This window comes from Nitrospira sp. (assembly GCA_024998565.1).
Taxonomy (GTDB): domain Bacteria; phylum Nitrospirota; class Nitrospiria; order Nitrospirales; family Nitrospiraceae; genus Nitrospira_A.
In genome coordinates, this window is record JACOEM010000015.1 from 1 (window position 1) to 55866 (window position 55866).

General features: G+C 58.5%; 60 protein-coding genes and 2 rRNA genes (1 of these 62 only partly in view). 36 read left to right on the top strand and 26 right to left on the bottom strand.

The genetic code is table 11. From position 1 onward, the window contains the following. From H8K11_18380 to H8K11_18395, 4 genes are all read left to right on the top strand, one after another. Window positions 1-310, top strand: a 23S ribosomal RNA gene (locus H8K11_18380); the annotation flags it as partial. Between the two features lie 126 nt (window positions 311-436). Continuing rightward, window positions 437-553: ribosomal RNA gene (rrf, locus tag H8K11_18385) — 5S ribosomal RNA — on the top strand. Between the two features lie 138 nt (window positions 554-691). Beyond that, complete coding sequence (locus H8K11_18390) at window positions 692-1372, top strand: uracil-DNA glycosylase (protein ID MCS6265716.1); 681 nt, start codon at window positions 692-694, stop codon at window positions 1370-1372. A gap of 137 nt (window positions 1373-1509) precedes the next feature. After that, window positions 1510-2298: a carbonic anhydrase family protein gene (locus tag H8K11_18395; GenBank protein ID MCS6265717.1), complete on the top strand. Its 789-nt coding sequence runs from the start codon at window positions 1510-1512 to the stop codon at window positions 2296-2298. A gap of 365 nt (window positions 2299-2663) precedes the next feature. Here the strand turns inward: H8K11_18395 and H8K11_18400 are convergent, their stop codons facing one another. After that, entirely contained in the window at window positions 2664-3050 is a 387-nt protein-coding gene (locus H8K11_18400) for a hypothetical protein (protein MCS6265718.1), read from the bottom strand. An 868-nt stretch (window positions 3051-3918) separates the two neighbouring features. On the opposite strand from H8K11_18400, the gene H8K11_18405 reads away from it, so the two are divergent. From H8K11_18405 to H8K11_18470, 14 genes are all read left to right on the top strand, one after another. Beyond that, entirely contained in the window at window positions 3919-4056 is a 138-nt protein-coding gene (locus H8K11_18405) for a hypothetical protein (GenBank protein ID MCS6265719.1), read from the top strand. 53 nt (window positions 4057-4109) lie between these two features. Then, on the top strand, window positions 4110-4391 hold the full coding sequence (locus H8K11_18410; protein MCS6265720.1) for a hypothetical protein: 282 nt from the start codon (window positions 4110-4112) through the stop codon (window positions 4389-4391). Window positions 4392-4638: 247 nt separating this feature from the next. Further along, a complete protein-coding gene (locus tag H8K11_18415) occupies window positions 4639-4827 on the top strand; it encodes a helix-hairpin-helix domain-containing protein (GenBank protein ID MCS6265721.1) in 189 nt (62 codons plus the stop codon). Window positions 4828-5025: 198 nt separating this feature from the next. Next, window positions 5026-5634 (top strand): ABC transporter substrate-binding protein, encoded by a 609-nt coding sequence (locus H8K11_18420; protein MCS6265722.1) that lies wholly within the window; start codon window positions 5026-5028, stop codon window positions 5632-5634. Between the two features lie 54 nt (window positions 5635-5688). Then, the gene (locus H8K11_18425) at window positions 5689-5877 is read left to right on the top strand and encodes a hypothetical protein (GenBank protein ID MCS6265723.1); all 189 of its coding nucleotides are present in this window, start codon (window positions 5689-5691) and stop codon (window positions 5875-5877) included. A gap of 104 nt (window positions 5878-5981) precedes the next feature. Then, window positions 5982-6149 (top strand): hypothetical protein, encoded by a 168-nt coding sequence (locus tag H8K11_18430; GenBank protein MCS6265724.1) that lies wholly within the window; start codon window positions 5982-5984, stop codon window positions 6147-6149. A 34-nt stretch (window positions 6150-6183) separates the two neighbouring features. Further along, window positions 6184-6549, top strand: coding sequence for a hypothetical protein (locus H8K11_18435; GenBank protein ID MCS6265725.1), 366 nt, complete (start codon window positions 6184-6186; stop codon window positions 6547-6549). 13 nt (window positions 6550-6562) lie between these two features. After that, entirely contained in the window at window positions 6563-6754 is a 192-nt protein-coding gene (locus H8K11_18440) for a hypothetical protein (GenBank protein MCS6265726.1), read from the top strand. Between the two features lie 92 nt (window positions 6755-6846). Further along, on the top strand, window positions 6847-7035 hold the full coding sequence (locus tag H8K11_18445) for a hypothetical protein (GenBank protein ID MCS6265727.1): 189 nt from the start codon (window positions 6847-6849) through the stop codon (window positions 7033-7035). Window positions 7036-7463: 428 nt separating this feature from the next. Continuing rightward, window positions 7464-7784, top strand: a complete 321-nt coding sequence (gene erpA / locus H8K11_18450; protein MCS6265728.1) for an iron-sulfur cluster insertion protein ErpA — start codon at window positions 7464-7466, stop codon at window positions 7782-7784. A gap of 268 nt (window positions 7785-8052) precedes the next feature. Beyond that, window positions 8053-8949, top strand: coding sequence for a ferredoxin oxidoreductase (locus H8K11_18455; protein ID MCS6265729.1), 897 nt, complete (start codon window positions 8053-8055; stop codon window positions 8947-8949). Window positions 8950-9001: 52 nt separating this feature from the next. Continuing rightward, window positions 9002-9895, top strand: coding sequence for a ferredoxin oxidoreductase (locus tag H8K11_18460; protein ID MCS6265730.1), 894 nt, complete (start codon window positions 9002-9004; stop codon window positions 9893-9895). 444 nt (window positions 9896-10339) lie between these two features. Continuing rightward, complete coding sequence (locus H8K11_18465; GenBank protein MCS6265731.1) at window positions 10340-10582, top strand: general stress protein CsbD; 243 nt, start codon at window positions 10340-10342, stop codon at window positions 10580-10582. Between the two features lie 85 nt (window positions 10583-10667). Next, window positions 10668-11012, top strand: coding sequence for a hypothetical protein (locus H8K11_18470; GenBank protein MCS6265732.1), 345 nt, complete (start codon window positions 10668-10670; stop codon window positions 11010-11012). Window positions 11013-11513: 501 nt separating this feature from the next. On the opposite strand, the gene H8K11_18475 is transcribed toward H8K11_18470, so the two are convergent. Then, complete coding sequence (locus H8K11_18475; protein MCS6265733.1) at window positions 11514-13088, bottom strand: tetratricopeptide repeat protein; 1575 nt, start codon at window positions 13086-13088, stop codon at window positions 11514-11516. Between the two features lie 374 nt (window positions 13089-13462). Between H8K11_18475 and H8K11_18480 the strand changes: the two genes are divergently transcribed. After that, entirely contained in the window at window positions 13463-14482 is a 1020-nt protein-coding gene (locus H8K11_18480; protein ID MCS6265734.1) for a hypothetical protein, read from the top strand. 20 nt (window positions 14483-14502) lie between these two features. On the opposite strand, the gene H8K11_18485 is transcribed toward H8K11_18480, so the two are convergent. Both H8K11_18485 and H8K11_18490 read right to left on the bottom strand, forming a co-directional pair. Next, a complete protein-coding gene (locus tag H8K11_18485; protein ID MCS6265735.1) occupies window positions 14503-14922 on the bottom strand; it encodes a DUF3574 domain-containing protein in 420 nt (139 codons plus the stop codon). Between the two features lie 19 nt (window positions 14923-14941). Then, window positions 14942-15235, bottom strand: coding sequence for a hypothetical protein (locus tag H8K11_18490; protein ID MCS6265736.1), 294 nt, complete (start codon window positions 15233-15235; stop codon window positions 14942-14944). Between the two features lie 306 nt (window positions 15236-15541). Between H8K11_18490 and H8K11_18495 the strand changes: the two genes are divergently transcribed. Together H8K11_18495 and H8K11_18500 are read left to right on the top strand one after the other, a co-directional pair. Next, window positions 15542-16837, top strand: coding sequence for a DEAD/DEAH box helicase (locus H8K11_18495; GenBank protein MCS6265737.1), 1296 nt, complete (start codon window positions 15542-15544; stop codon window positions 16835-16837). A 29-nt stretch (window positions 16838-16866) separates the two neighbouring features. Next, complete coding sequence (locus tag H8K11_18500) at window positions 16867-17214, top strand: hypothetical protein (GenBank protein ID MCS6265738.1); 348 nt, start codon at window positions 16867-16869, stop codon at window positions 17212-17214. A gap of 281 nt (window positions 17215-17495) precedes the next feature. Here H8K11_18500 and H8K11_18505 read toward each other — a convergent pair whose 3' ends face one another. The 4 genes from H8K11_18505 to H8K11_18520 all read right to left on the bottom strand — a co-directional run bounded on the left by H8K11_18505 (window position 17496) and on the right by H8K11_18520 (window position 22000). Beyond that, window positions 17496-17777 (bottom strand): hypothetical protein, encoded by a 282-nt coding sequence (locus H8K11_18505; GenBank protein MCS6265739.1) that lies wholly within the window; start codon window positions 17775-17777, stop codon window positions 17496-17498. Between the two features lie 352 nt (window positions 17778-18129). Beyond that, on the bottom strand, window positions 18130-19683 hold the full coding sequence (locus H8K11_18510; GenBank protein ID MCS6265740.1) for a sigma 54-interacting transcriptional regulator: 1554 nt from the start codon (window positions 19681-19683) through the stop codon (window positions 18130-18132). Between the two features lie 6 nt (window positions 19684-19689). After that, window positions 19690-21393: an alginate export family protein gene (locus H8K11_18515; protein MCS6265741.1), complete on the bottom strand. Its 1704-nt coding sequence runs from the start codon at window positions 21391-21393 to the stop codon at window positions 19690-19692. Between the two features lie 115 nt (window positions 21394-21508). Further along, the gene (locus H8K11_18520; protein ID MCS6265742.1) at window positions 21509-22000 is read right to left on the bottom strand and encodes a hypothetical protein; all 492 of its coding nucleotides are present in this window, start codon (window positions 21998-22000) and stop codon (window positions 21509-21511) included. A 388-nt stretch (window positions 22001-22388) separates the two neighbouring features. Here H8K11_18520 and H8K11_18525 point away from each other — a divergent pair, with 388 nt between their 5' ends. After that, window positions 22389-23114, top strand: coding sequence for a sterol desaturase family protein (locus H8K11_18525; GenBank protein ID MCS6265743.1), 726 nt, complete (start codon window positions 22389-22391; stop codon window positions 23112-23114). 136 nt (window positions 23115-23250) lie between these two features. Continuing rightward, window positions 23251-24345, top strand: coding sequence for a glycosyltransferase family 2 protein (locus tag H8K11_18530; GenBank protein ID MCS6265744.1), 1095 nt, complete (start codon window positions 23251-23253; stop codon window positions 24343-24345). Here the strand turns inward: H8K11_18530 and H8K11_18535 are convergent. After that, the gene (locus tag H8K11_18535; GenBank protein ID MCS6265745.1) at window positions 24332-25849 is read right to left on the bottom strand and encodes a hypothetical protein; all 1518 of its coding nucleotides are present in this window, start codon (window positions 25847-25849) and stop codon (window positions 24332-24334) included. The genes H8K11_18530 and H8K11_18535 overlap by 14 nt on opposite strands. A gap of 195 nt (window positions 25850-26044) precedes the next feature. Further along, complete coding sequence (locus tag H8K11_18540; protein MCS6265746.1) at window positions 26045-27295, bottom strand: DUF3393 domain-containing protein; 1251 nt, start codon at window positions 27293-27295, stop codon at window positions 26045-26047. A 202-nt stretch (window positions 27296-27497) separates the two neighbouring features. On the opposite strand from H8K11_18540, the gene H8K11_18545 reads away from it, so the two are divergent. Then, a complete protein-coding gene (locus H8K11_18545) occupies window positions 27498-28145 on the top strand; it encodes an ABC transporter substrate-binding protein (protein ID MCS6265747.1) in 648 nt (215 codons plus the stop codon). Between the two features lie 111 nt (window positions 28146-28256). Here H8K11_18545 and H8K11_18550 read toward each other — a convergent pair whose 3' ends face one another. The 8 genes from H8K11_18550 to H8K11_18585 all read right to left on the bottom strand — a co-directional run bounded on the left by H8K11_18550 (window position 28257) and on the right by H8K11_18585 (window position 36301). Further along, window positions 28257-28838 carry a response regulator transcription factor gene (locus H8K11_18550; GenBank protein MCS6265748.1) on the bottom strand — a complete coding sequence of 194 codons (582 nt, stop codon included), beginning with the start codon at window positions 28836-28838 and terminating at the stop codon, window positions 28257-28259. A gap of 226 nt (window positions 28839-29064) precedes the next feature. Beyond that, complete coding sequence (locus H8K11_18555) at window positions 29065-29355, bottom strand: hypothetical protein (GenBank protein MCS6265749.1); 291 nt, start codon at window positions 29353-29355, stop codon at window positions 29065-29067. Between the two features lie 169 nt (window positions 29356-29524). After that, the gene (locus tag H8K11_18560; GenBank protein MCS6265750.1) at window positions 29525-29839 is read right to left on the bottom strand and encodes a DUF2934 domain-containing protein; all 315 of its coding nucleotides are present in this window, start codon (window positions 29837-29839) and stop codon (window positions 29525-29527) included. 50 nt (window positions 29840-29889) lie between these two features. After that, on the bottom strand, window positions 29890-30321 hold the full coding sequence (locus tag H8K11_18565) for a hypothetical protein (GenBank protein ID MCS6265751.1): 432 nt from the start codon (window positions 30319-30321) through the stop codon (window positions 29890-29892). A 575-nt stretch (window positions 30322-30896) separates the two neighbouring features. Next, window positions 30897-31541: a response regulator transcription factor gene (locus H8K11_18570; protein ID MCS6265752.1), complete on the bottom strand. Its 645-nt coding sequence runs from the start codon at window positions 31539-31541 to the stop codon at window positions 30897-30899. 76 nt (window positions 31542-31617) lie between these two features. After that, a complete protein-coding gene (locus H8K11_18575; GenBank protein ID MCS6265753.1) occupies window positions 31618-34230 on the bottom strand; it encodes a PAS domain S-box protein in 2613 nt (870 codons plus the stop codon). Continuing rightward, window positions 34227-34688, bottom strand: coding sequence for a response regulator (locus tag H8K11_18580; GenBank protein MCS6265754.1), 462 nt, complete (start codon window positions 34686-34688; stop codon window positions 34227-34229). Before H8K11_18580 ends, H8K11_18575 begins: the two co-directional genes overlap by 4 nt. A 23-nt stretch (window positions 34689-34711) precedes the next feature. Continuing rightward, window positions 34712-36301 carry a GHKL domain-containing protein gene (locus H8K11_18585; GenBank protein MCS6265755.1) on the bottom strand — a complete coding sequence of 530 codons (1590 nt, stop codon included), beginning with the start codon at window positions 36299-36301 and terminating at the stop codon, window positions 34712-34714. A 382-nt stretch (window positions 36302-36683) separates the two neighbouring features. Here H8K11_18585 and arfB point away from each other — a divergent pair, with 382 nt between their 5' ends. Next, window positions 36684-37100, top strand: a complete 417-nt coding sequence (gene arfB, locus H8K11_18590) for an aminoacyl-tRNA hydrolase (GenBank protein ID MCS6265756.1) — start codon at window positions 36684-36686, stop codon at window positions 37098-37100. 80 nt (window positions 37101-37180) lie between these two features. On the opposite strand, the gene H8K11_18595 is transcribed toward arfB, so the two are convergent. Then, a complete protein-coding gene (locus H8K11_18595) occupies window positions 37181-37504 on the bottom strand; it encodes an RNA-binding protein (protein ID MCS6265757.1) in 324 nt (107 codons plus the stop codon). A 363-nt stretch (window positions 37505-37867) separates the two neighbouring features. Further along, entirely contained in the window at window positions 37868-38737 is an 870-nt protein-coding gene (locus H8K11_18600) for a fatty acid desaturase (GenBank protein ID MCS6265758.1), read from the bottom strand. 275 nt (window positions 38738-39012) lie between these two features. Between H8K11_18600 and H8K11_18605 the strand changes: the two genes are divergently transcribed. The 9 genes from H8K11_18605 to H8K11_18645 all read left to right on the top strand — a co-directional run bounded on the left by H8K11_18605 (window position 39013) and on the right by H8K11_18645 (window position 45641). After that, window positions 39013-39351, top strand: a complete 339-nt coding sequence (locus H8K11_18605; protein MCS6265759.1) for a hypothetical protein — start codon at window positions 39013-39015, stop codon at window positions 39349-39351. Between the two features lie 157 nt (window positions 39352-39508). Beyond that, window positions 39509-39883, top strand: a complete 375-nt coding sequence (locus H8K11_18610) for a PilZ domain-containing protein (protein ID MCS6265760.1) — start codon at window positions 39509-39511, stop codon at window positions 39881-39883. 201 nt (window positions 39884-40084) lie between these two features. Beyond that, a complete protein-coding gene (lpxL, locus tag H8K11_18615) occupies window positions 40085-41023 on the top strand; it encodes an LpxL/LpxP family Kdo(2)-lipid IV(A) lauroyl/palmitoleoyl acyltransferase (GenBank protein MCS6265761.1) in 939 nt (312 codons plus the stop codon). A gap of 208 nt (window positions 41024-41231) precedes the next feature. After that, complete coding sequence (locus H8K11_18620) at window positions 41232-41543, top strand: PilZ domain-containing protein (GenBank protein MCS6265762.1); 312 nt, start codon at window positions 41232-41234, stop codon at window positions 41541-41543. 51 nt (window positions 41544-41594) lie between these two features. After that, window positions 41595-41927 carry a PilZ domain-containing protein gene (locus H8K11_18625; GenBank protein ID MCS6265763.1) on the top strand — a complete coding sequence of 111 codons (333 nt, stop codon included), beginning with the start codon at window positions 41595-41597 and terminating at the stop codon, window positions 41925-41927. A 171-nt stretch (window positions 41928-42098) separates the two neighbouring features. After that, window positions 42099-42926, top strand: coding sequence for an ABC transporter permease (locus H8K11_18630; protein MCS6265764.1), 828 nt, complete (start codon window positions 42099-42101; stop codon window positions 42924-42926). Continuing rightward, window positions 42923-43654, top strand: a complete 732-nt coding sequence (locus H8K11_18635; protein ID MCS6265765.1) for an ATP-binding cassette domain-containing protein — start codon at window positions 42923-42925, stop codon at window positions 43652-43654. The genes H8K11_18630 and H8K11_18635 overlap by 4 nt, the downstream gene beginning before the upstream one ends. Before the next feature lie 44 nt (window positions 43655-43698). After that, the gene (locus H8K11_18640; protein ID MCS6265766.1) at window positions 43699-44688 is read left to right on the top strand and encodes an MCE family protein; all 990 of its coding nucleotides are present in this window, start codon (window positions 43699-43701) and stop codon (window positions 44686-44688) included. Window positions 44689-44840: 152 nt separating this feature from the next. Next, window positions 44841-45641, top strand: coding sequence for a tetratricopeptide repeat protein (locus H8K11_18645; GenBank protein ID MCS6265767.1), 801 nt, complete (start codon window positions 44841-44843; stop codon window positions 45639-45641). 27 nt (window positions 45642-45668) lie between these two features. On the opposite strand, the gene H8K11_18650 is transcribed toward H8K11_18645, so the two are convergent. From H8K11_18650 to H8K11_18675, 6 genes are all read right to left on the bottom strand, one after another. After that, complete coding sequence (locus tag H8K11_18650) at window positions 45669-47981, bottom strand: GspE/PulE family protein (GenBank protein MCS6265768.1); 2313 nt, start codon at window positions 47979-47981, stop codon at window positions 45669-45671. Between the two features lie 213 nt (window positions 47982-48194). Beyond that, on the bottom strand, window positions 48195-49901 hold the full coding sequence (locus H8K11_18655; protein MCS6265769.1) for a proline--tRNA ligase: 1707 nt from the start codon (window positions 49899-49901) through the stop codon (window positions 48195-48197). Between the two features lie 6 nt (window positions 49902-49907). Then, window positions 49908-51299 carry an RIP metalloprotease RseP gene (rseP, locus tag H8K11_18660; protein MCS6265770.1) on the bottom strand — a complete coding sequence of 464 codons (1392 nt, stop codon included), beginning with the start codon at window positions 51297-51299 and terminating at the stop codon, window positions 49908-49910. Between the two features lie 25 nt (window positions 51300-51324). Next, complete coding sequence (locus tag H8K11_18665; GenBank protein MCS6265771.1) at window positions 51325-52485, bottom strand: 1-deoxy-D-xylulose-5-phosphate reductoisomerase; 1161 nt, start codon at window positions 52483-52485, stop codon at window positions 51325-51327. 32 nt (window positions 52486-52517) lie between these two features. Continuing rightward, window positions 52518-53294: a phosphatidate cytidylyltransferase gene (locus H8K11_18670; protein ID MCS6265772.1), complete on the bottom strand. Its 777-nt coding sequence runs from the start codon at window positions 53292-53294 to the stop codon at window positions 52518-52520. A 115-nt stretch (window positions 53295-53409) separates the two neighbouring features. Continuing rightward, the gene (locus H8K11_18675; protein MCS6265773.1) at window positions 53410-54195 is read right to left on the bottom strand and encodes an isoprenyl transferase; all 786 of its coding nucleotides are present in this window, start codon (window positions 54193-54195) and stop codon (window positions 53410-53412) included. Window positions 54196-54389: 194 nt separating this feature from the next. On the opposite strand from H8K11_18675, the gene tldD reads away from it, so the two are divergent. Further along, window positions 54390-55826 (top strand): metalloprotease TldD, encoded by a 1437-nt coding sequence (gene tldD, locus H8K11_18680; protein MCS6265774.1) that lies wholly within the window; start codon window positions 54390-54392, stop codon window positions 55824-55826. 2 nt (window positions 55827-55828) lie between these two features. Continuing rightward, window positions 55829-55866 carry the start of a TldD/PmbA family protein gene (locus H8K11_18685; GenBank protein ID MCS6265775.1) on the top strand. 1321 nt of this gene lie beyond the right edge of the window, so 38 of the gene's 1359 nt are visible here — the first part of the coding sequence; its start codon is at window positions 55829-55831; its stop codon lies off the right edge, out of view.

The window sequence follows — 55866 nt, forward strand, 5'->3', positions numbered from 1 at the left end:
TCGTGAGACAGTTCGGTCCCTATCTGTTGTGGGCGGAGGAGAGTTGAGAGGGGCGTTCACTAGTACGAGAGGACTGTGAAGGATGAACCTCTGGTGTGCCGGTTGTCGTGCCAACGGCAGTGCCGGGTAGCTATGTTCAGTTGGGATAACCGCTGAAAGCATCTAAGCGGGAAGCCTGCCTCAAGATAAGCTCTCCCGGGGCGCAAGCCCCCTAAAGGACACTTGTAGACTACGAGTTTGATAGGCTGGGTGTGGAAGGCTCGTAAGGGCTGTAGCTAACCAGTACTAATCGTCCGTGCGGCTTAACATCCTTTGCTCCTGATAGACGTGGTCTTAAAAAGAACAAACGAGTGACTATCTATGTCTTCGCCGATCAGGGACGAGTCCTATATGACCGCCTAGAATAGTAAATCGCGAGTTTGATTCTTCAGAAGTTCCCGGTGGCCTTGCCGGAGGGGTCACACCCGTTCCCATACCGAACACGGAAGTTAAGCCCTCCAAGGCCGATGATACTGCTGCCGTGAGGCAGTGGGACAGTAGGACGCTGCCGGGTTACAAAAAGAGCCTGCTCGAGAAATCGGGCAGGCTTTTTTATTTTACGCTTAATCTCAGCCGGCATGCTTATCTCCGCCGATACCGTTTCCGATTTTTGTTTGAACCCGAAAGCTGATAGCTGCCGTACCATTGTATTATGTTGCCAACTTTTCCGTCAGGCTGGAAGCAGTTGCTCGCGGAGCAAGTGAACAGCCATCGCTATCGATCGCTCGAACTGTTTCTCGAACAGGAAGCGGCGGCAGGTCAAACAACGTTGCCCCCGTCGCAGGAGATTTTTGCTGCCCTGGAGACGACGCCCTACGAAGAGGTCAAGGTTCTATTGCTTGGCCAGGATCCATATTATACCCCGGGAATGGCCCACGGACTCTGTTTTTCGGTACGGCCTGAAGTCACGCTGCTACCCCGGTCGCTTAGAAATATCTATCGTGAACTTCGAGACGATGTTGGCTGCTCTGTGCCAAACAACGGCTACCTGGAGCCTTGGGCCAGACAGGGAGTGCTGATGTTGAACGCCGTGTTGACGGTTCGCGCGCATGCGGCCAATTCACACCGGGGACGTGGTTGGGAGGCTGTCACTGATCGTATCATTGCTGTCCTAAATGCGAAACCGAGTCGTGTGGTATTCGTGCTCTGGGGCGTGGAGGCGAAGAAGAAACAGGCACTGATCACGGCTGCGCAGCATGTGGTGATTTCCTGCGCCCACCCCTCACCGTTATCCGCGAGAAAGTTTTTCGGTTCACGGTGTTTTTCGCAGGTCAATCGAGCCCTCACTGAGGCGAATCTTAAACCGATCGATTGGCAAATTCCTGATCTCTGAGTCGGAGTCGGGTGGCGCGGTAGCTGTGATCGGTGCTCACACCTAAATGATTTGACTTGCGGCACGTCGTTTTTTATACTACATTGAATTTTTTTCGTTCTTACTCAGTCATGTGCGCAGGAGAGTGACCGCCGGGAATGAGGATTCGTCTAGGTCTGGGGCTCGGTTTCAGTACTCTAGTTCTAGCGGGTGCGTTGTGGGCGGCCGAGGGTGACCTTGCCGGACTGCGGGCGTCAACGTCTATTGGATCTGCGCCCATTGCGTGGCAGTATGATGGTGACCAGGGGCCCTCGCATTGGGGGGAAATCGCCCCGACCACCGCGTTCTGTGAAAAAGGTACCCACCAGTCGCCCATTAATATTCGCACCACTCCGCATCACCGGAGTCATGACGGGCTCCTAGTCCATTACACTGCCGCTCCCGGTCACGTTGCCACTTCTCACCACACCATTGAAGTGGATTTTCAATCAGGCGAGTCGCTTGAAGTCCTTGGACGAACGTATACGCTCAAAGAGTTTCATTTTCACGAGCCCAGCGAACATCAGCTGAACGGCCGTACCTATCCGATGGAAGCGCATCTCGTTCATCGAGATGAAACGGGTCATCTGGAGGTCCTTGCGGTGCTGATGGATTTGGGCAATGAATCCGCCTCTCTGTCCGCCGTGTGGGATCGGATTCCGAGCGCGAAGCAGGATGAAGTGAGGGATTTGCTGATTAACCCGCAGGATCTGCTGCCAAAAGACTTGCACCATTACGCCTATGATGGCTCACTGACCACGCCGCCCTGTACCGAAGGCGTGCACTGGATCGTGCTGAAGGAACCCATCTCCATTACCTCCGCTCATATTGAACGGTTCGTGTCGCTGATCGGCCACAACGCTCGACCGGTTCAATCGTTGAATGAGCGTGAGATCGACGAAGAATAACCTTTTCGTTCAGACAACGCTCAGGTTTCCGAGCCACCCACCGTTGATTCGGGCGTTTCCCACGACCACCAGTCCCAGCTCTACTTCGAATGTCTTTCGAGCGATTGTGGACGGTTACGTGAATCTGTGCCGACCAGCCGTAACTACTTCCTGGATGTCATACTCCTGTAAAAGCTGAGGTCCTGCGACCATACCTGCCAGCTCGGGGTCATCTTGCCCTTTCGATTTTGGCCCTTCCGCTGTTCGTTTTAGGCGGTGAGCCTCTTTCTGTGTAAGGCGATCACGTTGAGTATGTTCCCGTTGGCGATTTGTAGAAGTCGTGTGGCTCATGGTCACCTCCGTGGGTCGCATGGGAGCGACGGATATCAGGCGGAGGGCACTTGAGGGGGCGTCGTTGCTGGCACGGCGCCCGATCTGCCGGCTTTGATGAATCGATCTTCGGCGAGCACGTCGTGTAGTTGTGCCGTGATCGAGCGCCGGTACGGTTCCTTCTGCCGGATCATGATGACGAGATTGTCCCCATCCACAAGGATGCTGAGCTCGTCCTCAGTAACCAGTTCCCGGGACGAGCCCCCGATGTTCAATCGGTACTGTGTTTTTCCATCGGGATTCCGATTCGGTCCGACCACGATCTCAGTCAACCCATCGATGTGGCCGTCATACCCCTTATGCCGGTGCCTGACCTTGGTGCCGTTTGGAATGCGTACCCATCTTGCCACCGGCGATGTCTGGCTGTCTTTCCCGTTGCTCATAGCGCGTGTGTCTCCTTGTTGTCGTACCCGTACGTAGCCGCCAGAGTTCTCGGGATTCCGAGAGCGCACAATTGCATCGCGGTATACGGCTGGGCTGACGACTGCGAATTTCAGAATGAAACGAGCGGAGTATCTCGGACGGAAGGGCGGTTGAATCAATCTTGCTAATCTACGGACACAGAGTCGATAGGAAGCAAGCGTTAAGCGGCTGAGTAGTCAGCGGGTCATCGAGAGTGTATCACATTTGTTCATGCCGCATCGGCCATACCTTACGATGGAGGTGCGCGGTCATTGTCGCCGTTCTTCGATCCCCATGTGCAGGTGTGGTCATGCGCGATGCTGTTGATTTGGAGGACTCGGCGCACGAATATGGTGCAAAATGACCGATCGCTGATAATAATTATTGCCGCATAGAATCATGCTCTTGCATTGAGATCGACGCTCCGGCACGTTGACACCGCTCTCGTAGCCCTATAGGGTGAACCGATGACGTACTGAGCCACGCCGGCTTTCTCCTTTCGCGCGCACGTTCATTCCCTCCCTCACTCCCTGCGCGTGCGAGTCCCAAGTCTTCGCCGCTTCGACGCCACAGAACAAGAGTCCAGCGATGGTAGGCCCGCTGTGATCGGTCATTGACCGATCAGGCGATCTACTCAGGGCGGAGTCTTTTACTTAAGGCAAGATTGCGCAGCATGGGAGGTTGTCATGTATCAAATTTGGACACTCATCGGAATCATGGTCTTCACGTGGGCTGTTGCGATGTGGGCGAGTTACTCGGACGGCACTGCGTAGACAGACGATTCGAGTTACGAGTGCTCTTGAGGTCTTCTGCCGACCGGCAGGGATCTGATGCCAAATGGAGGATATCATGATGGCGCAGACGGTAGTGTTCTGGGCCTCACACAATCTGTTTACGGTCGCGACGGTCTGCTTCGGTGCTGCCATGCTGAGCGTCATGCTGTACACCTACCTGCATGATTATGTGCTGGTGGTGAAGGGGCGCTAGCCTGCTATTGTAAGTTACACGGTTTCCTAATGGGGAGGTTTCATCCCATGCGTATGCATCTAATAATCACCACGAGAGTATTGAGTCTGTTTCTGGCAACCGCTTGGTTGCTTGCCGTCTCACTGACCGTCCAGGCCTCGGAACAGAAACCCGTTGTGACCGTCGCGCCGGTCAAGTCCGTTGCGGTGGCTTCCGGCGCCGTCGAGGATACTCTGCCTATGTGCCTGACGAGAATTCCTCAGGGAGCGACACCAGGGCAACGGTTGGTTGCTGAACAGAGTTGCCAGCGAGACGAATCCGATCGAGCATCCATGCGGAATGTTCCTGGACGGTAGCCTGATCGTCTTCCATACTGCCTGCGTATGGATGTGGCCGGGTGCGGTGTGCCGGCTGTGCACGGGGCAGGTGGTAGCGGCCGTTTTTCCATGGTGCCGGGCTATGTTGAAGGCTAAGCAATGCAGGAAGGATGACGGTATGCGTATGGAACATCGAGTTCGTTCAAGATCCGCAGGTCGGCCTGGTGCCGTCGAGGAGCGAATACTGGCAAGGGCGAGTGAGACGCCTGCGGGAGTCGGTCGAAATATGCTTCTCGATATCAATAGGGCTGAGATTTCTCGACTCAAGTCGCTGACCGGAATCGGCGAACATTATGCGAAGAAGATCGTGGAAGGGCGGCCTTACCATCATCGAGAAGAGTTGCTGACCAAAGAGATTTTGCCGGAATACATCTACGGCAGAATCATGGATCGACTGGTGGCAAGCCAGTCTTAGGATTTAAGGGATGGGGTGATGTGCCTGGCATCGGATGCCTCGCGCGAGATGGCCATCCGGTATGGAATAACCAGGTTGTCCTCTCTCATGAATTGGACGGGTGGCTCGAATGACCGAAGGAACGACTGCATGACGGACGACAGCAGGATAGCAGGGGCGGCGAGAAGGTTCTGGCTATGTCAGGTATCTTGGCGGGGCATGGCCCTCGTAGCAGCCATCAGTCTGCTGATGGGCATCGTGCAGGCCACGGCCGCTTGGTCCGAGCAGGGTCCGACCGAGGCCGTGAAGGGGACCGTCTCCGAGCTGCTCTCAATCCTCAAGGAGCTCAAAGACCCGACTCGATCCGAGGCGCGGCGTTGGGAAATCGAACAGGTCATTCGGCAGCATGTGCATTACGAAGACATGGCCAAGCGGTCTCTGGGAACATCCTGGGGGCAACTGAGTGATGTGGCCCGCCGGGAGTATGTCGGGCTCTTTGTCCAGCTGCTTCGCGATGCGCTTGCGAACCGGATGGTGGAGTATTCCGGTGAACGGATCAGCTATCTCTCGGAACAACGGGAGCGCACGTTCGCGCAGGTCAAAACGCGGCTGGTCGGGAACAAGGTCGACACCTTCATCGACTTTCGTTTGGTCAGTCAGGACGGACGCTGGCTGGTCTACGACGCAGTTTTGGACGGGGGAAGCTTGGTCGCGAGTTACCATGCGCAGTTTGCGAGCATCATTCGCGATGCCTCCTGTGCGCAGTTGATGGAGCGAATTAAAGAGAAGACGCTGGTCGTGAAATTATTTGAGAAGAGCGGGTCGTGAGGCGAGGGCGCAATGGCACGATCACGAGCGGTCATGTCCCCGGGAGAGAGCGCAATGAGATGTCCGCGTTGTTATGGTCCGATGATGATGATCAAGATGAAGGACATCGTCAGCGGTACGCTGGCGTACGGCTGGGGCTGCCGGCAATGTGGTGCCGTCATTGATTCACTGATCGATATTCACCGCCAGTGGCATCTGGAGCCCCGTGCGACCTGGGCGCATCTGGCTGTCGCCGCCTGCTAGGTCATGCAGTTACTTCTCCCTGTTTTCATAGGTTCGCCTAATCGGTTGGGGCGCCCGATGAGCGGAATTCATTTCTGGTCTCAGGAAGAGTGAAGGAGTGTGTCATGTTGCACGCCGCGTTGACTTCTCTCGCGCTTGGCCTCCTGGTTTGGGGGCTCAACTGGACCGGGCTCGCCGAGTTGCCGACTCAGGTCTATTGGGTCTTTACCGTGGGGGGAATGCTGTTGATGCTGATCCACGTTGCGACAAGGCGACCGGCCCGCGTGTGGTAGGGGGGCCATCATTATGCGACTCCGCGATGCATGCATGATAAGCGCTGTGCTGGGAATTGGTGCGCCCTGCTTCAGTGAGGCCGAAGCTGCGAGGGAGTGGGCGCCGCAGGAGGTTGCGGCAATTCTCGCGCAGTCGTATGGGCAGCTGCTCATGCGACCGATGGGGATGGAGCCAAGTTCGCTTCAGAAGAACGAGGCGGACCAACAACGGTATATGGTGCAGTCCGGCTATGCGTTGCAGTTGGCAAAAGGGGAGAAAAGTGTGAAGCAGATTGTCGAGGCGATCGCCCTATCATCGGAATTTAACGCCAAGTGGATAACTCCCCACATGGGAACTGCGCAGACCGGATCGGCCCCTGGAGTACCGCCCGTGGCGGGCCCCGGAAAAGGCCATCGATAGCCTGTACTGTGCGTTGTTAGGCCGGCGTGTGGATAGTGCGTCGTTGGCCAGCGCTCGCAAGGATTTGGTGAGTTCCGGCTTTGAACGGGTGATCCGGGACGTGATCGACGGGAAGGAATACCGAAACCGGTTCGGTGACACCAAAGTGCCTCAGGTGAGCAGTGAGAAGCAGGCGGCAGTCGGTTGCCCGCAAGTGGCTCCGTAACAGTGGTGTCGCGCAGCAGGCTCAGGATTCACTAGCGCAGGTGGCTTGGACGGGACGGCAATAACCTCAGTGAAGGTGGGGGAGAAGCACGGATGAGTATGACGCCGGAAGAACGTATCGCAATTATGACAAAGGCGATCAATCAAGCCATCAAGGTGATGGGGGATCGTTTCGGGTCGACAGAGGAAGATGTGGCGCGAGCTATCCAAGGCCTGAAGGCCTCAATGCAGACGGCACCGCAGGAGAAGCCAGTGCCAGTCGGGGCCGCCACTCAGGCCTAAGAGCTGCGGTGAAGCCTCGCCGGGCCCATTCTCTGATCGGTGAGGGAGCCATGTGGTTCGGCGATGTTCCGATGTCTCTCGTCGTTGGGAGCATAGGTTTCATGTGTACTCCCTTGCTGTCTCCCGGCACGAGTCAACCTACGGACTAGGCCTCAATATCGCTTGACTCCGATCGCCATAGCGCTTAGCGTGAAGGTATGACGTCTTTAGCTCCGCCGACTGTTCTCTCCCTCGCGCTTCGAGCCTCCATCCCGCGCGACTGATCGTCCGGTCTCCGCCGCTTTTTACGCCAGAGTGCCCTGCACTGACCGATGATGCCGTCTTCGTGAACGGAGCGATTGTCGCTTCCGGCGAGGAGCGGTGTCGTGACCAGCAGTTCCATCCGACACCATTATCCGTTTCATATAGCAGTACAAGGGAGCACCAGTATGATTACCATCACGGCAACGGCTGAAGAGAAAATTCGCGAGTTGATGCTGGAAGAAAAAGATACGCTCGGGCTGCGTGTATATGTAAAAGGCGGGGGCTGCCACGGCTATCAATATGGAATGGCGTTCGAGTCGAAGATGAGCGACGACGATACGGTGATTGAAAAGGGTGATGTGAAAGTGATCATGGATTCGCAAAGCGCTCCGCTGTTGAGCGGCTGCGAAGTCGATTATGTTGACAGCGTGCAGGGCTCGGGCTTTGCGATCAAGAATCCACAAGCCAAGACGACCTGCGGATGCGGTAGCTCATTCAGCGCCTAATCCCCGCGCGCGTCGCTGTCTTTGCATGATCGTCACTGTGACTGAAGGCGCACCATTTCAAGAAGTGAGCCTGTCATCGCCGGTCCGCGAGTGTGTGGCGGGATGACCATGCCTCCGGAGATTATCGTGGAAGAGATTAAGCGTGCCCTCGGGGTGCGTTCCGGCACGCTCGCCGGTCGCGGGTGAAGTGTAGCGGATCAGAGAATGGGAACGGGCTTGGTACTGTAAGCAGCACATTGACGCTCAGCAGGGCTGAGAGGAGATAGATATGAGCAAGGAACGCATCAAGATTTCGCCGGAGTTGTACGACATCATGCCGTCGGACTACCAGGACCTTGTCAGCAGCGCCACATACGGCAAGGAAGACCGGGGATGGAAGGACATCGGTACCTCCAAGGAACTCATCGAGCAGCATTCCCTGTGTGCCGGGTGTCCTGAATCCATGGCGTTTCGATATATTCTGGCGTCGCTTCCCAACCCCGAAGACACGGTCATGGTCGGCTCGACCGGTTGCACGAGTCTCGTGTTTCCTATGGTGGCCGTCCACAACATCCACTCCCTGTTCGGCAACCAGAATGCGATCGCATCGGGGCTCAAACGGGCTCTGAGTGTGCGTTTTCCCGATCGCGTGAAGGATGTGGTCGTGTTGGCGGGAGACGGCGCGACGGTGGACATCGGTTTGGACATGACCCTGCAGGCCTGGTTTCGGCAAGAAAAATTCACGACCATCTGCTTCGATAACGAACTCTACGCCAACACCGGCGGGCAGGAGAGCGGTCTGATGCAGAAGGGGTTCGTGGCCAAAATGGCGCCGGTCGGAAAGCTGTTCGATAAAGTCCGGTTGCCTGAAATTGCCCGGGAGTCCGGCTGTCACTACGTGGTCAATTGCACGGTCAGCAAGCCCTCTCTGGTCGAGAAGGTAGTCCGCAACGCGGTGCTGATCGCCCGGGAAATCGGCCCGACCTATCTGCAACTCTATACGCCCTGCATTCTGGAGATCGGCAAGAACAGCATGGAGGGTCTGCAGGAAATGCGGGACTCCGAGAAGCCCACGGAACGGTTTGCCTTCAAAGAATATATCAGCGAGCCGGCGAAGCAGCTCCTGGCGGAGCGTGATGCCAAGGCCAAAGAAAAGAAAGCCGCTGCCAAGCAATTGGTGTCGTAAGCGGGAGGATTATCACCGCCGCTTCCGCGGCAACGAGAGAGCGAGGTTTCAGATGAGTCTTGATTATGTAAAGTTTACTCCTGGTTTCGAGCAGTTCATGCCGAAAGAATATCGGGATATGGTCGAACATGGACCGTTCGGAAAAAAGACGACGGTGTCGCAGATGGGCAGCTTCAAGGAAATCCTCGAGGAGCACCCGATGTGTGCCGGCTGCGCCATGACCCTGTTCATCCGGTTGGCGATTATTGCCTTTCCGAATCCAGAGGATACTATTACCGTCGGGACGGCGGGCTGCGGCAGATTGGCCATCTCGCAAGCCGCGATCCCGTTCGTGTACGGGAACTACGGCGACCAGAATGGAGTCGCGAGCGGGTTATCGCGCGGACTCCGGCTCCGTTTCGGCGACAAGCCGAAAGATGTGGTCGTAATCGCGGGTGATGGAGGAACCGCCGACATCGGGTTCCAGCAGGTGCTGCATTCCTGGTTCCGAAAGGAACGGTTTACGACCATCATGCTGGACAACGAAGTGTATGGTAATACCGGTGGACAAGAAAGCGGCATGACGACCAGAGGCGCCGTGCTGAAGATGGCTCCGCTTGGAAAGAAGTTTGAAAAGATGGACATGGTCACGATGGCTAAAGTCGCTGGCTGTTCTTATATCGCCACGGTCGTGCCGAACAATCCGCGGCGGGTGGAAAGCGTCATCAAAAAGGCTGTGCTGATCGCCCGGGACATCGGCCCGACCTATATTCAAGCCTATACCTCATGCAACATCGAGTACGCGATTCCGACCGACAAGGTGATGGAAGACGCCAAGACCGTGGAAGACGATCGTTACAAATTTACCGAGTATGTCAGCGACGAAGCGAAGGCGTATCTGGCCGAGCGCTATGGCTACAAGGAATTTATGCCGAAGGCCGTCCCTGCTTCCGTCACGACGGCCTGAGGGAGTCGAAGCAGAGGCCAAGTTGGTTTCCGGGCTTACTCTGGCGGGCAGGAGCCGAACCTCCTGCCCGACCCGTTCTCGAGGCATGGGCTGCAATCGATGGCAGCTGGTCCAAATCCATCACACTGCCCCACACGAGCGGTTCTCTCGAGTCTTGCCAGAAAATAATTAAGCCGCGTGGAATCAAGGGCTTGTCTCATCGACCTTCGCAGCCTCCATTGACAGAGCCGGTCGTGCACTGTAGGGTGAGGCATGACGTCTTGAGCCACGCCGACTGTCCCATCTTGCGCGCCTCCTTCCATCCTTCGCGCGTCTGATTCCCCGGTCTTCGCCGCTTCTACGCCAGAGTTTCCATCTCAGACCACCAGGTCTCGGCATGCGTTCGCGCGTGTCGGCCCTTACAACGGTGTGGCGCGATGCTCGCCACCGATCAAGGAGAATGCAATGACACAGGAGCAATTCCAACAGTTCTGGCTGCAACTTAAGGCTCCCCTCAAGGCCAACTGGGAGAAGATTACGGAAAGCGATCTCGGTGAAATCCAGGGCAGCCTGGTGAAGTTCGGTGATGTGCTGCAGAAGCGTTATGGTGAGGGACACAAGGACGAAGTCAGTCTGTGGGCTGATCGTCGGCATGCGCATTGGAGCGGAAATTACATCGGATACAAGGATCCGAAACCAACGGCTTAAGCAAGCGTGTCCGTGCAGAATGCCGAATTCTACGGCGCGGCCAAAGCCTGCGCTCGTGATACGACACAGAAAGAGAGCACAGGTCATGAGAAAAATCGTCATCAACAAGAGTTATGATCAGTTCTGTCTGAGCCACAAAGCGTTCCTGCGCCTCCGTGAATTAGGACAGCCGGATGCACTCAAGGAGACCGATCTGGGAGCGTACTGGCCCTCTGCGGCCGGCCCCCAGGAGCCAAGCCTCAATCAATGCGGCCTGCTGATTCCCCGCGATGACAGGCGCTTGGTTCAGGTGGTGGAAGAACTGAAGGGCGAGGCCAACGGTCATTGCGCCGAGCTGAAGGTGGTGTCCATTCCGGACGATGTGTCGTGGGTCATTGCGAAGGCAAATGGCAGTGAGCATGTGAGTGAGCAACATCGCACGTGGAGCTGAGCCGATGCGGAGAGTAGCGACGGGCACGCAGTCCTGCGGGTTGGATGAACCAGGTGCATGATGGTGCCGAGAAGCGAGGTTCTGCTGCCTGTGCGGGTATCTCAGCGCATCAGGTGGTGAGTGAGTGACCTGTCTGGAACGAGAGGTTGAAGATCTGTTTTCGCAGGCTGAATCCACCCGGATTCAGCCTGCCTACGCTTAAGCAACGAGCAGGGTCCGTCCGTTTCATAGCGGCGACTCTGCTTACAGCATTCTGTTTCTGCCCTGTTTTCTGATCCCATCCGTACATGTCGGTATCAGCTGGATTTTCTTGGCTCGGTTGGGTAACGCGTCGTGCCAAGCTGTGTCACCAATCTCTTCCACTACTATTCATATCCGTGGTTGCCTGCTCAGCCTGTCGATGATCGCGGCCTAAGCCGATTCCGTGGCCACGCCGGTGGGTTATCCGTCGTCAGACCGACGTTCGTTGCGATCGAGACTCCGGCCAGGATCACGCTTGTGTTAATACGTCCAGGTCACCAGGGTGGTGAATACGTTTTTGCTGTAGGCATAGACGGGGATGTTTGAACCGTTGAGCACGCCTTGATATTGAAGCGCGACCGTCACGTTACGAAACAGCGGCCTGGCGATTTGAACGAAAATATCCTGTTCGGTATCCCGGCGTCGAGACAACTCGCCGGTGTCGTCGAGAAAAATGACTTGCGCATGGTTGTATGCGCGCCAATGCACTTCATAGTCGACTCGAAAACTGAGGTCATACCAGGGGAGAGTAGTTTGTCCGCCCAGCTGGAGTCGATTGCCGGAATAGGCGAAGCTGGATCCGCTGGCAGCTTCGGTATCGTGCTGGTAGCCGACACGGACAATGAAGTTGTCCTGTCGAAACCGGAAGGCATGGAGAACGCCGATCATATTGTTGAAGGCATCGCGCGACTCAGGAGCGAACCGGATGTCGCTGTTGCCCGGCTCCGTGAAGAAGCTTTTGCGCTGAAAGCGATAGAGCAGGGTCGTCAAGTTGTCCATGCGGCCGAGGGCTGGAAGCGTGATCGCGGGCGGAACGAACGTCGCAGGGAGGGTCACGGTGTGGCGGGAGAGAAATCCCTTGAGGCCGAGGAACATGTAATCGTAGCTGTACTGACCACCGATCTCGTAAGGCACCGTGCCGACTGTGCCGCGATAGACGCCTGACAAGCTTCCGAGGTGATCTTGAATGTTGAAGCTTCCTGCGCCGCTATCGGTATTGACGGTTTGGTAATAGGAATAGGTGACGGTTGATTCGATCGGTCCTTTGCGATACCAGGCATAATCTCCCCGCGCCGACGTGACAAACCCGGGTGATTGGGTGTTACGGGAGCGAAGCAGCTCTGCAACCTGGTCGCTGCTCTTCCGTGGATTGACGGCGACATTGTCGTCATAATAGCCTCCGACGGCCAATTGCATGCGAAGCCGTTGAGGATCCGTGACTCGTGTTGTTGCCGTGAGGGCTTCTTGAATGCGTACAGATGCGCCGGTGATCGGAGAAGTGGGTTGCACCCGCTGCGCCGACGCCAATTCGGCCTGCGCCTGATCTGAGAGTCCGAGTATGCCGAGCGCGAGGCCTCGATAGAACATGGTCAGTTGCCGGATGTCTTGATCTGCGGAGCGGTTGACGCTCAATGCCGCTTCCGCACCGTTATAGTTCTTCTGCCGATAGCGTAAAAATCCCACATAAAATCCGAGGTTCTCGCGATCCGGCTCCAATCGAAACACGTCCTCCAAAAGGGGCGCGGCCTTGTCATAGTTTTTCGTGGCGAAATGGGCGACGCCTAATTGGTAGGTGGCTTCTGGGTCGGATGGGCGAAGGGCGTGCAGAGCAGTGAGAGGCGCGATGGCTAGCCCCGCCTGTCCCCGCGCCAGATGACAGAGCGCCAAGTAGTAGAGCGCGCGCGCATTGCGAGGATCGGTCGCGACCGCTTGAGAGAAGAGGGCGGCAGCTTCGTCATACCGTTTGGCATCGTAGGCCAAGATTCCTTCGGCAACCAATACCTCCGCATCGGCTGCTTGAGCCTGAGCGGAGCCAGGTGGCACGGCCATTGCCATCAGGATGAGGATCATCATAAGAACAAGGCTGAACTGGGGGTGCGTGTCGATCGAAGTTCTGCCTCTCTGTTGTGTCCTGCATATCATCACATTGGCTCCCCGTTCCGGACTCGGCAATTTCTCCTGCATGCCGGCCGCTTGACCTGCGCGCAGCGAGCTACCTACTATACGCCACTGTCCGTCTGTTTTCCGAGTCAGCATGGCTGCAAAGTGGCTGCTGTAAACGATTTACAGGATATGCGTTGAACCGTGAGTGTTCGTTTTGACCCGTTCTTGAACAGGAATATTCCAGGGAGTGTGATCCGATGAGAATCGTCGATATACGCTCGCACGTGTTCGGCTATAGCGTGATGCTTCTTGTAAGCATGTCAACGATGGCATGGGCCGAGGAGCCGCCGCTGCCTCTGTCCGGTGAAGGTCAGGCGAGAGGGGTCGTGATTGGGATCGTCGGAATCCCGGTGAGGATTGTTTCTCCTGCCACCACCTCGAGCGGAGTTTTGAGCGTCGGTGACGTCATCTCTGCGGGGGAGGAGTTGCGGGTTGGAACAGGAGAGCAAGTGACCCTGCTGTGGGATCGTCGTGCAGTGCTGACGTTGAGTGAAGGCGCGCGGTTGAACGTTCAGGAATTGCACCGTGGACAAACGGAACTCGTGCTGCATCAGGGTAAGGTCAGGATCGCATTGTCCTACAACGCGGGGAGAATGACCGATACTCTGACGCTCCGGACACCGCTGGCGCGTGCGGTCAGCCGTGGCGGCATTGTGGAAGCCACGGTAGTGGGGGAAGAGCGACAGTCACTTTTGGCGCGGCTGGTCACCGCGCCTTCAGGCGATACGTTGCGGGTGTTGGAGGGGCAGGCTCGTGTTGAGCCATTGACCGGAGACCGCAAGGCGTTTCCCCTTAAGGCAGGGAGGGAGGTCTCATTGAGAACGGGGATGGTCGGTTCTCTCTCCGAGTTCCAAGAAAGCTCCCACATTCTTCAGCCTCTTGCCGTCAGGGAGGAACATCGAGTCCTTCCAAGTCCTCTCACGCGGCAAATCGTCGGAACCCAGGTCGGGCACGCACTTGAGTTGGAGCAAGAGATTCTGCAAGCTTCTTCCGTCGGAGGGGAGAAAGAGCTTCGCGGTCCCTCGAGCAATGGGACTATTCTCGCAACCAGTATCGGGCTTCCGGTGGTTCCGCTCAGTCAAGCGTCCAGCCCTGCTTCTGTAACGGGAACATCCACCGGTGTGCCGGCCGCCTTACCTCCGCCGGCAGTGCCTCCCGTTCAAAGCGCCGGTGTCGGGAGTTTAGGGCCTGCGCAATCAGGAGGTTTGAACAGCCGTAACCTGCTTCGGGAAATCTTGACCGAAGTTGGAAGGGGCGGAAGGGGCCATGGCAAGAAAGATCGGTAGGAACGTGCAGCGAGCACGAGTTACCCTTTGAATGAGAGACAGGCCGGAGAGCGAACTCGCATGACTGCATCTTGCTGAAAGGTCTGCTGGTAGATGATCATGATGCGTCGGATCGCGGCTTCTTTGGCCATATTCTGTTCGTGAGTTAGTTGCAGAATGCGTGAGGCTTCGTATTCGATCGCGCCGGTACTCTTTTGCCACTGACCGGACGCCTGCCATGAGGTGAGGCCTTCCGGAAATGCTGGTGTGACAATGTCCTTGACGAAGGCCGCCCATTCCTCGGGACTGACAACTCCGCCGGGTTTGGCCGTCCCGAAATACAGCGACTCAAGCACCGCAGGATGCTCGCCCGGTAGACAGGCCGGTGCCTGCGCAGAGAGGCAGCCACCGGTCTGTATCAGCGCGGACAGTAGAAGCAGGATAGGGATCAACCGTCTCATCTCAGCATCCTGCTGCGCGTCAGCGCGACTTCTTATCCTTGCTCGTGTTCTGCGCGGGAGGCTTGGGTGGAGACGGTTCTTTTTCGCCGCCTGTCACTTGCTTGAATGTTTTGCCGATAGCCGGCCCGATTTTCGGGATCTCCTCCTCAATATTTTTCGCGGCACTTTTCAACCCTCGCCCGATTTCGTCGAGCGTTAACCCCTGATTGGATCCGGCCTTGCCGGTGCCGGACGATTCTGATGCGGCATTCGCCGTCAGAGCCGGCCCGTCACTCCACAGAAACAGAAAGAGAAGGATGACTATTATTCGCATCGTGGACCTCGCTTGCTAGAGTCCAGTATAGGCTATCCGGGCGCTGGGGCAAACCCTTGCCGGCAGGCCGACGGGCCGGCGGGAGTGGGCCGGAACACGCGGACTAGTTGACCGGTAGGGGCACCATGCGGTACAGTGAGAGTCTACTGCAGCATTGTATCGGTCCACCAATGCTGTACCTCCTCAACGTGGACCGCGCGATCGCATCGCGACCAGGTCCAGTTTGGAGCTGACTCCTTCCGGATTCACCCTCCCCTCGGTTCTCTGATCCCGTCTTAATGCGATCCACAACGAAAGGATAGCTGCGTGCAGACGACTGCGTTTACGAGTTTTGACTCCCTTGGTGTGTCTCCTACCCTGTTGCGAAATCTGACCAAGGCTGGTTTTGCGGAACCGACGGCCATCCAGGCTCAGGCCATTCCCCATGCGTTGGCCGGCCGCGATGTGTTGGGATGCGCGCAGACCGGAACGGGAAAGACCGCGGCCTTTGTGATTCCGATGTTGGAGCGTCTCAGCGGGACCCCGAAAGGGCAGCCTCGCGCGCTCATTTTGGCGCCGACACGCGAGTTGGCGATACAGATTCAAGCGACGATCGATACGTTGGGTCGCGATCTACAACTATTTGCTACGACGGTGGTGGGTGGCGCCGATATGCAGGCGCAGGTGAGAGGGCTGCGGCAGCGTCCGGACATCATTGTCGCGACTCCGGGGCGGCTGCTCGATCATATGTGGAACGGCACGATCAGCCTGCTTGCCATGTCCATTCTGGTCCTTGACGAGGCCGATCGGATGTTGGATATGGGATTTGCCCAGCAGATCAACCAGATTCTGGATGCCATGCCGGAAGAGCGGCAGACGTTGCTGTTTTCCGCGACGATGCCGAACGATCTCGCCCGATTGGCGCAGGCCAGCGTGAAAGACCCGGTGCGGGTCATGGTGACCAAGTCGGCGACGACAGCCGACGGCGTGACTCAAGCCGTGCACCATACCACGCACGATCGTAAGAACGGGTTACTAATGTCGTTGCTCCAGTCCGAGTCCGATACCGTGCTGGTATTTGCCAGGACCAAACATCGTGCGGATCGATTGGGCAATCTGCTCGATTCGGCCGGTCACCGCGTCGCGGTGCTCCATGGCGGAAGGACCCTGCCGCAACGTCGAGCCGCGTTGGAAGGGTTCCGGCGAGGCACCTATCGAGTGTTGGTGGCCACGGATATTGCCGCGCGTGGCATTGATGTGGCAAATATCGCCCACGTCATTAACTACGATGTGCCGAATTGTCCCGAGGACTATGTGCACCGGATCGGACGGACGGCCCGAATGAGAACGACCGGTCGCGCGACGACATTTGTGACGTCCGAGGACCAGGAGCAATTGCGGGCGATCGAGCGTTTACTTGGGCAGGCGGTGCCGCGCGCTGAGGGGAGCCCTGCCTCGATGAGCGCCTCGCCACGACCGGATGGCCATGCACCACGGAGCGAGCCGGAGCGTCGACGCCGACGCGGCGGATCTTCTCAAGTGTGGAGTCAGAGCGCCGACGGAGGTTCCCGGGAAGCCAATGGGGGCATCAAGAACGGAAGTGATCTTGGGCCAAAGTCTTAACTTTTCCGCGCATACGTAGCAAGGGAGGAATGAAGGTGAGCGATCAGAATCAAGATGCGCCTCGGGCCGCCAGCCAGTGGGTCAGAATTCCTGATGGAACGATGGTACAGCATCGGTTGGATGGGCAAAAGGGGCATATCGACGGGTTGACTGAAATCGTGAACGGCCCGAGTCGAAATCCCGATGGTCGGACTCAGTATCGGATTAACGTAGGAAAGGGAGATCGAGTGTTGATTGCCGAGGAAGACCTCTTGATCCTGACGGATGCCGAGGGGCTAGTCAGAATGGCCAAGGAGAAGGGGGAGTATCGCTCGTTGGTCAGCAAGCAACTCCGCGGCGTGTTCGGTGAAGACCGCTTTGTAATTAAGGCATCCTAAGCCGGCTGAGTGTTCCGGGAGTACCCAGGAGCCCCTGTTCAGTACAGGGGTTCCTGGGGGCCCCACTGCAACCCTTCCAGGTCAGGATCATCTCCCCCCGAAGTCACCGGGCGCTCTGGTTTTTCGGCTTTGCGCTGGACCCGACGGGCTTCTTTTTCACGCTGCTTCACTTGCTTCGCTTTTTCTCGATCGCGTTTTGCGATGGTGGTTTTTCCTGCTCGTGCGATGGTTCCCTCCTTCTATTCGTCTTCCCTGATCGGTGATCGAATAGGCCTGTCTGGTTACGATCCGGACGGTCGACGAGTGGTGCGAGTGGCACCGGTACGGGCATGGGCACGCGCAGGGCGTGCCTGGGTCTGTTCTGATCGGGCACGGGTCTCCGCCCCAAACCCTGAACTGGCCAGGTTCGTGACCGCACGACGGATTTCATCCATCGGCGTCTCCGGCGAGTCCACAGAGGGATCGACGAGTCCGAGCTGTGTCCAACGGATCCTGAGCTTCGGGACGGTGCGCTTTTTCTTGTGATTGGGTTTGTTGCCGCGCCAGACGGACGTAATTTTCATCGTACACTCCTTTCGGCGAACAACAGGATGGCGATGTCCAGGCCATCAAACTGGTTGCAGTGGGTCAGGCATGCGAATCGGACCACTGCGTTGCCCATTTCCTTGTCCGCTGAATGGGGGAAATGGGCCGTAGGAGGAGCGTAGTTAAGGAAGCGATCGCGCCGTGATAGGGGGCGGAAACGCGAAGCGTGGGATTTCGCTCGAGGCTCGTACGGTTCAGCAATTTATCATGCTTTCCATAGTCCGGTCAAATGAGCTGAATGGTGGATGCATGACCTGCGTTGGCTGAAATACCGTATCGAGTGAAATCCGGGCCGGCAGATTTCACCGTCAATCCTGCAATCTCTAGGGGTTAGGGGAGAGCCGTAGCTTCAGGCGATGGGGTAGCCGGTCGCCGGAGCCCAAGCTTTCTCAGGCGGCTCCGCAGCGTTTCAGGGTTGAGTCCCAGTAGATGCGCGGCCCCTTGCTCGCCATAGATTCGCCATTTCGTCCGTTCCAGCACCTCGATGATGTGGTGACGCTCAAGATCCCCCAAGCTCGCTGGTTGGCTGCTGGAGGGGCTGTGAACGGCCTGCACCACCGGCAGCAACATCTCGTCGACGGTGACTTGGGAGGAGCCGGAAAGAATAACGGCGCGCTCGATCACATTTTGAAGTTCACGCACGTTGCCGGGCCAGTTGTAGGTGAGGAGCCGCGCCATCGATTGTGGATCAAAGGCGAGATGTGCCCGCTTGAGCTTGCTCCCGATCTGCGCCAGGAAATGCTGCGCAAGCAGTGGAATGTCTTCCCGCCGATCCCGTAAGGGCGGCAGGGCGATGGGGAAAATATGTAGGCGGTAGAACAGGTCCGCGCGAAACGTTCCCTGCCGAACGGCGGCCTGAAGGTCGGCGTTGGTGGCTGCGACCAATCGAACGTCGACGGCGACTGGTTGGGTTCCTCCGATACGGTCGACCATGCCGTCTTGCAACACTCGGAGCAACTTCGCTTGCGTTTCCAACGGCATTTCACCGATCTCATCCAAAAACAGGGTGCCGGTGTGGGCCAGTTCAAATCGCCCGGCTCTTCGGAGCTGCGCGCCGGTGAATGCGCCCCGCTCGTGGCCGAACAACTCACTTTCAATGAGTCCTGACGGCAGGGCCGCACAGTTGACGCGAATAAAGGGCTTGTGGCTGCGGAGGCTCAAATCGTGAAGAGCCTGAGCCAGGACTTCTTTGCCGGTGCCGGTTTCCCCGAGAAGGAGCACCGTCGTGTCTGTCGGAGCGACAGCCTTCAGAAGATCGACGACCTTTCTGAAGGACAAAGAGGTGCCCACGACCAGGCGCAGATTGCGGCTCGCTTTGACCTCTTCAGCGAGATACTCATTTTCTCGGCGCAAGCGGTCACTCAGCTGCTGGATTTGCTCGTATGCCAATACGTGGTCGATCGCGTATGCGATCTGGGTGGCGACTTGCTGGAGGAATTTGCAATCGTCCTGATCGAGATGTCCGGTCTGAACGCTCCCGATGTTCAACGTGCCGAGACAATGTTCCCGGACGAGCAAGGGCAGATTGATCATTCGGCCCAAACCTTCCTGCACGTAATACCGATCCTCCAGAAAGATTTGTTCTTTCTGGAGATCCTCCCTGATATGCAGGCGACGGTTGTCGTGGACCCAACCGACTGCGCTGCCCGTGCGTGGAATCACGCTATCGTGCGCCAGGGCCGGAGTCGCCATGTTGGTGATGACGGCATAAAAGCGAAAGGAATCGGTCTGTGATTCGTAGAGCGTAATCCCGGCCCTATCCCAAGGGATCACTTTTCGAATTTGATCGGCGATGACGCGCCAGAGACTGTCGATGTCCCGTTGCGAATTCAGGGCGTTGGTCACTTCCAGCAGCGTTTCAAAATTCAGTGTGGCGCGTTGCATAGTCGTCTAAAAATTCGTCCAGAGTTGCACAATGCCCCAATCCTGGTCCGCGGTAGTGCCGAGCTGGTGCGTGATGTAAGGACCCGAAAAGAAGTGGCCGTAGACGACCGACAGCGAGACCGTCCCGTCCGCAAACATATGGCTCCATGCGATGTCGAGTTCATCACCGATGTGAGTCGTCCGGTTGTCGGACCCGGAGAAAATCAGCGGCCCCTGTGATCCACGGTACCAATTGTCGCGGGCGCTTGCCAAGTACTTGCGCAGCGCCCAGAGTTCGATATGGTCCCGAGCGGTCGGTCGAGCCTGGACATTCACCTGCGGCTGGACGCTATTGCGCCAGGCGCCGTTGAGCATGTAGCCGACGTGCAGAAAGTTGGTCGGGAAAAAATTCTCGAATGTGTTGGCATTGCCGCCGCAACTGCGTGCCAGGTTTCCGCCGGGGGTCACACAATTGCTGTCGCCGTCTCCGGAGGCGTAGTCGAATCCGACGGCGACCCGTGGCTTCCAGCGATGGGTGTACCAGGTATAGCCGATCCACGTCCCGGAAGCCCAGGCATTGATCCTCAGATTGCGTTGATTGTCGAAATCGAATCCGTCCGCACTGCGGCCGAATTGGTAGGCCGCTTCATGAGTGAAGTCCCAGTTGCCGTCTCGAAATTCAAGGCGGAGGCCGACCATATGCCGTAACTGAGAGGCCGATTTGGGTAAGTATTGGCCGGGATTGGCCCGTTCAGGAAGGCGGTTCGAGTACAGGACATAGTAGGGCTCGACGATCATGCGAGGGATGTTGCGGAGTTGACTGTAGAGCACCACAAGATCCACGTCGCTGCCCGCGTCGGTCGCATGTTGCGTGAGGGCCGGATTGCAGGTGGCCGAAGAGTTGGACTCCGGGCTGCACGTCAACAGGTTTGGCGCAAGGCTTCCACCCGGGCTGGCCTGCCCCACGTCCGTTTCGGAATTTCGAAACCAGCCTAGTTTCGTATCGAAGGCGGCGGTCGCATAGCTCAACATGATGCCATCGTGCGAATAGCCGGTATTGGCCCAGTCGAAATGGCCGAAGAGTCGTTGGTTGCCGAAGACGACATACTGCCGGCCGATCTTGGCGCTGAACCCATCGATACCGGCGAGGTTCCTGACCAGCACATAGCCGGCGCGAATGCCCAAACGGCATTGTCCAGCGAGCTGGATCCCACAGTTATGCGTGCTCGCGTCACCCCCTTGATTCCTTCCGGTGGGGTCCCCATTTCCCCCCCATGTGGCGGAGTCTTGTAGCTCGACATAAAAATTTACATTGGGGGAAGGATCATAGCCCAGGCCAATGCGTGCCCACTGCTGGATGAAGAAATCGCCGGCAGGATGACCGCTATGAGCTCCGGTGCCGGACCCGAATTGATCGAGACTGTTGCAGGCGCCGGCGATCGGGGGGCCGCCTCCAAAGCAGACGCCATGGCGCCATTCAGGTCTCACGCGGAGGTCTGCGCGCATCCAGACATGCTGGAGATCGAAGGACGACCCGAAAGGCGACGACACCGCTCCATCCGGTTCGAATCGAAGGCGCACGGGCGATGACGACAAGCCTGGTGAGGCAGGCCCATATCCGGCGCGTTCGCTTTCTGCCCACACCGGGGACAAGACAAGGGTTGCGCCTGTGCTCTCAAGCAGGAGGACACATACCAGCAGGACGGTTCGCGTGAGCGTGGATCGTAACATCGAAGATCATGGAGCATCGGAGTCCTCCATTCACTGGTGCGGGGCGGCGGGCCAACGGCCTCGGGCGGATGGCCGGCCCGCCGCAGATTCCACAGTTCGATGAAGCCAATGGGGCTTAGAAAGCCATTGATGCTCGTTCTTCCATGTCCCGCATAAAGTCTTCGTGTTTCTTCACTTCATCGGCCCCCTTTGCCCGGATATGGCGATCGCGTGCGTGGTATTCATCCGGGGTGACGCGATAGCAGAAGTCCCACAAGGCGTCGGCGCTGTGCGCATCGATGCCCCCGACCCTGGCTTCCAGCATGACCATGAGTTGGTTCACGCCGTCGTAGGTGGCTCGCCGGTTTCCCGTGCGGTACAGTTCGCGCACTTTGCGCATCTGCTCCACATAGGCCTCAAAGTTGCCCGGGAGCAGGCTTTTCTCAGCGAGTGTTTGGTAGGTCACAACCTGGCCCAGCAGCTCTTCCGCCCAAGAGGAAGACTTTTGACCGGTGCTCCAGGTCACCGGCTCAATGTTGTCGGCGGCCGCCTGGGTGGGTGCGGGGCCGAGTAAGGCCCAGCTGAAAGCCAGCACGATGGCGGAATAGGTTGTGGTGTGTCGTTTCATGTTGCCCTCCTCCTTGAGGTCTACCCGGCAGAAAGCGCCGGGGGATGGTGGTGTATGGTCAGCGAGATCATGGATTGCTCTTGGTAGAGCAATAGCCGTGCCCTTACGGGCGAATGGGGCGAAGATTGCCAACTCATTGAATTCGTGAGAAAAGGTAATGCAGGCGCATGGCGTGATGTGGGGTGCACCGTTTCTATTCACGGTGGCGGCGTGAAATAAAACGGTGCTGATCGTGGCCCGAGGCGTCGAAACGGGCAAGATACCCGTCGATCGGCATGCGGCAGGTCGCCGTCGAGAGCGGAGATGCGGAAAGTTACAAAGGGTTTCGCAACCGCTGAGGCTTTCGGTAGGGTAAGCCAAATGAGGCTTGAGAAGCGAACGGAGGCCTATGGATAAGGCGCTGTATCCCTATCTGCTGTTCTGGAGTATCGGCCTGCTGTGTGTTTTCGCAGAGTGGCGATTTCCTGCGCGTCCGATCGCCTACCGGTCTGTATTCTGGCGGGATCTGATCGCGTTAGGTTTGTACAATGTCTCGTTCCTTGCCGTGGTACAGGCGACGGATCGGATTCCGATCCCGAACTATATGCCTGCGGCTCTGTACAGTCTGCCCACGGTCGTGAAGTTGGCCCTTTTCTATATCGCCGAAGATTTCGGGCTCTATTGGGTGCATCGGCTCATGCATACCAAGCCGGTGTGGCGCATCCACCGGTGGCACCATTCCCCCACCTCCCTGTACTGGCTTGCTGGAATCCGTGCCACCATCCCACATATCGCTCTGTTCAACCTGACGTATATCGTTGCCCTTCCGTTGCTGCATGAGGCTTCGGCATGGGCATTTCAGGTGATCATGGTAGAGCACATTGTGCGGAACAATTGGATGCATCTGAATGTCACTTGGAGATCGTCCTGGCTGGAATGGGTGTTTGTGACCCCGCGCTACCATCAGATCCATCACAGCACTGATCCCGCTCATCAACGGGCCAATCTAGGCGCGTTGCTCACGATTTGGGACCGGCTGTTCGGAACCTATTACAATCCGGACGATGTCAAAGGTGAATTGTCGTTTGGCCTGGTCGAACGGGTCCCGCCGGTGAGACTGGTTATCGGATTGTAAGCGTACCATTGTGTCGAACGCGCGTCGCTGTCATCTTTGAGCTGGTTCTTGGTCTGATAGACAAAGTCTGGCGCCGACTAGGGTCGGGGCCGGCAGGTATCTCTGATGCTTTGCGCAAGCCATTGAGAGGGGAGTAGTGCAAGGACCTGTCCTTTCCATCATCGTTCCGACATTTAACGAACGGGACAATATCCCCCGGCTAGTGGAGGCCCTGGACGTCGGCCTGATTGGGGTCGAGTGGGAACTTATCGTTGTCGATGACGACTCTCCGGATCAGACTGCCGCAGTCGTGCGCGCGCAGGCCTGTGCTAACCATCGGGTACGTTGTCTCCATCGGATCGGACGCCGAGGGTTGTCCTCAGCTTGTATTGAAGGGATGTTGTCGAGTTCCGCACCGGTCGTGGCCGTGATGGACGGTGACCTTCAGCACGACGAGCGATTGCTTCCCGACATGCTCAAGGCCGTATTGCAGGATGGGTACGACATCGTGATCGGGAGCCGGTACATGGCGGGTGGCAGCATCGGCGAGTGGGACGGCATGCGGGCCTTCACCAGTCGGTGGGCTACGCGATTGAGTCGCCCACTGGTGCCTGCCGGATTGACGGACCCGATGAGCGGATTTTTTGCCATGCGCAGAGAGGTGTTCGACCGGGTGGTCAGACGGACGTCCGGGATGGGTTTTAAACTCCTGCTGGATGTGTTGGCCTCGTCACCGCGGCCGTTGCGGTTCCTAGAACTACCGTATGAATTCAGGTTGAGACAAGCCGGGGAAAGCAAGCTCGATAGTCAGGTGGCGTGGGATTACGTCATGCTGCTGCTTGATAAGTCCATCGGCCGGTTTGTGCCTGTGCGCCTGGTGACATTTTGCCTCGTGGGGGGCTCCGGCGTCCTGATCCACTTCAGTGTGCTGTGGGTGTTGTATCGCTGGTTGGCGATGCCCTTTGCCTGGGGCCAGGGTGTTGCCACCTTGCTCGCGATGACGAGTAATTTCATCTTGAACAACGTGATTACCTATCGGGACCAGCGGCTACGAGGGTGGCAGTGGTTGCGAGGGTGGGTATCGTTTGTTCTGGCGTGTAGTCTTGGCGCTGTCGGAAATGTGGGGGTCGCGTCCTATCTGTTCACTCAGCAATTTCATTGGGGATTGTCCGCCCTGGCAGGCATTCTTGTGGGGACGGTATGGAATTATGCCGTCACCTCGTCCTACACCTGGAACGTCAAGGCCCGGTGAGCAATCGGGACTGCCCTGCCGGCTGTGTGCTAGGGCCTCTTCCGGTACGATAAAACTGGAACTCGTCTCCTGAGCCGAACGGAACAAAGTCGGGAGGAGGAGGAGGGCGCAGGCGTTGGGTGCGTCGGACGACCACGTAGTCATACTGGGTGCGGAGCTGGTCCCAGGGAATCGGCGCCGCGCGAAAGAGGAATTCCTCTACTGTCAGCAGTCCATGGACTGCCGGCGTGAGTCGCACCGGTTGTTGGCCCGGTGCGGCGAAGAGATTCGAAACGAAGACCGACCGCCGGATGACTCCCCAGCAGGACAGGTTGACCATGGGCATGGGCTCGGGGATCTGGCCTTCTCTCGGAGACCAGTTGTCATAGGAGGCCATTTTGATGGCCGACAGTAGGCGCGCTCCTTCCGGCAGCTGATCAAGGGTCTGTCTGAACTGTCGGTAGTGGTGTGCCGTGTTCTGCCAGTGCTCGGTGATGTAGCCCATCCTCACCGCGAATACCGTGCTCAGGGCCAGTGCCACCGGAAGAAGCCATCCTCGGCTGGTTTCGCGCCAATCCGAACTCGCCACGGTGAGTAAGACGAAGACGATCGGCATTCGTATATCGACCACCGCGGTCGTGCCGATCGTATTGGGCATCGCCATGGCGGCCAGCGCGGTTGCGCCGAGGGGGAGAAACATCGGCGGCAGGATCGAGCAACGTCGCCGCACCAGCCCGATGCCGACCAGCCCGACCAGCATGAGGACGGTGATGCGATCCAAGATCCGGTGCTCGGTTCGGATGGTCCCCTTCAGGGCTTCGAGTTTTGTTGCGGGAGGAAGAAAAGTGATGAGCGGGGGCGGGGGAGACCCTCTGAGCCACAAGGGATAGTCTTCGGGGGCTACTTTGAAGGTCGGGGTCAGTGTCAGGAGGATGAGTGGAATGATGAGTGCCGGAGCGGCCTTCCAGCGGGCGGCGCCGGCGGGTTGAACGGCCTCGTGTCGCAGACGCCACCAGAGAGAGAGCTCATAGGTCGAGACGATCAGGGCGAAGCTGCCGAATGCGAAGAGATGGGCGAACAACAAAATCGCGGCAATAAGCGAAAACAACGGCATGACCAGGAGTGCGGAACGACTGCGGAGCCTGACCCACAGGGCGCAGGCGAACAGAGCCAGTCCGAGCCCAAAGAGATAGTTGAGGAAGCCCCACAGGAAGACGCTGTTATAGAGAAAGAAAAATGCCAGGAGCGGCCAGGGCGACCAGCGTCTATGCAGGGCAGCGTGCAGCGCCATTGTGCCACCCGCCAGCAGAGCGAATGTGAGCGCGATGAACACCTTGCCTGCCTGTTCAGTCGACATGATTCGGGTGAGCGGCGGCACCACCAGGTCCATCGAAAGGTTGGGAAGCAGGTCCCAGTGGATGTCATAGTATTGGCGAAGCCAGGGTGAATGCCCGCCATCGGCGAGGATGTGCATGCGGGCCAGGTGATTGGGATAGTCTACGAGCGGCGGGATCTCAACTGTCATCAACGGGACCAGCGCGATGCACAGTAGAGCGAAGGCGGCGCCGAGGATGCCGAATGCAGTGCTCTTGTCAGGTGATGAGTTCGCGGTGGTCCTCCTTGAAAAACCCGTTGCCTGACTTGTTGTAACCAAGCGGGCGCCGGAAGGCAAGAATCCAACCATCACTGGTTTGGGAGGATTGTCGGAACCGATGCGTGGTTATTTGGCGGCAGTCTCGCCGAGACTCACAAATTGCTTTCGAAACCCGACGACCTTCGCGAGATAGTCGCGGGTCTCCTGATAGGGGAGTCCGGTACGGAGGCGGTCATAGAGTGCGGCCGGTTGCAATCCGTTGATCTGCTGCAACGCGTTCCGTTGGTCCTTGGAAAATGTCTTGAACACGTTGCCGGCGCCGGTGTTATAGGCTGAGATCACGCAGTATTCACGCGAGACCAGGTCGGTGACATCGTCCAATTGGGCGTACGTCAGCACGTTAAGATAGGCCGTGCCCAATTCGATGTTGTTGTCCGGATCGAAGAGGTAGTCGCGCGAGGGCGCCTTGTCCTCACCTTTTGCTTTGCGGTACGCATCCCGTCCTCCGCTGGTGGGGACCAATTGCATCAATCCGTACGCCGGCGCAGAACTGACGGCAAAGGGATTGAAGTTACTCTCGGTGCGGATAATGGCAAAGACAAGGCTGGGACTGATCTGGTAGCGCTCCGCAAACTGTCCGACGACTGCGCGGTATTTCTCCGCCTGTTTATGCGAGAAATTCGTGACCATCGAGATGTTGACCATGTGAGCGGTTTTCGGTCCCTCTTCTTGCTCGACCTTCCGGGTGGTCGTGCTCTTGGAGAGGAGTGTGTCGGCGAACTGCTCCGCCTCCGCAGGGGTGCGCACGGGCTTGCCGGACTGGTCCAACACGAGGCCCAGGAGATACGGTTCCTTCTCGCTGGTCAGGGTGATTTCTTTATCCGTAAATAGATCGACGCTCCGAGGATCGTTGGGAGTGAGGAGGGTGGTGACGACGGCATTCTTCAGGCTGGCCCGCGGATCTTTCTCGTCAAGCGTCTCGATCAGGATATTGCCCGCATCGAAATCCACGATGGCGCGACTGCGGTAATTCTGCGTGTATTTCACATATTTCTTCTGCTCGGGCAGTTTCACTTCCTTGGTGCCCCACTTTTTCCCGACTTCTCCGGTCAACGCCGCCATGAGCGCTTGGAAGTCCCGCTGGATCGAGCGAAGGTCCCGCAACAGGGCTTGGGGGTCCCGTCCATAATTCTCGACGCGCCGCCTGGCGATTTCAGCCGGATCCTTGCCGCCGACGATATCCAGGACGGTTCTTCCTGTGCTGCTGCCGACAGCCCGTTCGGCGGCGCCGAGCATTTTGTCGGTTGTTTCGCAGCCCGAAAAGAGGGCAGGGATGGAGAGACTCAGCAGCAGGAGGGGCATTCGTCGAAGAGGCATGGCGCGAGTATACCGAAGGTGCCACAGAGAGGAAAATAAAATCTCTCAATGGCGCGCCACTACCGTTCGGCGCAATAGCCGGCTCCTTCAGTATCTGATCTTTTGGCGGTTGAAACACAGGTATATCCACGCGCTTGACGCTCGGTTTTGACGGCCGGTACCATAAACGATTATTGGCAGAAGTTATTGGAAGGCAGAACGTATGAACCAGAGATTTATCGGCCTGAGCCATCCTTGTCCCTCGATTTCGAGGTCCGTCCGGGGCTTGATACTGTGTCTGCTCGCTGTGATGTTGGTGGTATCCAGCCATGCCGCCTCTTCGTGGGCAGAACAGACGCCGACGGAGGTCGTCGAGCGCACGATGAAGGACATGTTGTATATCCTGACGGAGTTGAAAGATGCGAGCCGCTCTGCGCAGCGTCAGTGGGAAATTGAGCAGGTGGTTCGGCGGGTCTTCAACTATGAAGAAATGGCCGGACGGTCGCTGGGCGAGACCGGGATCAAGTCGAATGCCGCAGAGCGACGGCAGTTTGTGCGGCTCTTTGTGCAGGTGTTACGCGACGATCTGGCGGATCATCTGCGAGATTATTCTGCGGCCCAAGTGGTCTTTCTCGCTGAAGGAACCGGTGCAGACGGGGCACAGGTCATGATTGCGCCTGCCGGCGAGGAAGTCGACACACGGATCGAATTTGAAGTAGTTCGGCGATCCGGAGCTTGGCTTGTTAATGATATCAGCATCGACGGCGCCAGCATCATGGCGAAGTATCAGGCGCAGTTTACGCGTATCCTTCGCGAGGGCTCTTTTTCCGATCTCATGGAATACCTCACACAGAAGGCAGTCATTGCCTAAACGCTCGACATCGTGATGCCTGCGCCGTCAGCCCTTTCCTTCGGCTTGTAGCCGGTTCATATCATTCGGATGTTCCACAATTGCCTTCCTCATGGCGCGGCTCGCTGGTTTTTAAGTGGCCGCCGACGGAGGGAGCGTTCCGACGCTCTCGGACGGACTGCTCCGAACCCCCACAACGTGTGCGCGAGTGGTTGTCCCGTTCGCGTGGAGTTTGACCAGGCCGTATTTGTGTGCTCGAATCAAGAGTTGCTGGCGGCTGTGCACATCGAGTTTGCCGAAAATGCTGGTGAGGTGATGGCGCACGGTCGTGCTGCAAATGTTGAGGCGGCAGGCGATGTCTTTATTGGACAGGCCCTCTCCGATCAAGGCGATGATGTCATGCTCACGTTTTGTGAGGTCCTCGGACCAATCCGGCGGAATTGGCATCGGGTCCTCGAGGCCGCTGGTTGAGCCGCTTCTCTCCCACGCGCTTGTGTCGCAAGGAAGACAGCGCGCCGCGATCGCCGGACGCCGACAGAGATATTCGATGACGGCAAGCAGCACGACTCCCGGCTGGGTGGTCAACACCATGCCGTCTATTCCGGACGACAAGGCGTCCAGCCCGCCGCGGCTGTCTTCAATTCCATGCAGGGCGATGATTCGTATGGTCGAAAGCGACGCCTTCACCTTTCGAACCAGCCCGAGGATGTCCATGCCGGGCTCCAGTTCAATGATGAGCAGATGTGGCTTTATCTTGCGAGACGAGGCTCATCGCCTGCAGCGTGTTCGCGGCTTCTCCGATCAGTCTGAGGTGCTCGTGGGGTGCGATGACGGCTTGCAGTCCAAGCCGGAGGAGCTGATTCCGGCTGACGATCGCGATGGTAATGAGGGCAGAGCCCGATCCTCGTTCGTGGGTCAATCAGTCCTCGAATCCGTAGCCTTAGCGCGGTGAGAGTGCGGACTGGGTCACCGCCTGCCGCCGGCAATACTCGTAACAACTGGACAGGACGAGGTCGCCTGAAGGGCGAACCGTGCCGCAGACCTGCCCCATGAGGAGTGCCCATTCGGCGACATGGGTCGCCAGTCGGACCGGTTTCAGGCCTTGGGTGCTGAACAGATTCAGCGCAACCGTCGACAGCACGACTTTGAGGTACGAGAGGGACGGCCCATAGCTGAAGACATATTCATGCTGCCCGGAGAACAACAGCTGCAGTCCTTCTCGTGCCCTCATCCCGCGATGCCCGCAGTGTCCGCAATGAAAGCATTCAAGCCCGGTGCGTGTGTCATAGCCTGCACGGTAATCAGGTGTCATGAGTCGGCCGCAGTTGGTAGTGGGGCAAAGCATCGCACTATTCTCCGTGCAGGATCTTCTTTGTGCAGTCTTTTCATCGTCCTACGCGCTACGCCTGGACAGAGGTCGGGCGGCGGTCAGAACCGTCTTGGCGCGCGCGCGTCGGTTCCGTGAGCGTCAATCGTTCGGCTTCCAGCCAGTCTTGACGGTCGTACCCGTCCTGCCGCCCTCGTTGTTGATAGAGCTCATAGGCCAGCTTCTCGATGCGCGTCCTGATTTCTTCGGTCGTCGGTTCACTGTCGGCCTGCTGCGGCGGGATCTCGGGACCCGACCGTTGTCGTGCCGGCGTCTCCATCTCCGTCGTGGATCGACTCGGTATCCGAACGCTGTCGTCGATTGACCGTAACCGTCGCTGTGCCATCATTGAACCTCCCTGTTGAGTCGGAGTAAGTGGTTCTTCTCAAGATGAGCGCATCACGTGAGAGATGCGGGTACGCATGGAATACCGAGCGTTGCTCGCAGCAGCTCCTCGACGCGATGGTGCACGGGTGGAGTCTGAGGACTTGCGTGCGCATCGATCGGCGGGGAGAGGGCACCGGGCTGGTTTCGCGTCGGTTCGGCGACGGTTAAGACCGGCGCCTGCGGACAGAGGATGTTGAGCGCCCGGAGGGTATCCGATTCAGCGGCCTCCCGTTCCTCCTCGCAAGAGTCTGAGCTCAGCAGGATGGCCTCCGGCTGGATCTCCACGAGGTCGGTGAGCATGGATTGAATGTCCCGGACGAGGACTGCATGGTACCCATTGGTGGCGAGGCAGTCCGCCAGTTTGAGTCCGAATTGCAGTTCAGGATCGACGATCATGACACGGGATCTTCCGGTCTGTTTGGTGCTGCTCATGGTCGCGCTCATGTGTCGGCCTCCTTCTTATTTCCCGTACGGATCGCCGGTGCCCTGTCGGGTGTCTGTGAGAGGCCTATCGGGATCGAAGCGGCGCAAGGCGTGCGTGCGGACCGACGTCAGAGAAACCAGATATTGGCAGCGAGCACGGGGTTGGAGAGAGATCGTTCCTTCCCGCGACAGGGCATCGACCGTCATGAATATCTGGTTCCAGGTACAGGTTGGGAGCCTAGAGGCCAGTGCATCCAACGTGCAGGGCCCCTGCCGTTCCAGTGCCCTGGTTATGAGAGTCCCTGTTGTATGGAGATCGGTACTCTCATTCCCCTCGGACCGGTCATCATCCGAGCTATAAGGAGGGACCAACCCAACCATGTTATTCGCTCCCCTCGTGCTGACGGTACGAACGGTCTCGCAACCGGATCGCCACGATAGGGTTATCTGTACCGGAAGCAGGGTCCGAGAAGCATAGCGTTTTACGCAATTTACGCGTCGCCGTTTTGCCGACCGCGTATGTCGACGTTCATGCTACGAAGGGAGCTTGTGGAGCGGGAACGAACGGGCCGCCATGACGACGGAGCGGAAGGATCTCACCTGATGAGCCGGTTGACGAGACGATTCTCTATCGCGTAATGCGTCAATTCGGTGTTGTTCTTCAGTTGCATTTTTTCGAGAATGCGCGCCCGATAGGTATTGATGGTGCTGACACCGACGCATAAATCATCCGCAATGTCCTTCAAGCTTTTTCCCACCGCGATTAAACACAGGACCTGGTACTCGCGATCAGACAACTGCTCGTGGAGCGGTTTTTCCCAATCACTCTCCAGATTCAGGGCCAGGAGTTCCGCCACTGCCGCACTGACGAATTTGCCGCCGCCAAGGATCTTCCGGAGGGCCTGCACCAATTCGTTCGGCGCACTGTCTTTCGACAGGTAACCGGCCGCGCCCGCTTTCAACATTCGTAACGCCAGCTGGTCTTCCGGATAGCCGCTCAGAACGAGGACGGGGAGTTTCGGCCGGGCCTGTTTGAGTTCTTTGAGCGCGTCGAGTCCGCTTTTTCCGGGCATGCCCACATCGAGAATCACAATATCCCAACTGTGTTTTCCCACCTGTGCGATCATCTCTTCCGCGTTCTGAGCGTCGCCGAGGACGGCCCCATGGAATTGTTCGCTGAGAATTTGTTTGACGCCCTGTCGGACGACGGCGTGATCATCCACAACGAGAATTCTTGTCACAACAGGATCCTCCTTCCGCTAGTGCGCCTGAGCGGCTGAACGCGCAGTGCTCCGTGCTCCATCCCGGCGCCGCCGACTACGGTTGATCAAGAGGAATCCGGACGCGCACTGCCGTGCCTGTCCCGGGACTCCCGGTGAAGATGGTCTCACCTCCCAGAAGCAGGGCTCGCTCACGCATCCCCACCAGGCCCAGGGAATGGGGGTCGGCCAATTCAGCATCGGTGACGCCGCGCCCGTTGTCTCGTACGTCAAGCACAAGGTTGCCGGCCTGCTCTTGGAGGGTGATATGGACGACGGAGGCCTGAGCATGGCGCGCCACATTCGTCAGGATTTCCTGAAAAATTCTGAACATGGCCGTCGAGCCGGCATGAGACAATGTGACCGCGCGCAGATAGACGTCGAGCGTGCATTGAATCCCTGTGCGTGCTTGAAATTCATGGGCCTGCCATTCGATGGCAGGGATGAGGCCGAGTTGATCGAGGACGACAGGGCGCAGCTCGGTGGCGATCCGTTGGACCGACTGGATCGTTCCATCGACCAGTGTGGAAATCGACTCCAGCTTTTTTCGCACCAGGGGAGAGACTTCGGCGATCTGATCGTGTAACAGGCAGAGTTCGAGTTTCACGCCCGTCAACGCCTGGCCCAATTCATCGTGGATCTCACGGGCGATCAGAATTCGCTCTTCTTCACGCACCGATTCGAGCCGCGCGGTCAGTTTTCTGAGTTGATCGTGCGAGAGGGTAAGCTGTTGCTCGGCCCGCTTGCGTTCGGTGATGTCCAGAAACACCACCACGGCTCCGGTGATCTGTTTGTCTTCGATGATCGGAAACGACGAGTACTCCACCGGAAATGCCGTCCCGTCCTTGCGCCAGTACACTTCATCGTGCACCTTGCACCCCTTGCCACCCTCGAGCGTCTCCTGGATCCGGCAGGTTGCTCGGGGGTATGTGGCGCCGTCCGGGAACGAATGATGGATGCGCTCATGCATATCCTGGCCGAGGAGTTCCTCGGGGAGAGAGCCCAGCAGGCGCGCCGCGGCCGAATTGATGAACGTGCAGCGGCCTTGGCGATCGATGCCATAGATCCCTTCCCCGGTGGACTCCAGCAGCAGCAAGCGATCCTTGGCGAGCTGTTGTCGAGCTTCTTCGGCTCGCTTTCGATCCGTTATATCGGTCGCGATGCCGCAGAGGGCGTAACAACGATTCTGGGAATTGCGCAGGGGAAACTTGACGACGATGCTGGTGTGAAGGCCGTCGTCGTGGAGTGCCGATTCCTCGAATCTCATGGGCGCTCCGGTCTCCAGGACCTTGCGGTCATTGCCACGAAATACGGCGGCTTGCTCCGGAGGGAAGACTTCCTCGTCGGTTTTGCCGACGAGATCCTCGTGGGACAGATGAGAAATGATTTCAAACTGACGGTTCGCCTGGAGATAGCGACCGGCCAGGTCTTTGATGAAAATCAGGGCCGGGCTATTGTCCATGATCGCCCGAAATCGTTCTTCGCTATCTCGCAGTGCCGTCTCGGCCTGCCTGCGGTCCGTGATGTCACGGGCTACCGCTTGGAACCCGACTACCTTGCCCTCTTCCAAAAGAACTTGCACATTCTGGCCGATCCACACTTCGCTCCCGTCCTTGGCGAGGGCGAGAAATTCGTAATAGGTGCTTGATTGTTTACGGAGGAACTGCCGGCCGTAAAATCGTTCGGCCGCCGGCTGATGATCGGGATGAATCAGTTCGATGAACCGACGCCCCAACAGTTCCGGTTCCGTATATTTCATAATGCGCATGGCGACCGGGTTCACAAAGGTGAACCGGCCCGATGCATCCGTTCTATAGATGATGTCGTTGGCTTTGGTGACCAGCAGTCGATATCGTGCTTGGCTGTCCCGGAGCGCTTCATCGGTTCGCTTTGCAGCGGTGATGTCTCGAAAGACGGCAACCCCTCCGCTGAGATGCCCGGTGTCATCCAGCAAGGGCCTGGCCGTAACACTGAGCCAGGCCTCGTCCGGCCAATGCGGCCGGCGAAAAAAGATCAGGGCATCGGTCACGGACTCTCCACGGATCGCTTTTGCCAGCGGGAGGTCATCGGTCGGGAACGGTGTGACCCTGTCCGGTAAGAATAGCGCGTAATGCTTGGACCATTCTTCGATTCCTATGTCGGCAGGACCGCTTCCGATGATACGTTCAGCGGCCTGGTTCCACACTTGGAACGTTCCCCTTTCGTCGGCCATCACCACGCCTTCGGCCATGTTGTCCAGCACGGACTGGAGAAAGCGCGTTTTCTGCCGCAGTTCTTCTTCCAGCCGCTTGCGCTCGACGGCATATTTCAGGGCGCGTGCCAGGAGCGGGGCGGTCGTTTGCCCTTTCACGAGATAATCCTGGGCTCCCGCCTGGATGAGCTGCAATCCCAACTCTTCATCTTCGAAGCCGGTCATCAGCACGATCGGAATCCCTTGCGCCGCCGCGTGCATCCTGACGAGCGTTTCAGCCCCTTGGCTGTCCGGCAACGAGAGATCCAGAAGAATAATGTCGAACGCGGCCTGGGTCAGGCATCGGATACCGGCATCGAGCCGGTCGACATGCGTGAGGGTGAGCCGGCCGGCGCCGGTTTCCGTCAGGAGTTCCTTCAGAAGACGAGCATCACCGGCATTGTCTTCAACCAGCAGGATATGGGCCGGACCGGTGCTCATCTGGTTCCGTTTTGGGGTGGAACGGGTAACACGACGATCCCGAGCCAGAAATCTTCAATGGACCGCACCACCCGAATGAACTGATCCAGGTCCACCGGCTTCGTGATGTAGCAATTGGCGTGAAGGTTGTAACTCTTCAGCACATCCTGCTCGTCCTCTGAGGTCGTCAGCACGACCACCGGAATGCGTTTCAGCGGCTCCTCGGCCTTGATTTGAGCCAGCACTTCCCGACCGTCTTTTCGAGGCAGATTCAAGTCGAGCAGGATCAGGTGGGGGCGAGTCGCGTGGGCGTAGGGACCCTGTCGGCGCAGATAGGTCAAGGCTTCCTCACCGTCCTTCAGCACGGTCAGATGGTTCACGACTTTGGCTTCCTTCAGTGCTTCCATCGTCAGCCGAACATCGCCCGGATTATCCTCGACCAGCAGAATCTCGATGGGCTTCACCATCTCAGGTACCATACAACTCCTGCTCCTTCCTTCCGTCAGCGATTCGGGGTGTGCGCCCAGGTGCCCGGTTCCTCATCGCGCATGGTGAAATAAAACGTCGCTCCCTTGCCGAGTTCGGATTCCACCCAGATGCGTCCGCCGTGGCGTTCGACGATCTTCTTACAAATGGCCAGGCCGATACCGGTCCCCGGATATTCTGCTCTTGTGTGGAGCCTCTGGAAAATGACAAAAATCCGATCCCCGTACTGTGGGTCCATTCCGATGCCGTGATCGCGAACGGAAAACAACCATTGCCCGTCGGTCTGCTTCGCGGAAATGTGTATGCGCGGCGGTTGCGCCCCGCTGAATTTGATCGCATTGCTCAGCAGATTCTGGAACAACTGTGCCAATTGCCTTTCATCGCCCATCACCGCCGGCAACGGGTCATGAGTGATGACGGCCTGGCTTTCCTTGGCCGCGTTCACCAAATTGCCCAGTGCAGAGTTGAGCGCCGTCTCCATGGCCGTCGGTTCGAATTGTCGGCCCGTCGTGTTCACTCGCGAATAGGCCAGGAGGTCCTGAATGAGCCGTTGCATGCGGTTGGCGCCGTCCACGGCAAAGGCGATAAATTCATCCGCATCCGCATCGAGTTTTCCCTGGTAGCGCCTCGCAATGAGTTGTGTATAGCTGCTGACCATCCGGAGTGGCTCCTGCAAGTCATGCGAAGCCACATAGGCGAATTGTTGGAGATCGGCATTCGAGCGGCCCAGCTCCGCCACGGACTCCTCCAACTTTTGCCGCGCCTCGACCAGCTCATTCCGCTCGCGGCCCAGTTCCCACGAGACCCAGATGCCGTAGCCGGTGAGGGGGAGGATGACCAGCAATCCAATCCCTCCCACCATCCAGATCAGTCGATCGATCGGGGCATAGACCTGAAGACGGTCCAGCCGGAACAAGACGAGCCAGTCGAATCCGGGAAAGTCGGCATACCCTCTGGTCCAGGCATAGCCGGTGACGACGGGGTGTCCAGCACGGCGATGGGTTTCTTGCACGAAACCGGGGTGCTCTCGATCAGCAACGGCTTGGGCTTGCGACGGTACATCTATCTTCACCGGACTGCCGTTGAGATTCGAGGGGCGATTTTTTTCGCTGAGGATCGTCCCCTCTCGGTCCAACAGTAACCAGTCGTAAGCCAGCGGTCCGTATCGCAGCCTGCCTTCCTGCTCGAAAATCGACTGAAGATTTTCGAACGGCACCCGTGTGGCCACCACCCCGAGAAATGTTCCTTTTGGCCCATAGATCGGCGCCGTGAATCCGATGGCCATCTTTCTGTGCGATGTTGGGGAGGGCCGCATGTCTTCGAAGTGAACCTTCCCGGTCTTGCGTACCACGTCGAACGACTCGGGGTTGAGACCTTGCGTGCCCTGCACTGGCAGCCCGTCGGTGGAGGCCGTGAGTTGTCCGTTCTTATCGGCGACTCCCAGCCAGGAGTAATATTGATAGAGTTGTTTGTAGGCCAGGAGCCGGGCGGTCTTTTCAGCCGGGGTGCCGTCCCGGAGTAGGCCGTCGTTTGCGAAGAGTTGGATGTCGCCGAACCGTTCGAACATGACGCGGTCGAGGGTATCCGCGACCGCGGCGGCGTTCATGGCCAATTCTCGTCCTCGTTCTGAGACCAGCACCCCTCGCAAGAACGACAACGCATAGAGTCCCAGTGCCGTCGCGATGACAAAACAAAGGAGAAGGACCAGCGGGAGGCCCCTTTGGGTCGATCTGCTTCTGTCTGATACCAAGCCAGCCTTGGAGGGCGCGTTGTTCAGCGCAGGTTCCATCGCACTCTTGTGTCAGGGGTTTAAAGGGAAAGACCTTAGTATCATACCCTGTTCACGGATACAGTTCCATCCGGCAGATAGGGGCGTGTGACCGGGTGAATGTTCGACCGCGAACAAGGTGTGGTGTGCTCACGTGATTGACTCCCGCCTTGTCTCCCGAGTACGTTCTATTCGTTGGCGGGCGCAGGATCTCACCGCTATGTTGTCCATTTCCACGCACGTGACCATCCCGGACGAGGAGATCGAATTGACCGCTGTGCGGGCGCAAGGCGCCGGCGGGCAGCATGTCAATAAGGTGTCCTCCGCGATCCATCTGCGATTTGACATTCTCGCGTCCTCCCTTCCGCCGTTCTACAAGGAGCGGTTGCTGGCCTTGCGGGACCATCGAATCTCGCGTGACGGCACTATTATTATTAAGGCGCAGGATTCACGGAGTCAGGAGCGCAACCGCGCGTTGGCGTTGGATCGTCTACAGGAATTAATTCGGTCAGTGGCGGTGGTGCGTCCGCCGCGTCGTCCGACGAAGCCGACGAAGGGGTCGACCCAAAGACGGCTCGATAGTAAGACCAAGAGAGCGCGGCTGAAATCGTTGCGGGGAAAGCCGGACGAGCAGTAGTCCCACCCGGCGCAGGATAAAAAAGAAGGGGCGCCTCAGCTGAAGCGCCCCTCCGGAGACGAGATGAATCCCGTCACTACTTAGAAGCGGCTGCGTCCGCCGCGGTTTTCACCGCCGCCGAACCGTCCACCCCCGCCGCCGCCACCGGAGCGAGCTTCTTGCGGCTTCGCTTCATTGACGGTGAGCTGCCGGCCATCCATGTCCGAGCCGTTCAACGCCGTGATGGCTGCCTTCGCTTCTTCCGCAGTGGACATTTCCACGAAGCCGAAGCCGCGCGATTGTCCGGTGAACTTGTCGGTGATCACGCGCGCCGATTCAACGGTGCCGTGCGCGGAAAACAAGTTGCTCAGTTGCGATTCAGTGGCAGCATACGGTAATCCGCCGACATACAATTTGTTACCCATAGGGGTCTCTCCTTTTGAATAGTGACATTGTCGGCGACACGAGAACGAATCAATGAGGGGAATGAGAGGGCCGAAGACGCGGTGCTTGAGGCGGCTTGGGTCTGACTTCCGATCAACTTCTCGGTAACAAACAATATCGGTGATGAGCCATCCGGAACCATGATTCTCATGCGGCTCGTTATGAGATCACGATGCATCCTAACAGATGAATAGGGGGATTGCTACACGATTCACTGACAGGGGGAAAATAATTTGTGTCGGTAAGATGCAGTCAATTGCCGAATACGGGGAATGTACGCTTACGGCCGGACCTCCGTGGTGGCGATCCGGTCGTTCCCCGGCGGCGGCACGGAGGGCTGCGTTTCAGTGACCGGAAGAGGCCGTCCGTAGGGAGGAGGCGAGTCCCAACTTCCATAAGGTGTAGATCAACCACTTTGACGGGTCGAAGTTGTACCACAGCGGCCCGTTGCGATAGTCGCTCGGATAGGTGTGATGATAGTTGTGGTAGCCCTCGCCGAAGGTCAGCAGTGAGACAAACCAGGAGTTGCGACTGGAGTCGGCCGTCCCGTAGGGCTGCTCGCCCCACAGATGACAGACGGAGTTGATGCAGAAGGTGGAGTTCAGCACGGCGAAGGTGCGTCCGACGCCGGCCAGCATGAACCCACCGATTCCGCCCCTCCAGCCGTTATGCAGGAAGCCGACGACAAAGGGGAGCGCCAGGCCGACGAGGACGATCACCGCATAGTGGCGGTGTTGCCACATCGCGACCCGGTCCTGCATGACGCGGGAGCCGAATCGTTCATCGTTGCACGGCACCGGATCGAGTAGCCAGCCGCAGTGGCTGTACCAGAATCCCCGTTTGGCGTTGTAAGGATCGGCCGGATCGTCGCAGTGCGCATGGTGTCGCAAATGGTCAGCTGTCCATTTTGCGCCGGAGTTCTGGAGCGCCCACCCCCCCGCCACCAAGAGACAGCCCTTCACCCAGTCGGGACATTCGAAACTGCGATGGGTCAGCAACCGGTGGTAGCCCACAGTGATCCCCAGTCCGGTGATCACATAGAGGATGACGAACATCGTCCAATCCAGCCAGGAGTACCCATAGATCAGCCCGTAGCCCGGGACTGCGATCACAGACCCTGCGACGACTGACCAGAATAGGAGATAGGTCCAGAACTTATGGTGAACACGATGGACAATGTCGGTTGGAACCGAACTCGGGGCGATGTGTTGCATCCCGCTACAATAGTCAAGCGTGCGGGTTTTCGCAAGTGTCTGGTGGGCGCCGTAGGGTCGATGCGTCGCAGATGTGCTGCGGCCGCTCCGGCCTGGGGCCAGCGGTGGACGAGGGGGACCGTCAACCGTTTTCCTGCGGAGGCGTTGAGTCATTGTGTCAGTAACCGGCTCCGCACTCAGTCATCGTGGGGCGGAAGGAGCGTGGACCTCGTGCGGTCATTTATTTCCGAAAGGGGGAGAATATGCGAGTCGATTGTGAAGTCCTAAGAATAACGATGAGGATTGTGTTCTTGCGCGGATTGGCGATCGGGCTCTTTGGATTGTATGAACCCGCCTGGTCGGCATCTGATCCAGCAACGGCAGCCGGTCAGGACCAATCCACTGTTCAAGCCGAGTCTTCCGGCAGTTCAAGAGCAGGGGCTGAGGAGAAGGGCATTGGGGGCCATCGCATGCGGAAGGCCTGCGCCGAGGATGTGAAACAACTCTGCCCGGGGGTCAAAGCGGGAGAAGGACGAATCGCTCAGTGTTTGAAGTCCCACGCCGGGGAACTCTCACAAACCTGCGCCGAGATGATCCGTCAACGCGGCAAGGGCCGGTCGACGCCTCCGGCTTAGGGCGAGTGGAGGAGCGGTGTCGGAAGAGTGGCGATCGGTCAGGCCACGTCCGGCACCGTTTCTGTGAGTTCCGTTGCGCCCGGTTGCTTTTCTCAATTTATTTTTCGAACCGGCGCAGGTGCGATACAGTGGCCATATTACATACGGGAGGGTACGTATGGATGGCACAACGGGACAGTTCTCGGTCGATTTGCGGCAGCATCCGCGTTTGCGCGTCTCGGCACCGTTCGTCTGCTCCTTTTCCCGCCTCGGTTTGGCCAAATGGCTTGGGCGCGGGGGGGAGGGCATCGGGGTCGTGTTCGATGTGTCGATGCGAGGAGCCAAAGTGATGAGTGAGGCCGGTATTCAGCGTGGCGACCGAGTTTCGGTCACGCTTGCGTTGCCCAACCAGGTGTCGCCGATGACGGTGGAGGAAGCGACGGTACGCTGGGAAAGAGAGCAGGTGTATGGATTAGAGTTTGTCGATCTGTCGCCGGTGGCCGAGATGCGCCTGCGAAAGTTCATTACCATCGCGACCAAGCCGGGGTCCTAACCGGATGTGACGGGGATTGCCCGGCGCGGCAACGCAAATGCACACTGACCCGCCCAGAGCTGCCTCCGGGCCGGCATGGCGGACCTGGTGTGTCAGTCCAGACCGTTTCCCCCCTCGCCAGCCCCGGGTACTCGATTCCCCGCATCGCTTCGAGATTGCGCTCGCCGCTCCGTTTCCCTACAATGGCTTCCCCATTCGGCCATGTCCAGTACAAATACACGAAAGAAGCGTCAGCGGCCGCATAGTTCCTACCATCCGCTGTATTGGCCGACATGGGTCGGTCTCGGATTGTTTCGCCTGCTGGCCCTGTTTCCCTATCGCTGGCAACTCGCATTCGGTCGACAATGCGGGCGCCTGCTGCACGGTTTATTGACCAAGCGTCGCGATATCGTGCGGGTGAACTTGGCCGTTTGTTTTCCCCGGCAGGAACCGGCCGAGCGGAACCAGGTCGCGCTCCGTTGCTTCGAATCCATGGGAATGGGGGTGCTGGAGATCGCGATGGCCTGGTGGGCCAAAGATCCGCGCACCTATTGCGAGTGCACCATCAAGGGATTGGAGCATATCCGCGAGGCGCTCCGTCAGGGGCGAGGCGTGTTGCTCTGCGGCGCTCACTTGCATGCGGCGGAACTCGCCGGTCGGTTCATGGCGTTGGAGCAGCCGGTGGCGATCGTCTACCGTCCGCAGAACGATGTGGTCGCCGAAACCGTCGCGAATCGATGCCGGAGCCGGTACTATTCCGAGTTGATTCAGCACCGGGATATGCGAGGAATCCTGCGAGCCTTAGCCAGGAATCAGGTGGTGTGGTATGCCCCGGATATCGACGCAGGCTCCAAGCGCAGCGTCTTCGCCCCGTTTTTCGGTGTGCAGGCTGCGTCCCTGACGGCCACGTCGCGCTTGGCGAAGGTCAGCGGAGCCGCGGTGGTACCCTGCTTTTACTATCGAAGAGCCGATGGATCCGGCTATGACATTGAAGTGGGGCCGGCGCTCGAACACTTTCCGTCCGGTGAAATGGTGGAGGATGCCACTCGCATCAACCGGCTGATTGAGGGGGCCGTCCGTCGAGTTCCGGAACAATACTTCTGGCAGCATCGCCGCTTCAAGAGCCGTCCTCCCGGTGAGCCGCCGATCTATCGACGCTAAGTGGCTTTCCATCAAGGCTGTCGCGCGGCCGTACGTATTCAACGGGGGCCTCGGTGAAATGATGAGAAGTATTCGGCGTCTCCCGCTCCTTGCGCTATACTGATCCTGGCTGAATGTCGTGCACGATCGCAGCATCCGCTCCGCCATGGACCAATCCGACAATCGTTCTTCTGCGCGTATTGAACTTCGGCAACATCAACGGAGTGTTGTGCCCCCGGCATGCCTGCTCTCCTTCGCTCCCTTTGCTCCGACCATCAGTTTTAACGGTGAGACGGAAGGCGAAGGCGTCGTCATCAACCTCTCCGCCGGTGGCTGTAGAATCAGCAGCGACGCAGGTGTGGCTGTGGGTGATGCCATGTCGTTGATTATCCTCCTTCCGGGGGAAATATGCCCCACCACCATTGATCTGGCCCTGGTGCGATGGGGGCGGGATCTGCATTTTGGTGTGGAATTCGTGTCCATGGGGACAACCGAACTTACTCGGATCCGCCGGTTTCTCGCATCCACCGGTCCCGAATAGGGCCGGCATCGGGGTTGATGAGGCCGGGGAGGAGCTGAGAAAGGAGCGCAGGTGGAACAGACGAAAACGCCGAGAAAATCCCGACGGGTCGCGACCGATTGCCGATTGGAATTTACCGGGGAGGATGAGGTTGTCGGGGAGGCGGAGGTGTTGGATGTCTCCTCGACCGGCTGTATGGCCAAGTCGGATAGCCGGATGCCACCGGGGCTCCAGATGAAGGTGTCTTTATTTTTGTCGGACGGGCATGATTGGCCGGTTCGAGTGGATGAAGCCGTGGTTCGATGGGCGCGAGGCGGGGAGTTCGGTGTGGAGTTTCTGGCGATACGCCCTGCGCAACTCCAGCGTATTCAGCAGTTCGTTATCAAGGCCAGGCCGTTGTCATAGGCCTCGTCCCACGTTCCTCCCTCCTGCTGTTGCTCCGCCGTTTTCGTCCACGCCGACCAGCCCACATGGTTTCCTCGCTCGACTGCGCCGTTTCGAGACATCGCCGGCAGGGTGACTCGTTGCTTTGTTTCGGACCCTTCCCCTACAATTTCGCGGGATCCGACATGAATCTTGATTAGCCCGACGGTGTGGCTCCATGAAAAAGACGGCGTACAACGCATGATCGAGTGGGTGGGGCGCAAGACCATTGCGGGGTATACGTACCTTGCAGCGCTGGCGACACTGGTTACGCAGGCCGCGTTGGACCTCCTGCTCCCCACACGCCAAGGACGTGGGGAGACACGGCGGGTGCTCGTCAGACAGATTCTGTTCACGGGGGTCGATGCATTGCCCGTGACGACGGTCATCGCCCTCCTGCTCGGCATCATCATCGTCACGCAGGCCGGGACACAGTTGCCGAGGCTCGGGGCCGGTGGACTGGTAGGGAGCATCGTCGTCGTAACCGTCATTCGCGAACTGGGCCCGTTGATCACGGCATTCATCGTGGTCGGGCGGTCAGGGACGGCCATCGCGACCGAGTTGGGCAACATGTCCGTGACGCGGGAGGTGGTGGCGCTCCGGCTCATGGGGATTTCCATCAGCCGATTTGTCATTATGCCCCGTATGGTCGGCATGGTCCTCTCGATGCTCTGTCTGACGCTGTATTTCGATGTGGTGGCTGTGTTGGGGGGCTACCTCATCGCCGACGCGCAATTGACCATTCCGTTTTATGCGTTCGTCGAAAGCATCACCAAGGCATTATCGACGACCGACGTGCTCATGACGGCCATCAAAGGCTTGTCATTCGGGTCGGCCGTGGCGGCCATCTGTTGTTACCATGGCCTGGCTGTCCGGTCCTCCTTTACCGAAGTGCCGCAGCAAACGACTCGTGCGATGATCAATTCATTTGTCCTCTGTCTGCTGATCGATGTCGTCGTCACGGTGCCGTTGTACCTATGACTGAGGTAGCCCTCGTTCTGGAGCAGGTCCGGACGCCGATGACGGGCGGTCTTCATGTCCTCGAGGTCGATCTGAGGATTGCCGCGGGCGAGTTCGTCGCGCTGGTGGGTCCGAGCCGCTCGGGGAAAAGCCTGGTCATCGAGCTGGCGGCGGGGTTGGTGCGACCGGAAGCCGGCCGGGTGGTTCTGCTGGGGCACGAGTGGGACGACACCCGGGAGATTGAGCAGACTCCCGTACGGCTTCGAGTGGGGACTGTGCTGCAACAACCCGGGTTGTTGAGCAATATGACCCTCTTTCATAATGTGCTCCTGCCGCTCCGGTACCATCATGGCGCGATGCCGGAGCGGAGTCGGGAGCAAGCCGTGATGGCGCAGCTGGAACGACTGGGCGTCGCGCCGATGCGGGACCGGTTTCCCGCCGAACTCAATCAAGGCGAAGTGCGTAGGGCGGCTATTGCGCGGGCGTTGATACTGGATCCCGAAGTGCTGCTCCTGGACGATCCCGTGGCCGGCCTGGATGCCGAGATGGTGTTGGCGCTCAAGGCCTGCATCGAAGCACGTCGGGCTCACCATCCGTTGACCGTAGTCGCGGCCTTACGGGCCTTTTCTCCGTTTATCGAAGCGGCGGATCGTCTGGTGGTACTTCAGGACGGGCGGGTGGTCGCCGATGGGGCTCGGCATGCGGTGGCCGGCGCGGTTCCTGAGATGCTCAGAAAGTATGTGGAATAGACCGCGTTCTGCCGGGTCGGTCCGGCAAGACTGAGGGGTGGGGGATGCACTATTCACATCGGTTATCCAGCGGGCGGTTGGCTCAGATTGTCGGCACATTCGTGCTCATTCCAGTCCTGATTCTGGCGGTGGCCGGTTTCTGGATGTCGAAGACGGAGCATCTCTTCGAGCCGAAGTACCGCTTGATGGCCAGCCTCAGCAAGTCGTACGGTCTCGAGCCGGGCGCACCGGTTGTGGTATCGGGAATTCGGGTCGGGCGGGTGAAGCAGGTAGACCTCAACGAGCGCGGGACGGTCGATCTGACTTTGCAACTGTCGGCGCGCTACCAGGACATGGTGAAGGGCAATTCGGAACTGCATATCACCAAGAGCGGTGTCGTGGTCGGCCAGACCCAGGTCGAGATCGGGGCGGGAACTGCCAGCAGCCCGGTGTTGACCGATGGTGCGACCATTCGCGCGGTCGAGCCGAGAGATATCGGGGACCTGCTCAATGAGGTTGAACCGGTGCTGATGGCTGTGAAGCAGACGCTGCTGCGTGTCGAAACCATTACGCAGGACCTGCAGGGCGGGTTGAAAGCCGGCGGCAAGGCTCTCGAGCAAGTGGCGGTGGCGACGCAGGATTTGCCGGCGGTCGTGGCGTCCGTCCAACGCACCATCGCCTCGGTCGAGCAAACGGCGACGGCGCTTCCCGCCATGACCGGCTCAGTTCAGCGCACGTTGGCGGTGGTGGATCGTGTCACGGCAGACATGCAGCGGACGACCAGTCGCTTGCCGGCTATCTTGGACAGTGCTCAATCCACACTCACCAGTGTGAAGCGCCTCTCCGATTCCGTGGAGGAGGTGAGCCATGAGCTGCTGCCGGTCGTTCACACGGCGGAAACCACGCTGGCAGACGTCTCCATCCTGGTGCGCGGCGCAAAGCAGACCTTTCCCTTTAACCGATTCGCGCAGAACGCCGGGCCGGCGCCGAAGCCGGAGACCGCCTTGTCACCCACGGCCCCCCCGAGTTTGCGCGGAGATCACGTGCGTCGATGATTGTGAAGCGGCATGGCTGTTCCTCGGGTTTCTGGGGGGTGATATTGTCTCTCCTGCTTGGGTGCGCCGCTACGCCGCCACCGCCTTCCGTTCCCGCGCCCAGGCCTCTAAGCACTCAGGTCGAGTCCCTGCGCATGCAAGGAGATCGTTGGATGATCCGGGGGGACTTGGCCCGTGCCGAGGAGGCCTATGAAGAGGCTCGCCGGCTGGCCGAAAGTCTAGACGATATGAAAGGGCTCATCGGTTCCTTGAACGATCTTGGGTCTGTTGCGCTTAGTCGTGGGGTTGGGCGTGAGGCGATCCAGCTTCATGGGCAGGCTATCTCCCTGGCGCAACAGGTCGGACAGACGGACCTCCTGATCGTTGGTCTCGTATCGTTGGGGGCGGCAGAATATCAAGAGGGTCGGACTGAGGAGGCGGGCAGGCATTATCAACAGGCGCTGGATCTCCTTCGGCGGGCAGCGGACCAAAGTACCGAAGCGATTCTCCTGAATAATCTCGGGCTAGTCAGGCAGGCGGCGGGAGATGCCGGACAAGCAGAACAATTGTTCCGGCAGGCGATGGCCCTGAATCAGGCCGCGGGGCACCTCGCTGCCGAGGCCAGCAATCATGTGAACCTGGGGATTCTGGCGGAGGAGCGCCGCGAGTATGAAGTCGCGGAACGGGAATTTGAGCGCGCGCTGGAGTTGGACAAGGTTGCGGAGCGCCGGGCGGAGATTGCCGCCGATCTGTTGCGGCTGGGCCGGGTTGCGGAACGGCGGGGATTTCCCGATCGGGGGCTGGCCTATTCCGAGCGGGCCTACCGTAGTCATCTGGCGCAAGGGAATCAGGCTCACGCGATTGCGGCGCTCACCGTTGCGTTGGACTGTGCGAAGAGGTTGGGGCTGGTTGCGGAGGTTGCCCGGTTGGAGAAGGAGTTGAACGGTCTGGCGAGTGCCCATTCCGGACGATAGGGAGGCCCCGATCATCGGTTGTCGCGGTTACTTGATGGCGACGGCTTTGACTTCCTTATAGGTCGTGTGGCCTTGCAGCACTTTCTGGATCCCATCCTGGACCAGAGTCGTCATGCCCTCCGACATGCCGACCTTCAGCATCTCATCGGTTTTGGCTTTGTTTTGAATCAGCTTCTTCATCTGGTCTGTGCCCAGGAGCAGTTCGTGTAACGCCACGCGGCCCTTCAACCCCGTCCGATTGCAGGTGTCGCAGCCTTTGCCTCGATAGAGCCTGAAATTAGCGTCGAATGTAACGCCCAACGTGTCCCAGTATTCAGGGCCATATCCCAATCGCAGCTCTTCGTACTCTTCTTTTGACGGCTGATACGCCTCCCGACAATCCTTACAGATTCGTCTGGCCAGACGTTGGGCGAGCACTCCCAGCATGGCGTCGGCAAAACTGAACGAGTCGCAGCCCATGTCGAGCAGACGGGTAATGGTTTCCACCGCGCTGTTGGTGTGCAAGGTGCTGAGCACCAAGTGACCGGTCAGCGAGGCCTCGATGCCTGTGTCTGCGGTTTCTTTGTCCCGCATTTCTCCGACCATGATGACATCCGGATCGGCCCGAAGAAACGCGCGCATGGCGGCGGCAAAGGTGAAGCCGATTTTGGAATGCACCTGTACCTGCCGAAGTCCGTATTGTGTGATTTCGACGGGGTCTTCCGCTGTCCAGATCTTGATGTCCGGCGTATTGATGTAACCAAGCACCGAGTGCAGCGTGGTGGTTTTGCCTGATCCAGTCGGTCCCACGCAGAGAATGATGCCGTACGGCTTTTCCGCGATACTTTTGATTTCGCGCAGATTCCGTTCCGAGAATCCCATCTTGTCCACCGGCAACGGTTCGCTCGCGGCCAGAATACGCATGACCACGTCTTCGTTGTAGCCGGCGGTTGGAATGGTGGCGACGCGCAGCTCGATTTCCTTGTTCTCGCCGATCTTGAATTTGATCTTTCCGTCCTGCGGTTTTCGCCGTTCCGCGATGTCGAGGCTCGCCATGATCTTGAGCCGGGAGACGATCGCGCGACGATAGCTCGGTGGAATTTTCATGTACTCGAAGCAATCGCCGTCGACCCGGAACCGCACGAGGGTATCGCGCTTTTCACCATAGGGTTCGATGTGAATATCGGAAGTGCCTTGCCGGAAGGCGTCGGCGATGATCTGATTGGCCAGACGCACGATGGCGTTGTCGTTTTCGTCGAGCCCTGCACTGGACGCGTCTTCCTGAGCCTCAAGTTGGGATTCGTTCACCAGCTCGCCGAGAATGTCGGACACATTCTCGTTCATCTTGTTGGTGATGTCCGGAGTGCCGGTCGTGCTGGCAAGGAAGAGGGTAATATCGCGACGGAGACTGACGGCAAAGCGGATGTTCAGGCCGGGGAAGGTGCGTTTGATGTCCTGGACGCGATCCAGATCGCCGGGGTCGTCGGTCAGAATTTCAATCGCCGCACGGTCGCGCTTGAGCGGCATCCAATGATTTTTCTTGAGGTAGTCGACATTGAGATTCTTGAGCAGTTCGATATCGACGATCGTCCGCTCGTTGTATTCGATGTAGGGGCATTTGTGGAAATTGGCGAGCGACTTGCCGAGTTCCGCTTTGGGTACTTTATATTTTTCGATGAGCAGCGACTCGATGTCGGTGGTCCCTTTTTTGGCCTCCGCGAGCGCATTGTCCAAATCCTGCTGAGAAATCTTTCCGTTGGTCAGCAGATAGTCGAATTTCGAGGGAGGCTTTTTCGACGTTTTCCTGAGCGCATAAAAGGCCGTGCCTAATGCCTTGGCGATCTCGGCGACACATTCCTCGTCTTTGCGCGTGAACCGTCCGCCGCTCTTCTTGTTGAGCAGCTGGATGACGCCCATGAGATATTTGTTCTCGGCGACGACGGGATAGGTGAGCACCTGTTTGGTTTTGAAGCCGGTGTTTTTGTCGTAGGAGGCATCGTGGGTGAGCGAGGGATGGATGGCGCTCAGTTCGACCGGGCTGTAAGCGTCGCCGACATTGACCGGGCGAAGGTACTTGGCGCAGAACCCGGCAAGGCTCTGTTCGGTGATCGGGGTGCGGACTTCCTGAACGGTATCGAGATGGGGGATTTTAGAGAAGATCTCCTTCTTTTCCGAATCCACCACAAACAGCGTCAGATCTTCCGCGTCGAAACAGCCCAGGATCTCATGACGCAGATCCAGCAGGATTTGGTCGACGTCGGCTGCGGCGAGAATTTGCGCGCTGATCCGCTTGACGTTTTCCGCGTTGCCGGATTTGAAAGTCGCGTCGCCTAGACCGGGCAGCGGGGGCTTGGGCTGCATCAAGTTGTCTCCAAAACGGCTCGCGCAGAGGGCGGTTGCGGTGTCGGCCGGAATTCGAACGCCGGGCTTCTTCCGTGTGAGTCAGTGTATCGCAACGCGCCGTCAAGGCAAGCAAAAGACACTTTCCCAAACCGGTCCTGCCGAGTGTGTGAGGACCTATCCGAAGGAGTGAAGTTCTGTCAGGCGAGTGAACGATTGAATCGGTTGATGCAGCTAGGAAGCGGCTTTCAGGAATGAGGACAGCAGGGAGAGCACCTGGTCGGGAGCGACTTTTTGAGTCTCGCCGGTATGACGAAGCTTGAGCTCGACCTGACCTTGCGCCAACCCTTTCTCCCCGATGACCAAGTGATAGGGGGCACCGATCAGATCGGCGTCGTTGAACTTGACCCCGGCGCGTTCGTCGCGGTCGTCCCACAAGACTTCGATACCGGCCTCCTGCATGGTGCGATAGAGGGTCTCGGCCAATTGCGTGACTGGTTGAGACTGGCTGAGCGGCAACAGGGTGACATGGAAGGGTGCGATGGGAACCGGCCACTTGATGCCTTTCGCATCGTGATTCTGCTCAACCGAAGCCGCAGCGGTTCGGCTCACGCCGATTCCGTAGCAGCCCATGACCGCCAACTGTTCCTGTCCCTGTACATCCAGGAAGGTGGCCTTCATCGCCTGGCTGTATTTTGTCCCCAACATAAAGACATGGCCGACTTCGATGCCCTTGGCCGTCTTCAGGGTGCCGTCTTTGCGGGGTGAACCATCACCGGCGCGTGCATTGCGGAGATCGGCAAACTGATCCACCTTGAAATCGCGTTCCCAGTTGGCGTCTACGAAATGGGTGTCGGTCTGGTTGGCTCCGACGACGAAGTTGGCCATGGCTTTCACGGCCCAGTCGCCAATGATGCGGACCTGCTTCAACCCAACCGGCCCAACGAATCCGACCGGCGCGCCCGTGAGGCCGGGAACCAGCTCGGGTTTCAGCAGTTCAATCTCCGGCACACCCAGGAGGCGTTTGACCTTGATCTCATTGACGTCATGATCGCCGCGGACCAGGACGGCGACCGTCTCTTTGCCCGTGCTGTAGAGCAGCGTCTTGACCAGTTGTCTCGGCTCAATTTTCAGGAAGGCCGTGACTTCCTCCACGGTTCGTCGGTTCGGGGTTGAGACCGGCGTAAGCGGGCGGTGAGCCGAATTGTCAGCGGTATCCGGAGGGAGGACTTCGGCGCGTTCGACGTTGGCGGCGTAGGTGCCGTCTTCACTATAGACGATCGTCTCCTCGCCGGTCTCCGCCAGCACCATGAACTCATGGGACGACGTGCCCCCGATCAACCCGGTGTCGGCTTCCACAGGACGGAAGGTGAGGCCGCAGCGCGTGAAGATGCGGTTGTACGCGTCGTACATTTTTTGATAATTCAGCCTGGCCCCGGCTTCATCCCGATCGAAGCTGTACGCGTCCTTCATGATGAATTCGCGGCCGCGCATCAATCCGAAGCGTGGACGGATCTCGTCCCGGAATTTCGTCTGAATCTGATAGAAATTCAACGGCATCTGCCGGTAGGAGCGAACTTCCCGGCGGAAGAGATCGGTGATCACTTCCTCGTGTGTCGGTCCGAGACAGAAATCGCGCTCGTGCCGGTCCTTGAACCGCAGCAACTCCTTGCCATAGAAGTCCCAACGTCCGGTTTCTCGCCAGAGCTCCGCCGGAGAGGCGATGGGCATGAGCAGTTCCTGCGCTCCCGCCCGATTCATCTCTTCGCGAACGATGCGTTCGATTTTACGGAGCACTCGCAGGCCCAGCGGGAGATAGGTGTAGATGCCGGCTGCGACTTTCCGGATCAGGCCGGCGCGCAGCATGAGGCGATGGCTGACCGTTTCAGCCTCGCCTGGATCTTCTCGCAATGTGGGGATAAGGGTTTCGGAAACGCGCATGTGGGTTTATGGGGAAATCAGCCGCTCGATATCGTTCCAGAACGCAAAAATCATGATGCCGACCAGGAGAACCAGTCCCACCTGTTGTGCCAGTTCTCGCTGCCGATCTTCAAGTGGTTTTCTACGAATGGCCTCAATAAAGAAAAATAAAAGATGGCCGCCGTCCAAAATGGGAATGGGCAGCAGATTGAGCACGCCCAGGTTGATGCTCAGCATGGCCATCAAGAACACCAAGCTGGAGGTCCCCTGCTCAGCGGCGTCTCCTGCGGTTTTTGCGATCGTGAGCGGCCCGCCGATGTTCTTGCGGGAGATATCTCCCGTGATGATTTTGTAGATGCCCACCACCGTCAGTTCGGTCCATCCCCAGGTGGCCTGCGCGCCCAGCCACGGGGCCTTGAGCGGTTCGTTCGTCTGGAGAATGGTTTGGTTTTGGGCGGAAATGCCGATCTTGCCGATCTCCGTCGGCTTTCCCTCTACGGTGGCCTTTTCGCCCATCGGGGTCACGGAGAGCGTCTGCGTGGAACCGCCCCGCTGAACATCAAATTGGAGTGCGCGGTTCGGGCTTTCACGCACGAGGGCGGTCATCTGCGACCAGGTGAAGATGTCGTGTCCGTCGATTCGGACGACACGATCCCCTGCCGACAGGCCTGCTGCCTGCGCGCGGGATCCGGGGATGACGGCCGTAATGACCGGCGCCCGCTCCTCAATGCCAAGCTGGAAAACGGTTGTTGGTTTGCCGTTGTCCTGGACGGTCGTTTTGCTCGGGGTGACCAGCACCGTTTTGACCTGTTCCCCGCGCGTCAGGTCCAGCGTGAGCTGTTTCCCGTTGCTTTGAGCGATGTATTTCAGGAGTTCGGCGTTCGTCGAGATTTCTTTTTCGTTCACCCGGATGACCCGGTCGCCGGGCTTCAGACCGGCTTGGTCGGCCGGTGATCCGGGGAGTACGGCTTCGACTTCAGGAATGATGTCCTTGAAGCTTGGGACCGGCAGCGTATAACCGAGCCCGATATAGGCCGTATAGATCAGATAGGCGAGGATGAAGTTGAAGATCGGACCGGCCGCGACGATGAGTGTCTTGCCCCACAGCGACTGATGGACAAACGCCCGTTTCTTGTCTTCCGGCGTCAGGGTTTCGTGCTCGTCTTCGCCGAAGAGCTTCACATATCCGCCCAGGGGCACGACCGATAACAGATATTCCGTTTCTCCGATCTGGCGCCCGAAAATCTTCGGCCCAAACCCGAGCGAAAACTTCAGGACTTTCACCCCGACCCAGCGCGCAGCGAGAAAATGTCCCATTTCGTGAAAGGCGACGAGGACGCCCAACACCACCAGGAACGGAAGCGCCCAGTGGGTCAGAAGCGACACCACATCAGGAGACCAGGCAAAGGCTGTTCCCACAACAACACTCCTTGGGTTTAGGGTATTACCGCGTCAAGGCATGCACAAGAGACTCGGCTTTGTCGCGAGCCCAGCGATCGGCTTCCAGCGCATCGTCGAGGCCGTCGATCGGACGCGACGCATGAGACTCCATTGTACTCCGAATAATCTCCGGAATATCGAGAAAACGAATTCCGTTCTGAAGGAATGCTTCCACGGCCACTTCGTTGGCGGCATTCATCGTGGCCGGCATGGTTCCGCCGATCCGTAACGCCTCATAACCGAGCTGCAAACAGGGGAATCGAGCATGGTCGGGTTTGAAAAACGTTAAGGTGCTGATCTCCGTCAGATCGAGCGAGGGAAGGTCTAACGGCATCCGTTCAGGATACCGCATGGCATAAGAAATCGGTGTTCGCATGTCGGGAAGGCCCAGCTGCGCAATCACCGACCGGTCTCTGTATTCTACCAGAGAATGGATGATGCTCTCGCGGTGCACCAGGACCTCGATCTGCGTCTCCGGAATATCAAAGAGCCAGCGCGCCTCAATGACTTCCAGTCCTTTGTTCATCAGTGTGGCCGAGTCGATCGTGATCTTGGAGCCCATTTTCCAGTTCGGGTGCTGCAGGGCGCGCTCGGGACTGACGTCCTGGAGTTGCTCGCGAGAGAAGCCCCAGAGCGGGCCGCCGGAGGCGGTGAGAATGATACGTTTGACGTCCTCGCGCCGGTGTCCTTCGAGCGACTGGAAGATGGCGCTATGTTCGCTGTCGATGGGGAAAATGCGGACGTGATGTTTCTTGGCTTCCGCCTGCATCAATGCGCCGGCCATGACCATCGGCTCCTTGTTGGCGAGCGCGATCTGTTTGCCGGCTCGAATGGCCGCCAGCGTCGGAAGTAGCCCTGCGCCGCCGACGATGGCGGAAATGACCAGTTCAGCGTCCTCTGACTGCGCGACTTCGGCCACGCCTTCGTCACCGGCAAGAATCTTGACGGGGAGGTCGGTGCATCGATCGCGCAATCTTGCCGCCGCCGCCTCGTTGGCGAGCGCCGCGAAGGCAGGACGGAACTTGCGGATCTGCGCCTCGAGTTTCTCGTCGTTCGAGCCGGCGGTCAGGCCGACCACACGAAACTCTTGCGGAAACCGGTCCACGATATCGAGCGTGTTCGTTCCGATCGAGCCGGTCGAACCCAGAATGACGATGTTTTTCATAGCGTGCTCCAGAACGGGCGGACAATCATCTGTCACCCGTTGTTGACGATCGTGACATAGTAGTAAAAGGCCGGGCCGGTGAACAAGAGGCTATCCAGGCGGTCCAGCATGCCTCCATGGCCCGGGATGAGGGCCCCGGAGTCTTTGAATCCCGCGCTGCGTTTCATCGCCGATTCCGCCAGGTCGCCGACGAGGCCGGTAATGGTAAGGATCATTCCGAGCGCCAGACAATCGATCAACGAGAAAGCGGGCAGGAACCAGGCGCGCGCGACGACAGCCATCACGCAGGCGAGGACGAGGCCACCGGCCAATCCCTCGTAGGTTTTTTTCGGGCTGATGACCGGCGCCAGCGCGTGCCGCCCCATGGACTTTCCCGCCACATAGGCGCCGGTATCACCGGCCCACGTGACCAGGAAGACAAAGAAAATCAGCAGGGCGCCGTCGGGCAGCCCTCTCGTGAGCACAAGATAGCTGAGCGTGAGGCCGAGATAGAGTACGCCCATGATCAGCACCATCCCGTCCGTGAGCGAGTCGCGCAGCGACTTTCCTGAGACCAGGGGCATGCAGAGCGCGATCGCCAGGGTCCCGAGCAGTACTGCACGGTCGGTGATGACGGTCGGCCACTGCGCGCCGCCGATCAGGAGCCCAGTCGCCCCGACGCCCAGCCAGCACCACCATGGCCAAGGAGCCTGTCCCAAATGGAGCCGATAAAACTCCCCGGCTGCGAGCATGCCGGCAATGGCGGCCAGGCCCAAGAACGCGATCGGGCCAAGATCGTGAACGAGGTAATAAAAGATCGGTAGAAACACCGCGGCTGCTAGTACACGACGAACCGTTTCGGATGAAGATCGTGGTCGAGTGCTGTCCACTGTGGGCGGCATAGTCTTCTCGCACTGAAAAGCTCCTGGTTTCACCACGGAGAAGCTAGGAGGAGACGCTGCTGAGCACCCGGCCGAAGCGGCGTTCGCGCCGCTGGTATTCGATCAGCGCGACCAACGTTTCGCGCCGCCGGAAATCAGGCCAGAGTGTCGGGGTGAAGTACAGTTCCGTATAGGCCAGTTGCCACAACAGGAAATTGCTGATGCGCGTTTCGCCGCTGGTGCGGATCAGGAGGTCCGGATCGGGAAGGTTGTGGGTGTATAGGGCCTGTTGCATGGCCTGTTCATCGATCTGATCCGGTGAAAGCCGGCCGCTCTGCACGGCCCGGGCGAGTTCTTTGGCGGCATCGACCAGTTCGGCACGGCCACCGTAGCTCAAGGCCACATTGAGGATGAGTTTGTCCAAGTGGGCGGTTTCCTGCTCCGTCGTGCGGACCCATTGTAACGCGGACGGGGGAAGGGCTGTGACCCGGCCGATGGTCTGAAAGCGCACGCCCTTTTCAACCAGGCTGGATCGCTCCGTGGACAAATAATGTTCCAGCAGGCCCATCAACGCGGTGATTTCCTGGGCGGGCCGGTTCCAATTTTCCTGCGAAAACGCATAAATCGTGAGGACCTTGATCCCCAGCTCCAAAGAAAGGGAGATCAATTCCCGCACGGACTTGATGCCTTCCTGGTGTCCGGCAATGCGCGGGAGACCCCGTAGCTCGGCCCAACGGCCGTTGCCGTCCATAATCACGGCCAGATGTTTCGGCAGCAGGTCCGGTTCGAGTTGCGAGAGCAGATCAGAGTCGGGGGCAGGCTCGATATCGCGTGATCGAGAATCGTTCATGGAACGGCGTGAGCACCTTTTTTCTTAAACTATGTGGATCCTCGGGGAAGTAAAGCGAGTCTAGCGGTGGGGTCAGGGAAAGTCAAACAGTATTTCCCAATTTCGCTGTATTTGCAGATGGTTCGAGCGTGTTTGCATTGCGCCTCCGGAAAAGAGTGCGTTATACTCACGCACCGTACGAGAGGAGCACATGCATGTCCAATGACGAGTCCGGCGCACTCGCGCGTTTCGGGGTCACCGATCGAGAAATCGAGCAGGCGCTGGGACGGGTCAAGGTCTCAACCGTCGACTATGCGGACCTGTATTTTGAGTATTGCCAGTCCGAATCGGTCTCCATGGAAGAGGGGATCGTCAAGCGGGCTACGAAGAGTGTCGGGCAGGGTGTCGGTGTCCGGGCAACTGCCGGCGAAAAAACAGGCTTTGCCTATTCCGACGAACTGACCCCCAAAGATTTGAACATCGCCGCCGATACGGCGCGGTATATCGCCAATAGCGCCCAGGGAACGGCACCGGTTCCGGTCACCCACCGCCCCGCCCTCGCACGCAATCTCTATCCCCATGACCGGGCCAATATTGAAGTCGCCACACGCGACCGGGTCACGCTGCTCAACGCGATCGATGCCGAAGCCAGACGGTACGATCCCCGGATCAAGAACGTCATGGCGGCGTACAACACCGAATATAAGGTCATGCTGGTGGCGACGTCCGACGGGCTCATGGTCGGTGACATTCAGCCCTTGTCTCGGCTTCAGGTCACCTGTATCGCCGAGGAAAACGGCAATCGACAGGTGGGGACGTTCGGCGGCGGAGGACGTATCGGGCTGGAGTATTTTCAGAACGACCAGCGGTATCTGCAGTTCGCCAGAGAAGCGGCGCGGGAAGCCATCCTGAACTTGAGCGCAGTCGATGCGCCGGCCGGCGTCATGCCGGTGGTGTTAGGCGGAGGGTGGCCGGGGATTCTGCTGCACGAAGCGATCGGGCATGGGCTGGAGGCCGATTTTAACCGGAAGAAAACCTCCGCATTCTCGAATCTGCTGGGGAAGAAAGTCGCTTCAGAGGTCTGCACGATCGTGGACGACGGGACGCTTCCCTTCCGGCGCGGCTCGCTGAATGTGGACGACGAGGGCACGCCCAGCAGCCGTACCGTCCTGATCGAACGGGGCATCTTGCGCGGGTATATCACCGACAAGCTGAATGCCAGGCTGATGGGCATTCCGCTGACGGGCAATGGCCGGCGCGAGAGTTATCAAAGTGTCGTATTGCCGCGGATGACGAATACCTTCATGCTGGCCGGAGAGTCAGATCCGAAGGACATCATCAAGTCGGTGAAGAAGGGGTTGTACGCCGTCTCGTTCGGCGGCGGGCAGGTCGATATCACCAACGGGAAGTTCGTGTTCTCGGCCAGCGAGGCCTACCTCATTGAAGACGGGCAGATCACCAAGCCGGTGAAAGGTGCGACCCTGATCGGCAGCGGACCGGACATTCTCAAGCAGGTCTCGATGGTGGGGCACGATTTGAAGCTCGACGAAGGCATCGGAACCTGCGGAAAAGAAGGGCAGTCGGTGCCGGTCGGTGTCGGTCTGCCGACCATTCGAATTGACGAAATCACCGTCGGCGGGACGAAAGCATAACCATGACACGTGCGATTGTGGAACAGGACTATACGAATAT

Bases quoted from the DNA above. Each gene is read 5' to 3' on its own strand.
- H8K11_18390 (MCS6265716.1), top strand. From the start codon at position 692: ATGTTGCCAACTTTTCCGTCAGGCTGGAAGCAGTTGCTCGCGGAGCAA.
- H8K11_18395 (MCS6265717.1), top strand. From the start codon at position 1,510: ATGAGGATTCGTCTAGGTCTGGGGCTCGGTTTCAGTACTCTAGTTCTA.
- H8K11_18400 (MCS6265718.1), bottom strand. From the start codon at position 3,050: ATGAGCAACGGGAAAGACAGCCAGACATCGCCGGTGGCAAGATGGGTA.
- H8K11_18405 (MCS6265719.1), top strand. From the start codon at position 3,919: ATGATGGCGCAGACGGTAGTGTTCTGGGCCTCACACAATCTGTTTACG.
- H8K11_18410 (MCS6265720.1), top strand. From the start codon at position 4,110: ATGCATCTAATAATCACCACGAGAGTATTGAGTCTGTTTCTGGCAACC.
- H8K11_18415 (MCS6265721.1), top strand. From the start codon at position 4,639: ATGCTTCTCGATATCAATAGGGCTGAGATTTCTCGACTCAAGTCGCTG.
- H8K11_18420 (MCS6265722.1), top strand. From the start codon at position 5,026: ATGGCCCTCGTAGCAGCCATCAGTCTGCTGATGGGCATCGTGCAGGCC.
- H8K11_18425 (MCS6265723.1), top strand. From the start codon at position 5,689: ATGAGATGTCCGCGTTGTTATGGTCCGATGATGATGATCAAGATGAAG.
- H8K11_18430 (MCS6265724.1), top strand. From the start codon at position 5,982: ATGTTGCACGCCGCGTTGACTTCTCTCGCGCTTGGCCTCCTGGTTTGG.
- H8K11_18435 (MCS6265725.1), top strand. From the start codon at position 6,184: ATGATAAGCGCTGTGCTGGGAATTGGTGCGCCCTGCTTCAGTGAGGCC.
- H8K11_18445 (MCS6265727.1), top strand. From the start codon at position 6,847: ATGAGTATGACGCCGGAAGAACGTATCGCAATTATGACAAAGGCGATC.
- erpA (MCS6265728.1), top strand. From the start codon at position 7,464: ATGATTACCATCACGGCAACGGCTGAAGAGAAAATTCGCGAGTTGATG.
- H8K11_18455 (MCS6265729.1), top strand. From the start codon at position 8,053: ATGAGCAAGGAACGCATCAAGATTTCGCCGGAGTTGTACGACATCATG.
- H8K11_18460 (MCS6265730.1), top strand. From the start codon at position 9,002: ATGAGTCTTGATTATGTAAAGTTTACTCCTGGTTTCGAGCAGTTCATG.
- H8K11_18465 (MCS6265731.1), top strand. From the start codon at position 10,340: ATGACACAGGAGCAATTCCAACAGTTCTGGCTGCAACTTAAGGCTCCC.
- H8K11_18470 (MCS6265732.1), top strand. From the start codon at position 10,668: ATGAGAAAAATCGTCATCAACAAGAGTTATGATCAGTTCTGTCTGAGC.
- H8K11_18475 (MCS6265733.1), bottom strand. From the start codon at position 13,088: ATGGCAATGGCCGTGCCACCTGGCTCCGCTCAGGCTCAAGCAGCCGAT.
- H8K11_18480 (MCS6265734.1), top strand. From the start codon at position 13,463: ATGGCATGGGCCGAGGAGCCGCCGCTGCCTCTGTCCGGTGAAGGTCAG.
- H8K11_18485 (MCS6265735.1), bottom strand. From the start codon at position 14,922: ATGAGACGGTTGATCCCTATCCTGCTTCTACTGTCCGCGCTGATACAG.
- H8K11_18490 (MCS6265736.1), bottom strand. From the start codon at position 15,235: ATGCGAATAATAGTCATCCTTCTCTTTCTGTTTCTGTGGAGTGACGGG.
- H8K11_18500 (MCS6265738.1), top strand. From the start codon at position 16,867: ATGAAGGTGAGCGATCAGAATCAAGATGCGCCTCGGGCCGCCAGCCAG.
- H8K11_18505 (MCS6265739.1), bottom strand. From the start codon at position 17,777: ATGAAAATTACGTCCGTCTGGCGCGGCAACAAACCCAATCACAAGAAA.
- H8K11_18510 (MCS6265740.1), bottom strand. From the start codon at position 19,683: ATGCAACGCGCCACACTGAATTTTGAAACGCTGCTGGAAGTGACCAAC.
- H8K11_18515 (MCS6265741.1), bottom strand. From the start codon at position 21,393: ATGTTACGATCCACGCTCACGCGAACCGTCCTGCTGGTATGTGTCCTC.
- H8K11_18520 (MCS6265742.1), bottom strand. From the start codon at position 22,000: ATGAAACGACACACCACAACCTATTCCGCCATCGTGCTGGCTTTCAGC.
- H8K11_18525 (MCS6265743.1), top strand. From the start codon at position 22,389: ATGGATAAGGCGCTGTATCCCTATCTGCTGTTCTGGAGTATCGGCCTG.
- H8K11_18535 (MCS6265745.1), bottom strand. From the start codon at position 25,849: ATGACAGTTGAGATCCCGCCGCTCGTAGACTATCCCAATCACCTGGCC.
- H8K11_18540 (MCS6265746.1), bottom strand. From the start codon at position 27,295: ATGCCTCTTCGACGAATGCCCCTCCTGCTGCTGAGTCTCTCCATCCCT.
- H8K11_18545 (MCS6265747.1), top strand. From the start codon at position 27,498: ATGAACCAGAGATTTATCGGCCTGAGCCATCCTTGTCCCTCGATTTCG.
- H8K11_18550 (MCS6265748.1), bottom strand. From the start codon at position 28,838: ATGGACATCCTCGGGCTGGTTCGAAAGGTGAAGGCGTCGCTTTCGACC.
- H8K11_18555 (MCS6265749.1), bottom strand. From the start codon at position 29,355: ATGAGGGCACGAGAAGGACTGCAGCTGTTGTTCTCCGGGCAGCATGAA.
- H8K11_18560 (MCS6265750.1), bottom strand. From the start codon at position 29,839: ATGATGGCACAGCGACGGTTACGGTCAATCGACGACAGCGTTCGGATA.
- H8K11_18565 (MCS6265751.1), bottom strand. From the start codon at position 30,321: ATGAGCGCGACCATGAGCAGCACCAAACAGACCGGAAGATCCCGTGTC.
- H8K11_18575 (MCS6265753.1), bottom strand. From the start codon at position 34,230: ATGAGCACCGGTCCGGCCCATATCCTGCTGGTTGAAGACAATGCCGGT.
- H8K11_18580 (MCS6265754.1), bottom strand. From the start codon at position 34,688: ATGGTACCTGAGATGGTGAAGCCCATCGAGATTCTGCTGGTCGAGGAT.
- H8K11_18585 (MCS6265755.1), bottom strand. From the start codon at position 36,301: ATGAACGCCGCCGCGGTCGCGGATACCCTCGACCGCGTCATGTTCGAA.
- arfB (MCS6265756.1), top strand. From the start codon at position 36,684: ATGTTGTCCATTTCCACGCACGTGACCATCCCGGACGAGGAGATCGAA.
- H8K11_18595 (MCS6265757.1), bottom strand. From the start codon at position 37,504: ATGGGTAACAAATTGTATGTCGGCGGATTACCGTATGCTGCCACTGAA.
- H8K11_18600 (MCS6265758.1), bottom strand. From the start codon at position 38,737: ATGCAACACATCGCCCCGAGTTCGGTTCCAACCGACATTGTCCATCGT.
- H8K11_18605 (MCS6265759.1), top strand. From the start codon at position 39,013: ATGAGGATTGTGTTCTTGCGCGGATTGGCGATCGGGCTCTTTGGATTG.
- H8K11_18610 (MCS6265760.1), top strand. From the start codon at position 39,509: ATGGATGGCACAACGGGACAGTTCTCGGTCGATTTGCGGCAGCATCCG.
- lpxL (MCS6265761.1), top strand. From the start codon at position 40,085: ATGTCCAGTACAAATACACGAAAGAAGCGTCAGCGGCCGCATAGTTCC.
- H8K11_18635 (MCS6265765.1), top strand. From the start codon at position 42,923: ATGACTGAGGTAGCCCTCGTTCTGGAGCAGGTCCGGACGCCGATGACG.
- H8K11_18640 (MCS6265766.1), top strand. From the start codon at position 43,699: ATGCACTATTCACATCGGTTATCCAGCGGGCGGTTGGCTCAGATTGTC.
- H8K11_18645 (MCS6265767.1), top strand. From the start codon at position 44,841: ATGATCCGGGGGGACTTGGCCCGTGCCGAGGAGGCCTATGAAGAGGCT.
- H8K11_18650 (MCS6265768.1), bottom strand. From the start codon at position 47,981: ATGCAGCCCAAGCCCCCGCTGCCCGGTCTAGGCGACGCGACTTTCAAA.
- H8K11_18655 (MCS6265769.1), bottom strand. From the start codon at position 49,901: ATGCGCGTTTCCGAAACCCTTATCCCCACATTGCGAGAAGATCCAGGC.
- H8K11_18665 (MCS6265771.1), bottom strand. From the start codon at position 52,485: ATGAAAAACATCGTCATTCTGGGTTCGACCGGCTCGATCGGAACGAAC.
- H8K11_18675 (MCS6265773.1), bottom strand. From the start codon at position 54,195: ATGAACGATTCTCGATCACGCGATATCGAGCCTGCCCCCGACTCTGAT.
- tldD (MCS6265774.1), top strand. From the start codon at position 54,390: ATGTCCAATGACGAGTCCGGCGCACTCGCGCGTTTCGGGGTCACCGAT.